This is a genomic window from Kushneria avicenniae (genome assembly GCF_900112585.1).
Taxonomy (GTDB): domain Bacteria; phylum Pseudomonadota; class Gammaproteobacteria; order Pseudomonadales; family Halomonadaceae; genus Kushneria; species Kushneria avicenniae.
The window spans coordinates 1-57,671 of the sequence record NZ_FOLY01000008.1 but is presented as its reverse complement, the minus strand read 5'-3'; the positions used below and the strand labels follow the sequence as shown (position 1 = coordinate 57,671).

Genomic DNA, 57,671 nt, shown 5'->3' with positions numbered 1-57,671 from the left:
ACCTCACAGGCACCGTAAAAGAGAAGCCATGGGGTTCATGACCTCTGGTTGACGCGGAGGCCTTCATCGCTGTGTGTCATGAGACAGACGCAGGAATGTCCCGATGGCACCGTATATACAAGTGCCAGCGCGATATCAGGACAAGTGATGCTTGCATTGCTTGCCGGCTGTTATCGAGGAATCGTCGCTTTCAGAGCCAACCAATGCGCATGATCAAGAGACAGGAATATAAAGCGCCGCCTTTCAGGCAAGGAACGGAGAAGGGCTGCTTTCGGTTAGGGGTGGAATTTTAGCTAGGTCTGATGTAACTCCGCGCTCTGCGGCAAATTTGGAGTGCAGCGTAAAATTTGTCCGACAGCAGCGCTTTATTAAGCGATCACTTACCGTCATCCCATGAATTCAAAAAGTCTGCCAACACATCTCCATGACACGAATCTGGTTTACAGAAACACCCCAAACGTTTCCCTGCAAGTTTGTACACCTCTTTTTTTTCCTTGTTTGGAAATTTCTCAAAATCAAAATCGTATTTATACTTCCTAATAACCTCTTCTCTCTCTTCACCGTCCTCATACATTGAATAAGGGTTGCCCCAATACGATCCCCGCCCGATGTACTCGTAATCGGGCGTACTTTTTAGGCCTTTATAATTTGGCTCACGTTTAATATTGATCACTCGAGTGATAGCAATATTTATAAATCGAAGAGGAACAGAGTTTTTTTTGAGCAGCTCAACCTCTTTTGGAAACTCTTCACCGTCATCGAAAACAATCGCGTGGGTTATGCCGCTCACACTCCAATTTTCAGATCGCCGAATCGAACCAACTTTTTGGCTCTCATCAGACATCCGCTGGATAAAACAATTATCATCCGATGGATAAATCAACTCAACCTCATCTGAAGCAGAGAGTATTTTTTCAACTTTTCTATTAAATTTCTGATAGCATTTAAAAAGCTTCGGATAAAGAACCAGGATTTTTTTCATCAGTATAAATGTTTAACCTTGAGATCCAAACTGGAGTTTTCGTTTAAATAATCCACAACTAGCCGTCTGTGGCAAAAATGCGGTTCGTGTTCGGAGCACAGCAAACACCCATGATCTAGGAGCGATGGCACGATTGATTTCTCGACATTCCTTTGCGCCATTAGGTTAAGGAATTTATCCTCATATTGCCTCCATGGCATATCACCTTTTTTATATGCGCTAAGAATATCTTTTGTAGGTGCCAGCTCTGGCAAATGCGCATAATCAGCACCACACAGCTCTTTCAAAAAGAATCTTAGATCGTCCCTTTTTGCAAATCCAGATAACTGAGACACATTATTAAGACGAACATCAATCAAGGTCTTAACTTGCGACACCTTTAGGAAACTAAAGAATTTTTCCGCGTCCTTTTGTGTAAATCCAATCGTATAAACTTTCATAGTATTTCCTACTAGAAAACAGTCGCAACGAGCTTGAAGCAGTCGCCTTGGTACTCTTCACCTAGGCTCACACATAAAACTCCTCTAACTGCCTTGTCGTTTTGAGTGATTCTGTCAAATTCAGGGTCCGTAACAGCGAGATCGTAGTTAGTTCCGCAATACGAAAATGATGCTCTTCGTCGATTATACTGATTTCTGTATAAATTCAAATTATCGACGACTATTAGATATAGGGATTGTCCAACTACAATCTGTCCTGATAAAATAGATGCATAAGGTACTCGATCTTCATTACCCCATATATCGTCAGGTTGATCTAGGTGCTGGCTTAACTCATCGTCTGAAATCCTATAATTTTGCCGCCACGTAGATCCGTCTATTACATAGTTTTCTGGCTGGTGTACCAAAGGAGCATAAGCAGAAAAACTCATAAAAACTTTCTGCAAAGGCTTCACATTGAAAGTTCCATGTGGATTCTGGCACAGAGCTTCCTCGTGACTCAATTCCGCACCATTTTCATTCGAGACCGGCCGCACCCACTGGCCAGTAGCGGTGCATTTTCCAGCAACACAGTGCTGCTGATGCTTTACGGAATTTGCCAGAATCACTATTTCAACATTGTTCATAATTCCCCTCCAAACTTGAGCTACGCAGTAACGCTTAACAGGCATTAGGTAGCACGCGCGTTTTCCTACTTGAACGTGCGCGCGAGTTCAATATTTTTATACCTCACTATCAAATTGCTGATTTTTATGGACACTTTCCTTGCGACTGCCATATAGCACCAATAAACGCGTTTGCTGCCTTTGCTACCATCCCCGCTTTGGATCGATAGCCAACACTTTATTCAACATTTGACGCATGGACCCGCATTAAATACGGATTCATTAATAGGCTGATCCGCATCTTTTCAAAGCATGTACAAACAGCATCAAGGCTCGTGCGGCACGCCAAGCATTGATCGATAGCATCCAGAAGCAGAACCTGATGCAAGCTAATACGTCGCGAACGTAATGTCACTTATATTTACATTAGATATTGGTCTATCCGGGGTGGGCGCCTATCAATTACTGCTCAACATCTCCTCTGGTGCCGCGGCAGCGGAAACACCACGCCCGTTACCGCCCAGCAGGCCATCACCAACGCCCGCCAGCCGTAAAAGCGCATCGCACCAGGCGGTGTCGAAGCTTCAGACGCGGACGAAGACATGGCCAGTCGATGCGCCTGATGGTCCGCCAGTACCTCTTTGGCGGCCTCAAGGTCGTGCGGGGCTACCTGTACCTTCACACCACCCAGCGCGGTCTCCCACATCCACTGCATCGTGATCAGGTGCTCATCAGCGATGAAGGCCGCAAGGCCCCGGGATTCCAGCAGCCCCATGAACACATGGGCCTCGTGGGGAAAGGTGAAGCGAGCAAGCGTGATGAGCGGACCGGAGGACATTAGAAGGCGCCACGAATGTGGAATTGGCCCCCAGTGTAGCGCGGTCATTTAAGCGAATACGAATAAAACGGCCGACAGAATTGTCGGCCGAGTGAGTCGTGGCAGCGAGGTTAGAACGAGTACGTCAGCGTCGCTGTGGCGCTACGCGGCGCGCCATAGACTCCGGAAGCGCTAAGGTAGCCGTAGTACTCCTTGTCGAACAGATTCCTGATGTTGGCCTGTAGCGACAGGTCGGGCGTGAACTGATAACGTCCGAACAGATCCACCAGCCCGTAGCTGCCTTCCTGCACCCGCGTAGTCCCGCCGTCCGGATTGGCAATATCGTTAAAGGTACGATTCTGCCACTTGACGCCGCCGCCAACGGTCAGCTTTTCCCACTGGGGCACACGATAGCTCGAGAAGAGCTTGATCTGAGTACGCGGCTGGCCGGTATTGACGCCACCCTCATCGTTTTTCGCGGTGTAGCGAGTGATCCCCAGCGTTGTGTCCAGACGTTCGGTCACGGCGCCGTTGAGTTCAAAATCAAACCCTTCACTGACGACGCCCCGGGCAGCCGTATAGGCCTGATCTCCAGTGCTCTGTACGATGGCATTGCCGTCGGCCTGGGCGACGTTGTCCTGCTCGAGGCGGAAGATGGAGAAGGACGCCGTCAGACGATCATCATGCCAGCCTGCCTTGAGACCGGTTTCGTAGTTCTTGCCGGTGATGGGATCAAGATAGGCACCGCTCTGGTCTCGATAGTCCTGTGGCATGAAGATTTCGGTGTAGCTGGCAAAGGCCGACCAGGTATCGTTGATGTCATACACCAACCCGCCATAGGGAACGACTTCCTCATGATGCCGGGAGGTCTGCAGGCCGTCGTTTTGCCAGTCGGTATAGCGCGCGCCCAGAATCAGGGTCAGGGGATCGGTCAACGACAGTCGGGTAGCCGTGTAGAAGGCACGCTGCCGGGTCACGTCGTCTACCAGCGTGGTTATCCCGGTCCACTCGGGCTCTTCGATGCGGCCATCAAACTGATGGATGTCCACCGATGACGTATCGACAGTCCTGTAAGCCCCTTCGTGGCGAGTGTGCTGCCGGTTATAGCTGATGCCCGCCACCAGCTCGTGTTCACGACCCAACAGCTCGAAGGGGCCATCAACATAGGTATCCACGGCATCCATCCGACGCGTGCTTTCATAATGTCCTGCACCGCCATTGAGCCCCAGTCCTGACTGACGGTCAGGAAAGCCGAACATGTATAAAAGCCTGCTGTCACTGTCGAGCGTGGCATGGGTGGCGACCCCGCGCAGCTCCCAGCCGTTATCGAACTGATGGTTCAGCTCGGCAAAGACCTTTTCCGAATCGTAATCATAAAAGGACCATCGCGGCGCAACGCTGAAATCCCGATCAAAGTCCGTGCGGCCACCGTCGCTGTATAACACCGGCAGCCCGCCCCAGGTCACATCGTTTTGATGGGTGTTCTGATATTCATATCCCAGCGATACGGTCGTGTTGTCCGTGACATCGGCATCGATCACGGCATAGCCAAACTTCTTGCGCTCGCTGAAGCGATCCAGAATGCCGTTGCCATCTTCATAACCACCGACGAAACGCCCCCTGACGTCGCCGGATTCGGTCAGCGGTGTCTGCGCGTCGATCACTGTACGACCATGGCCCCGACTGCCCAGCTCACCGGAGATGGTGCCTGTCGGCCTGTAAGCGTCGGCATGTTTTCGCACGAAGTTGACTGAAGCCCCCGGGTTGCCGGCCCCCGTCAGCAGACCATTGGCGCCACGCACAACCTCCACACGGTCATAGATGGCGCTATCCAGTGCCGCATCCCCCATATACCACTGCGGCTGAACGGTCGTTGGGATGTCATCAAACTGATAGTTGTTGATCAAAAAACCGCGGGAATAAAAGCTGCGCCGGGTACTGTCGATGGTCGATACGGAAATGCCCGTGGTATTGGCCAGAATATCTTCAAAATCCCGCAGGTTCTGATCCCTGATGCGCTGCTCGGTCATGACACTGACGGATTGCGGAATCTACTTTGGTGAGAGGTTCATCCGCGTACCGGCATTTATGGTGCGCCGGGTATAGCCCACGTTCTCGTAAAGATTGGAGGCCGTGATCGTGAGGGTATCCATGGCGGCGTCATCGGCCTGAGCCATGACGGGTGTGATCAGGCAGGCGCTGGTGAGCATGGCGGTCGAGACGTGACGACCGTCAAACCCCATTCGACGTGCAGACGGTGTCGCAGGCGCACGCCGACGGCAGGATGGCTTTTCCATGTTGTCCCTTGTTGGCGTGCTGAGCACGCCTGTTATCAGTGTTGTGTTCGCCCCCCGAATTTTGATGAGCCCGCTGTCTCAAAGTCAACGCCAATAATACTGATTCTCATTTTCAGAAAAGAAACCCTCATATTCCGCCCTGTTATCGACATGACATCGCCACAGCGCGCCCCATTGTTAACCTGCCAAAAATTTGAAGTTGACCAGAGACACTGGCAAAGTTGCCGTTATCTTTTCGAGACCAAAAGGTTAACGGCGCCATGCATGCTCCCGAAAGCGGCCTTTCATCCTCCGATTCCCTGCGTCACGACTGGCACCGAAGCGAGATCGAGGCGCTTTTGACCATGCCGTTCAACGATCTGCTGTTCCGGGCGCAGAGCGTTCACCGTCAACACTTTGATCCCAATGCGGTGCAGGTCTCGACGCTGTTGTCGATCAAGACCGGCGCCTGCCCGGAGGACTGCAAGTACTGCCCGCAGTCCGGGCACTACAACACCGGGCTCGAGCGTGAAAAGCTGATGCAGGTTGATGCCGTGCTGGAAGAGGCGCGCCGGGCGAAGGAGGTGGGGGCCAGTCGTTTCTGCATGGGGGCGGCCTGGAAGAACCCGCGGGCGAAGGACATGCCTTACGTGCTGGAGATGGTGCGCGGCGTGCGTGCCATGGGACTGGAAACCTGCATGACGCTGGGGATGCTCAACCAGGATCAGGCCGATGCGCTGAAAACGGCCGGCCTTGATTACTACAACCACAACCTGGACACCTCACCGGAGTACTACGGCGAGATCATCACCACCCGCACCTATGCCGATCGGCTGGAGACCCTGGATCATGTGCGTCAGGCGGGCATGAAAATCTGCTCCGGCGGCATTCTGGGCATGGGTGAGAGCATCAATGATCGCGCCGGGCTGTTGCAGCAGCTGGCCAATCTGCCCACGCACCCCGAGAGCGTGCCGATCAACATGCTGATTCGCATTCAGGGCACCCCGCTCGAGCACGTCGAGGACCTGGATCCGATCGATTTCATTCGTACGATTGCCACCGCACGCATCCTGATGCCCACCTCCCATGTCCGCATGGCTGCCGGCCGGGAGCTGATGAGTGATGAGACCCAGGCGATGGCCTTTTTTGCCGGTGCCAATTCGATCTTTTATGGCGAGCGGCTGCTGACCGCTCAGAACCCGCAGGCCGCCCACGACAAACGGCTGTTCGAACGGCTGGGGCTCTATCCGGAGCATCGACGCGATGTCGATGACGCCACCCATGAGGCAGTGCTGGACCAGCAGCTTTACCAGGCGCGTGTCAGGGCCATGACCACCGATGCCGCGGCCCATTGAGCGGCAGGCATCGGAGATGAACACCTTCGAACGCGCGCTGAGCCATCAGCTGGAACAACAGAGGTCAACCGGCCATTATCGGCAGCGCCGCAGCCAGAGTGATGCCGGCGTGCATACCCGGATCGACGGCCGGGCCATGCTGACCTTCTGCAGCAACGATTATCTGGGGCTTGCCACGCACCCGCGCGTGGTCGAGGCCATGTGCGAAGGCGCGCGCCGTTATGGCACCGGCGGCGGCGCCTCGCATCTGGTCAACGGTCATCAGCAGATTCACGACCGGCTTGAGGCGCGCCTGGCGCAGTGGACCGGCCATGAACGCGCCCTTCTGTTTTCCAGCGGCTACAAGGCCAATCTGGGCGTGATCTCGGCGCTGATGCCGCGCAGCGGCCATGTCATTCATGACCGGCTCAATCACGCCTCGCTGCTGGATGGCACCCGCCTGTCAGGTGCCCGGCTTCACCGCTTCGATCACGCCAGCTTCTCATCCGCAGAGCAGATACTGGCAAGGCTGGCGCCGGCATCGGATCGCCTGCTGGTCAGCGATGGGGTCTTCAGCATGGATGGCGACTGCGCCGATGTTGACGCGCTGGCCGCGCTGGCCCGTCGCCATGAGGTGCCGCTGATGATCGATGATGCCCACGGCCTTGGGGTGCTCGGTACCCACGGCGCCGGCACGCTGGAGGCACAGAACGTGGCCCCCGCCGAGGTGCCCATTCTGGTCGGCACGCTGGGCAAGGCGCTCGGCACCCAGGGCGCCTTTGTGGCCGGCAGCCACACCCTGATCGAGACCCTGATCCAGTTTGCGCGGCCGTTCATCTACACCACCAGTCTCTCGCCGGCGCTGACTGCGGCCACGCTGGCGTCGCTGGATATCGTGCAGACCGAGCCCGAGCGGCGTGCCCACCTGCACCATCTGATCCGGCGCTTTCGACGCGAGCTGAGCACGCTGGCGTTGCCCGGTATCACGCTGATGCCCTCCGAAACACCCATTCAGCCGCTGCTGATCGGCGACGAGCACAAAGCAATGGCGCTGTCGGCGCGTCTGCGCGACGAAGGCGTTCTGTGCACCGCCATCCGGCCGCCCACAGTGCCGCCCGGCACCTCCCGACTGCGCGTTACCCTCTCGGCGGCGCATACCGAGACGGACCTGGATCAGCTATTGTCAGCTCTTGAACACGGCTGCCGAGCACTGACCCCATGAGCATTACACCTTCGCCGACCCTGATACTGCTGCCGGGCTGGGCCATCGCACCCTCGGCCATGGCGCCGCTGGCGTCAGCACTGGAAGCGCAGCTGCCGGGCTGGACAATCAGCACGATCCCCCTGCCGTTGCTGGAAGACGACCACCCGGAGACCTGGCTCGATGAACTCGACAGCCAGCTGCCCGATCACGCCTGGCTGGCCGGCTGGTCACTGGGCGGCATGCTGGCCATGGCGCTGTCAGCGCGGCGCGGCAAGCGCTGTCCCGGCGTGATCACCCTGGGCAGCAATGCCAGCTTCATCACCCGCGATGACTGGGGCTGCGCCCTGCCGATCGCCACCTTGGTGGCCTTTCGAAACCGGTGGTCAAAATCACCGGAAGCGACCTTTTCCCGCTTTGCCGCGCTGGCCGCCCGGGGGAGTGCCAACACCGGTCACATGGCACGTCATATCGAACAACACTCGCTCCCCTTGAACCTTGAACATGCCCTGGCCGGACTGTCGATGCTTCAACAGATGGACCTGCGGACGCTGTTGCCCCAACACCGGAACCCCGGGCTGCATCTGTTTGCTGAATACGATGCGATGGTGCCAGCCAGTGCCTGTGCCGCGGTTGCCGAACTCTTGTCTGCCGGTAGCGAGACCCACACGATGGCGGATACCGGCCATGCCTTTCCGCTGGAACATCCCGAGCGCTGCGCCGACATCATGGCAGCCTTTATCCGGCGACATGATGGAGACCAGGCGGATGAACGCTGACGTGGCACCGGCCCTGAAACACCGCATTGCGGAGAATTTTTCAAGGGCCGCCCGCCATTACGACACCCATGCCGGCCTCCAGCGCGAGGTGGCCGATGCCCTGCTCGGCGCGCTCCCGCTCGACAGTGCCCTTCCCAATCGGGCCCTGACCCGGCTGGCGGATATCGGCTGCGGTACCGGCCATGTCACCGCGGGGTTGCGTGCACGCTATCCCAATGCCCGAATCACTGGGATAGATCCGGCGCCCGGCATGCTGCAGGAGGCTACCCGCCGGCGTGGCCATGACCGACTGACCTGGCAGTCCGGCGAGGCCGAGCAGATGCCCTTTGCCGATCACAGCCTGGATATGGTGGTGTCCAGTCTGGCCATTCAGTGGTGTGCTTCGCCGGCAGGATTTCTGCAGGAAGCCGCGCGCGCGCTGCGCCCCGGGGGGTGGCTGGCCTTTACCACCCTGCTCGATGGCACGCTGGGCGAGCTGAAACACGCCTTTGCCACACTGGATGAAGCCCCGCGGGTCAACACCTTCCTGACGCCCCCGGCGCTTGTGAATCATCTGCACGCCAGCCCGCTGACGGGCCATCACCTGAGCTGCGCCGATCATCTGGCCTTTCATGACAGCGCCGCCGAGAGCCTGCAGGCCCTGAAGGCCGTGGGCGCGGCCACGCTGGAACGGCCGTCCTGCCGGGGCCTGATGAGCCGTCAGCGCTGGGCGTGCCTGACCCGATCACTGGAGCGCTTTCGAACCCCGAACGGGCTGCCCACGACCTACCGGGTGGCCTTTATCGTGACACGCAAGCCCGCTGCCCCTGTTCCATGACCTGCTGATACCCCGACATGACCCCCAACGCCTTTTTCGTGACCGGTACCGACACCGATGCCGGCAAGACCCTGATCGCCTCGAGCCTGCTGCACCTGGCCCGCCGTCGGGGGCTGACCACCGCCGCGGGCAAGCCGGTGGCCTCTGGCAGCGTGCTGACGCCGGACGGGCTGCGCAATGACGATGCCCTGGCACTACAGGCGCAGTGTGCGCCGGCCCTGAGCTACGACACGGTCAATCCGCTGGCGTTCGAACCAGCCATCGCGCCTCATATCGCCGCACTCGAAGCCGGAACCGAGCTGTCGCTGGCCGGGCTGCTCGCCCCCATGCAGACCCTGCTGAAGCAGCAGGCCGACCTGACCCTGATCGAGGGGGCCGGCGGCTGGCGCGTGCCCATCAACGAGACGGCCTCGCTCTCCGATCTGGCCGTGGCACTGGACCTGCCGGTGATTCTGGTGGTGGGCGTACGCCTGGGCGCCATCAATCACGCCCGCCTGACCCTGGAGGCCATCGAGCGTGACGGTCTGCGTGTGGCCGGCTGGGTGGCCAACGTCGTCGACGACCGGACTTCCCGACTGACGGCCAATCTGGCCACGCTCGATCACTGGCTGAGCCAGCGCGCCGGCATTCCCTGTCTGGGAAGCGTGTCTCATCTGGCCGACCCGACCCCGGAACGGGTCGGCCACTGTCTTGATCTCGACCCCCTACTGGAGCCTCATGAACGATAACGCCACATGGATGCAGCGCGATCTGGCCAGTCTCTGGCATCCCTGCACGCAGATGAAGGACCATGAAACCCTGCCGGTGACCCCCATCCGTTCGGGCAAGGGGGTATGGCTCGAGGACTTCGAAGGCAAGCGCTGTCTGGATGCCATCAGCTCCTGGTGGGTCAATATCCTCGGCCACGCCAACGAGCGCATCAATGATCGGATCAAGACCCAGCTGGACACGCTCGAACACGTCATTTTGTCCGGTTTTACCCATCAGCCGGTGATCGAGCTCTCCGAGCGACTGGGTCGGCTGGCCCCCGCCGGGCTGGGGCACTGCTTCTATGCCGACAACGGCTCCTCGGCGATCGAGATCGCGCTCAAGATGAGCTACCACTACTGGCACAACCGCGGCCGCCCGGAAAAGCGACGCTTTCTGACCATCACCAACGGCTATCACGGCGAAACGCTGGGCGCGCTGTCGGTGGGCGATGTCGCCATCTTTACCGACACCTACCGCTCGCTGCTGCTGGATGTCATCAAGGTGCCGGCACCGGACGGATTCGGCCTGCCGCGCGATCAATGGATCGACCAGGCCCGCGCCGCCTTTGCCCACATGGAAGCGGCGCTCGAGCGTCATGGCGATGAGCTGGCCGCCGTCATCGTCGAGCCGCTGATCCAGTGTGCCGGCGGCATGCGCATGTATCCGCCGGAGTATCTGAGCTGGCTGCGCGAGGCCTGCGACCGTCACAACGTCCAGCTGATTTTCGATGAGATCGCGGTCGGCTTCGGGCGCACCGGCACGATGTTCGCCTGCGAGCAGGCCGGCGTGCGCCCGGACTATCTGTGCCTGTCCAAGGCAATTACCGGCGGTTATCTGCCCCTGTCGGTGGTGATGACCACCGATGATATCTACGCCGCCTTCTATGACGACTATTCAACGCTTAGAGCGTTTCTCCATTCACACAGTTACACCGGCAATCCGCTGGCCTGCGCCGCCGCCCTGGCCACGCTCGATATTCTGGAAGAGGACGACGTGATCGCGGCCAATCGGGAGAGGGCGGCGCGCATCGAACAGGTCACCGCGCCGCTGCGCGACCATCCGCATGTGGGCGATGTGCGCCAGACCGGCATGGTGGTCGCCATCGAAATGGTGAAGGACAAGGCGACGCTCGAGCCCTACGACTTTCGCGAGCGCCGCGGGCTCAAGGTCTTTCAGCACGCCATGTCTCGCGGCGCCATGCTGCGCCCGCTGGGCAATGTCATCTACTGGATGCCGCCCTATGTGATCACACCGGAAGAGATCGACTTTCTCGGCGAGGTCACCCGCGAAGGGCTGGAAGTGGCCACCGGACAGTAGCCTTTCCGACACCATGCCCGGGATCGACAGTCGCCCCCGGGCTCACTGCGCTCGAAACACGGGCCATTACTCCTGCATGTTGCAGCGTCTATTCGTCGACAAATCCTTCCAGTACCTGGCCATCCAGTGAATCCATGGGAAGCCTGAGCAACCGCGCGAACGTTGCGCCGACGCTGTCCATGCGCGGTAGCGCATCCATACCGAGCCGATCGCCATGGCGCACGCCGGCGCCATGAAAGAAAGCGATGCCCTGGTTGGAAGCGAATGCCGTGCGGGCAGTAGGCACCTGAGGGCCGTGGTTGGCACCGGGAGAAGTCACCGGCGCGACGGTATCGCCGCGGACGTTGCTGCCCCAGACGAAGCCCTGGGCGTAGGCGAAGAGCACATCGCCCATCGCCTCACCCCAGTAGCCGAGCGGTGCGGCGTCGTCACGCTTCACCGCCAGCGCGACGACGTTGCGTTCACCGCCAGCAGTGTCGACATACCAGGTGGTCAGCGCCTTGAGGATGCGGGTCTTCACAGCCTCAATCTCGCGCTCGGGTACGAGATTGCGGTTGACGAAAATCTCCAGCCCGCCGCGCTCGTCCTTGAGAAACGCCGGGCTCCGGCCCGGGTCCGGGCGCCCTGCGTCATCGAGTATGCACAGGTTGAACTCGGCCAACCGCCTGTGGATATCGCAAAGATGGCTGTTGGGGACATCGCCATGGTCGGAAGCGAGCACGAAGGTGGTGTCGTCGTCGCAGCCGGCGAGCGCGCGACCTACCGCCTCATCGAGCAGGCGATATGAACGGCGGATAACGTCGAGATAGCGCTCGTGGTGTTCGCAGTCATAAAAGCGCGATTCGGGATCGCACTGGGCAAGGCTCGTATGGTGTGTTTCGTCGTTCAGTCGAAAGACGGTGGCAAAAAGCGAGAAGCCTTCGTCGTTGAGCAGCGTCAGGGCGCTGTCGACCAGCCACTCGAGCTGGTAGCGCCCCTCCTCGAAGCTGGTCTCGAAGTAACGGCTGCTCGGATCGGCGGAGACAGCCCACTTGGACACAAAGGAACCGTGGCGCGCGATCAGTCGGCGCGTCAATCCCGGTCGACCGCTGCCCCCGGCCGGCGCGGTGACCTGCGACTGCAGCAGATCGATATCACCGGTGGCAGGGTCGAACGCCAGCAGCTTGAAGCGTACAGCCGCCGGCTTGCCCTCCAGCGCGTGATCGTCTTCCAGCGCCAGCCACTCGCTCCACTCCCCGACGCCGAGCCTCATCTCGGTGCCGGCCACTTCAACGCGAAGACGTTCGCCCTCGGGGTGCAATATGACCGTCACCGGCGCGACGCGATGTGCGGGAATATGGGCCACAAAACTCTCACCGGCACGCTCGATGGCGTAGCGGTTGTGCTTCTGATGATGGGCGAGCGTACCGGTCGGCGGCCAGCCCAGCGCTTCGTCAGGCTCCTCCACCTGCCAGCTGTCCAGGCGGGTCGTGTGCAGACACGCCGGCGCCAGCTCCATCGGTGCTGGCCCCTTGTCGCTCCAGAACGGCGCGAGGCAGAGATCGCGCTCATCGGCGGGCGTCAGGCTTTCGGGAAAATGCACCAGCGCGGCGCGCTTGCCGGCATCCCGCATCAGCTCGAGCAGATGACGCGTACCGTGCGGTGGGTGGCGCTGGCCGACCCAGCTGGTGCCGGGGGCCTGACCGGTCAGCAGCGTCACGAAGTTGGTATCCCCCCAGGTGGAGATATAGGGCAGAAGGCGCGTCGAGCCACCTTCATCACGCAGCCGCTGGATATTCGGCAGTACACCCTCGGCGCAGAAGCGTTCGACGAGCTCCGGGATCAGCCCGTCAACGCCCAGTAGCAGGATTTTCCTCGATTCGTTCATAGCGGTCTCTGGTGGCTGCGGCGCATCGTTCATGCGATGCGATAGCGGTCGATGACCGACCGATCAATCTCGATACCCAGTCCCGGCCCTTCCGGCACCGCGACAAGGCCCTCGGCGTCGAGACCAAATTCACCGCCGATCAGCTCCTGCCGGAAGGGATGCGCGGACTGATCGTATTCAAGCATGGGGTCATCGGGTGTCAGCGACAGCGGCTGAGGGGCCAGGGTGGCGATCAGCTGTACCGCCGCGGCCAGGCCAATGCCGGTGCCCCAGACATGCGGCATTACCGGCACGTGCCATGCCTGGGCGAGCGAGGCGATCCTGCGGCATTCGGTGAGTCCACCGGCGGCACCGATGTCGGGCTGAATCACATCGAGGGCGCCGTCGCTGATCCAGTCTCGATAACCAAACCGGGTGTATTCGTTTTCGCCGGCGGCAATCCAGGTTGTCGATAGCCCTTTGAGCTCGCGGTAGCCATGGCGGTTCTCCGGGCTCAGCGGCTCCTCGAACAGATGCACGCGCGTCTCTTCAAGCTCCATCAGGATGCGCCGCGCTGCCGGGACGCTGTAGGCGCAGTTGGCATCCATCATCAGCGCAATGTCGTCACCGACCGCCTCACGCACCGCACGCATGTCGCGGATATCCGCCTCGATGCCGAAGCCGGTCTTGATCTTCATCGCGCGGTAGCCGTTGGACTGGTGACGCAATGCCTCCTCGACGACCTCGTCGGGATAAACCCCGTCCTGGCGGCGATAGAAACCGGTCGCGTAGGGGCGAATGCGCCCACGAAACGCACCGCCCATCAGCCGATGCACGGGCTGACCGAGGGCCTTGCCGGCAAGATCCCACAGCGCGACATCGATCGCGGCGATGCCAAACAGCGCCACACCCTGCTGGCCGTAGGGACGGGTGTGGTTATACATCGCCTCCCACAGCACCTCGCGGTCGAAGATCGAACGACCGATCACCAGCGGCTTGAGCGCATGCTCGACCATGGCCTGAGCAACCTGAGGTGGCTGCAGGCCGTGATTGACGCACTCGCCCCAGCCTGTCAGGCCATCGTCAGTGGTGATCTCTACCAGCATGGCGGTGCGCTGATGCACCCAGCCCTGGGAGAACGCAAACGGCTCGGCCAGCGGCGCGGCGAGAACGTGGGTCTTGAGATCGGTCACGCGAGTCATGAAGGGCTCTCTCTTTATTGGCAGTCTCTGCGGACTTTGAAGTGGCAGTCTCTGCGGACCTTGAAATGGCAGTCTCTACGGACCTTGAAGCCTCGACGGATATCCAGACATCTTCGGATCACGCGGCCGGCGTCCCGGCCGCGGCACGGTCCTTGCGCCACTGGCTGAATCCGGACCAGAGCGTACCGGCGATGAACAGCGCAATCAGGACGAAAAGCACGCTGGCGATGGTGCTGTGAGTGAAAAAGGCGCTGAAATCGCCGCGCGAGATCAAAAGCCCGCGGCGCAGCGAGCTTTCGAGCTCGGGGCCGAGCACCATGCCGATCACCAGCGGCGCCAGCGGGTAGCCGCCGCGACGCAGCACATAGGCGAGCAGACCGGTAACGGCGGCAACGATGAGATCCAGCGGATTGCCGCGCACCGAGACCGCACCGATGAAGCTGAACATCACGATGCCGCCCATCACGAAGCCCTGCGGTAGCTTGAAGAGATAGCGGAACAGGCCGATCGAGGGCTTGCTGAGAATCAGCATCGCCACGTTGACGATGATCAGCACCACGAAGAGCGCGTAAACCGTCTGTGCCTGATCCGCCATCAGCCGCACCCCCGGCGTGATGCCGTGAATCACCATTGCGCCCATCATCATCGCCGTGACCACGTCCCCGGGGATGCCGAGCGCCAGGGTGGGAATGAACGAGCTGCCGGTGACGGCATTGTTGGAGGACTCCGAGGCGATGAGGCCGTCCGGCTCGCCCTTGCCGAGATGCTGGCGTCTGGGCGAGAGTTTCTGCGCCGAGGCATAGCTGATGAAGGCCGCCGCCGCTGCACCGGTACCCGGCAGCGCGCCGATAAAACCGCCAATGAAGGAGCCGCGCAGCAGCTCGACCATGCGCCGGCCGATGTCGCGCAGGCCGGGAAACGTGAGCCGTGCCTCGGGGATGCGCGCCGCCTCGTCGTCACGGCTTGCAAAGCGGACGAAGATCTCCGAGAGCGCGAACGCCCCGACTACCACCGGAATCAGCGTCAGCCCCGAGCTCAACGCATACTGACCGAACGTGAAGCGATCCGCCCCGGTGATCGGGTCGCTGCCCACCATCGAGAACAGAAACCCCATCATGCCGCAGAGGATGCCCTTGAGGGTGCTGCCCCGGGAGACGCCGACGATGCAGAGCATGGCCAGACAGACCAGCGCGAACACCTCGATGGAACCGAAGTTGACCGCGAACTTCGCCAGCTGCGGCGCCCCGACGATCAGCATCACGCATGACAGCACGCCGCCGAAGAACGAGGCGAAAGTGGCCCAGCCCAGCGCTTCACCGACCCGCCCCTGCTGGGTCATCGGATAGCCGTCGAAGGTGGTCGCCGCCGCCTGAGGCGTGCCCGGGGTATTGATCAGAATCGCGGTGATCGAACCGCCGTAGACGGAGCCGCAGTAGACCCCGATCAGCAGCGCCATGCTGGTGATGACGTCCATGCCGAAGGTAAACGGCAAAAAGATGGTCAGCCCGACAACCGAACCGAGCCCGGGCAGGCCGCCGATGATGATGCCCGCCCAAGTGCCGACGACGATGGCGAGCAGTGCCTGCCAGGTGAAGGCATCGGCTGCCGCCGCGAGAACGATATCCATCCTGGTCGCCTCCGAAAGTCAGATCAGACCGCTGGCAAGCAGCGTCGGCAGCCGGATCAGCAGTACATGGTGAAACAAAAACCAGAGCCCGCCGCCGAGAATCAGCGTGCCCAGCACAAGCCACAAAGGCTGGCGAACGCGAAAGAGCCACAGCGTCAGCGCCACCAGGGGCAGTGCCGGAATCAGAAAGCCGAGACTCGCGGTGGCGATGGCCGCGATCAGCACTGCTGCCATCAACAGCGGCAACGGCGAGCGTTGGGCTTTCGCCACCGGCGCGCGACGAATCAGCTCACCGATCAGCACCATCAACGCCGTCGCGCACCAGATCGTGAGCACAAACCGCGGCACCAGCATGGCGTCGTCCGGCCCCTGCCAGGCCGTGATCGACAAGCCCGCACCAACAAGCAGCAGCGCGAAAGCGGTGACAATTCGAGGGTGGAGCAGTGTCGACGTCATACCGACTCCTTCAAACGAGAGAACGAGTGATCTATTCGGTCAGACCGGCGTCCTTGAGCACCTGCTGGTTGACCTCGACGCGGCGCGCAACGAAGTCCTTGAAATCCTCGGGGCCGAGATAGTCGATGCTGACCCCGGACTTGTCAGCGAAGGTCTTGAAGCGGTCCGACTCGACGGTCGCCCTGCAGGCATCGGCGAAGGCATCGGCACGTTCCTGCGAGATACCCTTCGGCGCGACGACGCCCTGCCAGACCGAAAACTCGAGATCCTGCATGCCGAGTTCCTTGAACGTCGGCACGTCCTCGTACCCTTCGACCCGCTGTTCAGCAAAGACCGCCAGCGGCTTCAGGTCGTAGTTCTCGAGAATGGTCTCGGTGTCGGCCATGATCTGGATCTCGTTGCCGGCGAGCGCATTCATCGCCGGGCCGGAGCCGCTGTAGGGCACGTGCTGCGCCTGAAGATCGCTCTTGACGGTAAGCGCGGCCATGGCGAGGTGCGGGAGCGTACCCGGGCCGGATGAACCGTAGAGAAATGGATACTCCCGGGATTCCTCGATGAGCTGATCAATGGAATCGATGTCGGAATCCTTCGACACCATCAAAAACATCGGGTTGGAGACCGTGCGGCAGACATAGGTAAAACTTTCCGGCCCATAGGGCAGATCCTTGAGCGAGGGCTGGATCGACAGCGCGCCGGCCGGTTCGTAGCCGATGATGTTGGGATTGCCTTCGCTTTTGGCGACCTCCGCCGTGCCCACCGTGGCACTCGCCCCGGCAACGTTGCGGATCACGGAGGTTACACCGAGCTGCTCGGAAAAAATCGGCTCGAAACTCCGAGCGACGATATCGGTGGCCCCTCCCGCCGCGAAGGGCACCACGAAGTCCAGGTTGTCGGCCGCCGCCGACTGCGTGATGCCGACGAGGGCGGCGGCAACGAGAGAGTGACGTAAAGCGCTCATGGCGGACTCCATTTTCGCAGCGCTACGATTCAGGGCATCATCATCAGCGCAGATGGATCAATGATCAGGTTGTGAAACTTTTTTCGTGGCCAAACCGGATCAATTCAGGTCAAAATCGTAGCGCTACGATTTTGACCTGACAACGGCTGTTTATCGTCCATTCGTCGCAGGGTTTGCCTAAAGGCTTGATGCGTATGGAGAACCATCGCGATAACACCCGTTTTCTCGAACCAATAGACTATCGAGCCAGTAGACTCTCGAACCAATAGACTCTCAAACCTATAGATTCTCGACGCAATAGACGCTCGAACCAGAGTCAAAAGACAACGAGAACGGCGTCATGTTTGTTCCCCTTGAAGGCATGAACGCATGAACGCATGACATATGTCCACAAGCGGCCAGCCATGGCCGACCTCGACGACAGGAGATCAAAGTTTGGCCAAGCGACAGCGACGCGGATCACAGCGGATTACCATGGGCGACGTCGCCCGGCTCGCCGACGTCTCGCCCAGTACGGTATCGCTCTATCTTCGCCGGCCCGACGAAGTTTCTGCACGCCGCGCCGAGCTGATCCAGTCGGCGATCGATCGGCTGGGCTATCTTCCCAACGTCATGGCGGGCGGGCTCGCCTCGTCGACATCGCGAGTGATCGGCGTCATCGTACCCACGATCACGAACTCCTTTTTTTCCGAAACGCTGGAGACGCTGGAGCGCCATTTGCGTGACGCCGGTTATCAGCTTTTGATCGGCAATACTGAGTTTGACGCGACGCGAGAGGAGGAGCTGGTCCGCTCGATTCTGAGCTGGAACCCGGCAGGGCTGGTCCTGACGGGCTTCGGTCACAGCCGTCAGACGCAGAGGCTGCTCTCTCAAAGCGGTATCCCGGTGGTCGAAATGTGGGACTACGGCCAGACAGGACTCGATATGGTGGTGGGGTTTTCACACCATGACTGCGGCCGACTGATCGCGGAGCATCTGCTGGCGCAGGAAAGGCTGCAGACCGCTTTTATCAGCACCAGGTTTCAACGCGACGTACGTGCGCGCGATCGCTATCACGGCTTTCGCAACACCATCGAAGCCGCTGGTGGCACGGTTGTGCTTCGGGAGCTGAGCGGGCGAAGTCACGCCGAAGAGACCGGGCAACTCACCAATGAGCTGCTCAGGGACCATCCCGACACCGCGGCGATCGCCTGCTCCAACGATATGGTCGCGCTCGGCGTGATGTTCGAGTGTCAGCGCCAGAGACTGGAGATTCCCGCCGACATCGCCCTGGCAGGCTTCGGCAACCTGGACTTCACGACCAGTACGGTGCCGCCCCTGACCACCATCGAACCGCCGCGCCACGAGATCGGCCAGCGGACCGCCCGTCTGCTTCTTGACAGCCTGACCCGGCGGATCGATGACGACGAGAGACGACTCGATCTTGGGGTCAGGCTGATCGTCAGACAGAGCACGCAGGATAATGCCTGCGCCCTCCGCGACGACCATGACCGCATGCCCTGATCCGGCAGCACGCTACCAGTGATAGCGCAGCGTGGTCAGCACCGAACGGCCATCGCCGTAAAAGCCGCTGTTGCTGAAGCTATTGACGTAGGTCAGATAGTCCCGATCAAACAGGTTGGTCACGTTGACGGCCAGATCCAGATCACGGGTCAGCTCATAGCGCGCCATGGCATCGACCAGCGTGTAGGAGGCGGCGCGCTCACTGTTGGCGTCATCTATATAGGTATCGCCGACAAAGCGGGTGCCCAGCCCCATGGTCAGATCACCGCGGGTGCTGTTGCCCGGAATCGTGTAGTCGGCCCATACCGAGGCGATGTTGCGTGGTACCAGTATCGGTCGATTGCCTTCGTTACCGCTCAGGCCGTCTTCCTTGATTTCAGGGTCCCAGTACGAATAGGCCGCAGTCATGTTGAGCCGATCCGTCAGGGCCATCTTGCCCTCGAGTTCAAGCCCGCGAACGTTGATTTCACCGACCTGGCGATAAAGGGTCGGCGTCACCTGTTTGGTCACGTTTTCCTGGGTGAGATCAAACGCGGCCAGCGTGAACAGCGCATCGATGTTCTCCGGGCGATATTTCACACCGACTTCGTACTGTTTGCCCTCCTGCGGCTCGGCGCTGCCCACGATAAAGCTGCGGCTTGAAGGCGGTTCAAACGACTCGGAATAGTTGGTGTAAAACGACAGGTTATCCAGCGCCTTCCAGGTCAGACCGGCACGCTTGGTGAAGGCGTAATCACCAAAGCTGTCCGTTTCGGTATCCGTCATGACCTCGTCATAGCGCCCGCCCAGCGTCACGATCCAGCGATCATCGAAGGTCAGCTCTTCCTGCAGGTAGGTGCCCCGCGACAGCTGTTTCTGGTGAAAGTCAGAGGGCGCACCGAGCGTGACGCAGGCATCGCCGCAGTAGCGCGGGTTATCGGGATCAATCCCGCCCGCCGTTCCGAAGCGGGAGCGTTCGTCGACCTCGTCATTGTTGTAGTCAAACCCCACCAGGGTACGGGTCTTGACGCCCTCAAACTCGTGATCAAACTGGAGCTGATTGTCGATGGCATAACTGGTCCCGCTCGCCCGCTACCACAAATGCGTCGCGCCCATCACGCGGATCAGGGTTGCTCAGATAGACATGGCGGTAATCCATGTCGAGATGGGTGTAGCGGGCGTTCTGGCGAAAGGTCAGACCGTTCTGGAATTCGTGCTCGAAGAGATAGCCGACATTGCGCTCGAAGCGATCCATATCGTTGTAATCGGGCTCACCGAGAAAGGTCTCCGGATCGATATTTGAGCCCATCGGGATGGCGTGTGAAGTGTTACCCCGTCGCTTGTTGTAATCGGCCAGAAACGTCAGCGACGTGGCATCATCGGGTTTCCAGGTCAGGGCCGGTGCAAAATAGAAGCGATCATCACGGGTTTCGTCAGCAGTGAGTTCGGCATCCTGCCATTTGGTCGTGATGCGATAGGTCCACTCGCCGGCCTGATCGATCGGGCCGCCAAAATCGGCGCCGGTCTCGGTATGATCATCGCCCAGCGTGGTGTAGACCTCGCCAAAATCGTAATCGAGCGGGCGCTTGGTGATCGCATTGACCATGCCACCCGGCGCATTGAGACCAAAGAGCGTCGAGGTCGAGCCCTTGAGCACGTCGATGCGCTGCAATCCGTAGGGTTCAAGCTTGCCACCGGTGAAATTGACCGTGCGACGGTTCAGCCCATCGCGATAGGTACCCGATGAGGTACTGTCGAAGCCGCGAATCATGAAAAAGTCATAGCGATCATCGCCGCCGTACTGATCTACCGCCACACCGGCGGTGTAGCCGATCGCCTGCTCCAGGTCCTTCACGTTGCGCGTGCGCATCTCCTCTTCGGTCACCGTCGACACGGTATTGGAGAGATCCAGCACATCGGTGTCGGTTTTTGAGCCGGTCAGGGTGCGCTGGGCCACGATCGAGCTGTCGGGACCGGCGGCACTGTCGGCAATGGCATTGGCCTCGACGGTGACGGTCTCCAGCGTCTCGGGCGCCGGGGCCGCCTGAAGCGGCAGCGCCGTGGTCAGCAGCATGGCCGAGGACACCATCATGACCGGCAGATGGCGGTGGCGTTTCGAGCAGACATGCGAAAAAAGCGGAAACGCGTTGAACACGCCTTCCGGACGATGTGTGGTGTCGTTCATGGTTCCCTTGTCGGCGCATTTAGCGCCCTTGTTATGAAGGCCAGAGGCGGGATGCAGTCTGAAAAGCACCGCTACAAAAGTCAATAAAAATAATTATCATTTAGATTCAATATCTGCTAACAAACGTGATGACTTCACGAGGGCCATGACATGTCACGACTTCTGCTGCTGAGCAGCGCCATGGCCGGTGATGGCGGCTATCTGGCGTATGCTCGCCCGCTGATCAAGGATTTTTTGAGCGCTCATCCCGTGAGAATCAGGCAGGCACTGTTTGTCCCGCATGCCAGCGTCAGTCGCTCCTTTGATACCTATCTGGTCAACGTGCGCGCAGCACTCGATCTCAAAGAGATATCCCTTGAAAGCCTTCATGACAGCGACGATCCCGAAGGGGCGATACGCAGCGCCGAGGCGCTGATGGTCGGCGGTGGCAACACCTTCGCGCTGGTCAGTCGTCTTTATGAAAAGGGACTGATCGACGTGATTCGCGAGCGCGTACGTGATGGCATGGCCTATATCGGCTGGAGCGCCGGCGCCAACATCGCCGCTCCGACCCTGTGCACCACCAACGACATGCCGATTGTCGAGCCTCCGAGCTTTCGCACTTTCGATCTGGTGCCCTTTCAGATCAACCCGCATTTCATCGCCGCCAAGAGTGCCGGTCATCACGGCGAAAGCCGGGAAGAGCGTCTGTCGGAGTATCTGGCCCTCAACCCCGACAGCCGGGTGGTCGCCCTGCCGGAAGGCACTGCCCTGCGCCGGGAAGGTGACAGGCTTGAGCTACTCGGTGAACAGGACGCCTGGCTTTTGGCCGCTCAGAGCACACAGGCGCTATCAGCGGGACAGCCCTGCAATGGGCTGCTCGGATCGAATGACACTGGATACGACCCAAAAGCGCCGTGAATCCTTTGACGGTGTGCCCTGCGGGTGGCTTATGCGCCCGGCTCATCTTCCCAGTAGGCAGGCATATCATCATGGTGGCCCATCAGGCGAACGCGCTGGCTGTCAGCACCATCGGCGCGTGCCATGAACTTGCCCGAGTCGGGATACTCGATGATATCTGCCGTTGCCCTGCTGGAAATGACCAGATAATGGAGCGATTGATCGCCGGTGTTGATCAGCTGATGGGCCGTTTAAGCACCTCCAGCGGGGGCACCAAGTACATCCCCCACCGTGACCCGATAACGCATCTCGCCAAACCGGTAGTCACCCTCCCCCTGCAGAATGACAAAAATTTCATCTTCCACGTGGTGATTATGGAACGGACAGCTCGACTTCCCCGATGGTACCTCATTGTAGGTAATGCCCAATGCCGTCAGGCCGAGCAGCGCGCCAAACCTGAGGTCCGATCCCCCGAAAAAATCACCCTGTTGCCAAGCGTGCGTCGTCAACCGTGACAGACTCATGACTGGATTCATGACAGATATCTCCAAAAACTCGGTGGTTCAATATACTCGGGTCAACCTGATCACCTTGCCCGAACGCCGGCAAGGTGCCATCGTCATGCCATGAGCGGCGCGATGCGGCCGCATTCCTGAAGATGACGGAGAGTCTGCAGTGTTTATTGCCATGAACCGGTTTCGGGTCAATCCCGAGCGAGTGGAAGAGTTCGAGAAGCTCTGGCTGGAGCGTGAAACCCATCTGCAGGGCCTGCCCGGGTTCGTCGAGTTTCATATGCTGCGCGGCCCCGCCGAGGAGGACCACGTGCTCTACGCCTCGCACACCATCTGGCGTTCGCGCGCGGATTTCGAGGCCTGGACCCACTCCGAGGCTTTCCGCGCCGCGCATGCCAATGCCGGTCAGAGTCGCCGCGAGGGGCTCTATCTGGGGCCGCCGAAGTTCGAGGGCTTTGAGGTCATCCAGACCATCAGCGAGACCGATCACGCCTGATGACGCGATAGCCTGATGGCGCACTGCGGAGCATTGCCATGAACGAGCACGTGGACAGACGGCCGCTGGCCCTGGTGACCGGCGCCAACGCGGGTCTGGGGTATGAAACCGCCCGCACTCTGATGTATCAGAACTATCGGGTCATCCTGGCCGCCCGCAACCCGGAAAAGGGCGAGGCCGCGGTCGAGACGCTGCGGGCCGAATCGCCCAAGGCTGATGTGTCCCTTGAGCTGCTGGATCTTGATCGGCTGACCTCGGTGCGCGAGTTTGCCCGCCGCGTACAGGCGCGTGAACCGTCGCTGGACCTTTTGATCAACAATGCCGGCGTCATGGCCCTGCCCGAGCGCGAGCTGACCGAGGAGGGGTTCGAGCGTCAGTTCGGCGTCAACTATCTGGGCCATTTCCTGCTGACCAGCCTGCTGCTGCCCCAGCTCATGCACGCCGCGGCGCCGCGGGTGATACAGCTTTCAAGCCTTGCGCACCGGGGCGGTCGCATCGATTTCGACGATCTGCAGGCCAGCCGCCACTACGACCCGTGGCGCGCCTATCGCCAGTCGAAGCTGGCCATGCTGATGTTCAGCCAGACCCTGCAGCGTCACAGCAATCAGGAGCTCTGGGGGCTGGACAGTCTGGCCGCGCACCCGGGGCTGTCGCGCACGGCGCTGTTTGATCACGGCGTGAGAAGCCGCCCGCTGGTAGGCACACTCTTTCGACTGGCGATGCCGCTTTTGAGCCAGAACGCCACCGAGGGCGCGCGCCCCACGATTCACGCCGCCACCGCCAGCGATATCCGCCCGGGCGACTATTTCGGCCCGGATGGCATGGGCGAGACGCGCGGCGCCCCCAAACGGGCACGAATGTCAGGGGCCGCCCGCGACCCGGCGCAGGGCGAGCGGCTCTGGCAGGTCTCCTGTGAGCTGACCGGCGCCGACTGGTCTACCGAAGGCTGATGCAACGGCCTCAAGAAGGCGCCCACCCGGGTACTTTCATCACTGTGCCATTGCTGTCCTGACCTTAAAGATGGTTTCCCGGCGCTCACGAGTTTGCGTAGGATGGAGATTCCCCGGTCACGAGAGCTGCCATGCGTCATCTCCTGATTCTTGCCGCCGGCCTGGCGGTCTGTCTGAATGCCTCCTTTCTTCATGCCTCGGAAACCACTCAGCGTGCCATGGCGCAGCAAAAGGCACAGGTGCTGGAGCAACGCGCCTCCAACGAGGGGGGCGTGCAGCCACCACCGCCCGACGTTCGCCTGACCCGCGACGGGACCCGCGCCATCGACCCGCGCGGCCAGGCACCGCTCAACGACGCCGTGAGCTGCCTGGCCCGCTCCATCTACTGGGAAGCCAAGGGCACCAACGCGCGTGAAATGGAAGCCGTGGCCAACGTGATCATGAACCGCCTGGGCAGCGATGGCTTTCCCACCACCCTGTGCGGCGTGGTGCAGGAAGGCTCGGAGACCGGCAGCTGTCAGTTCTCCTGGTGGTGCGACGGCCGTCCTGACGAGGCCAATGAGCTCAAGGAGTACGCTACCGCCCGCGAAATCGCCCGGCAGGCGCTCAATGGCAGCCTGATCGATCGCACCCACGGGGCGCTGTTTTTCCATCATCGCGGCATCACGCCGAGCTGGGCATCAAGCTTTGTGCAGACGGCACAGACCCACGAGTTCCGCTTCTATCGACCGCCGGGCTGATCGCGGCTGGCGCAAGGGCGCTCAGCCGCTACGCTAAAGGGCCGGACACTACTTCTGCACCCGGGTGGAGCAGCCTCGATGGGCAAGAATCTTGTGGTGTGCTGCGATGGCACCAATCAGCAGTTCGGCCGCGTCAATACCAACGTGGTCCACCTGTTTCGCTCGATCGTGCGCCACAGCGATCAGCAAAAAGCCTTCTACAGCCCGGGCGTGGCCACCTTTGCAGCCTCCTTTTTCGGGCTCGGCGTGGGGAAGACGCTGGGACGCGTGCTGGGAACCGCCTTTGGCTACGGCATCCAGCAGAACATGGAGGATGCCTACCGTTTTCTGATGAGCGAATACGAGCCCGGCGATCGGGTCTTTCTGTTTGGCTTCAGCCGCGGGGCCTTCACAGCGCGCTCGCTGGCCTCGATGATCGACCGCTGCGGCATTCTCTACCCGCATCATGACAACATGGTCCACGAGATCACCCGGCGCTTTCTGCGCGGCGATGACGCCACCTCCCTGAAAACGTTTCGCGAGACCTTCGCCCGCCCCTGCAGGCCATGGCTGGTGGGCGTGTGGGATACCGTCGGCGCACTGGGATGTCTGATCTCGCTGCGCAGATTCCACAACCGTCGCCTGAGTCCGGGCGTGCGTCACGCCTTTCACGCCCTGGCGCTGGATGAAAAGCGTCGCCCCTTCTCGCCGACGCCCTGGGATGAGCGCAAGGCCGGCGACGAGCAGCACATCGAGCAGCGCTGGTTCGCCGGCAGCCACGGCGATGTGGGCGGCATGTACCGCGAGCGCGGGCTGGCCGACATCACCCTGCACTGGATGCTTGAGCGCGCCAGCGAGCACGGACTGCTGCTGCAGGACGACCCGCTGTCCCGAATCAGCGGCGATGCCTCAGGCATGCTGCACCAGAAGGCCTCGGGGCCGTGGCGGCTTCTGGGCACCCGACGACGCCACTATCCGCCGGGTGCCCTGCTCGATGAGAGCGTGCAGCGTCGCATCGAGCAGGTCGAGGGCTACCAGCCGGCCGCCCGGGAAAAGGCGCGCGACTGACAGCGGTGCTTCCCGGCGCATCGCCCCCTCCGCTCTCCATCAGATATCTCGTCTCATCAGATATCTCACCCCATCAAACAACTCGCCCCTTCAGACATTGTGAATAAATGAGCGCGCTCCCTGGTGTCATCGCCAACGGCCTGGACCACCGGGCCCGGCGGTGAACACGCTCCTGGCACTCGCCTGATGGCCCGGTCATGCCCTGAAAAGGGCGAAGACTGCATCAAACCGTTTTCAGGCTGAAGCTCCCCCTGTTTCCGCCCGCATGCGCACTTCTGCCAGGGCCGTGACGGCCCCCGGGCGTCTAGCGTTCGAAGGCTGTCGGAATATCACTGATGTCCGACGGGCCTGTCGCTGTCAACACGTCGCTGTAAAACACAATAATCATCGGGAGCGTCATTGTTCATGCGTGTCATCGGTCGCCTGTTCACCCACATTGCCGTGCGTTATCTGCCCGACGCCTTTGTCTTTCTGTTTTTTCTCACATTGGTGGTACTGGGGTTGGGTATCGCCTGGGATGACACCCATTCGCCGCGCCGGGTGCTCGACTACTGGGGCACCGGCTTTTTCAGCATTTATGAATTCACCTGCCAGATCATTCTGGTGCTGGTCAGCGGCTATGCGCTGGCCCATACCCGTCCGGTGCGGCGTGCGCTGATCAAACTGACCCGTCTACCGCGTACCGAGGTGCAGGTGATCGTGGCCACCACGCTGATCGCCATGCTCTGCAGCTGGATCTCCTGGGGGTTCGGGCTGGTGGCCGGCGGGCTGGTGGCACGCGAGATGGGCATCGTCCATCGCGGGCGCGTGCACTATCCGCTGGTCGTGGCGGCGGCCTATTCGGGTTTTATCGTCTGGCACGGCGGCTACGGCGGCTCGATCCCTACCGTCATCGCCAATCCGGGGCATTTCCTGGAGGCCGAGATGGGCATCATCCCGGTGTCGCAGACGGTCTTTTCGATCGGCAATCTGGCCATTCTGGCGGCGATGGTGCTGGTGGTGCCGGCGGTGCTGGTGTCGATGCGTCCGCGCCGCGATGAAGCCCGCGTGAATCTGCCGGAGAGCGAGCAAAGCGATGATGCCCCGGCCGCCCCGATGCCGGACAAAACCCGCATGACGCCGGCCCAGCGACTGGAGTATTCGCGCCTGATTCCGCTGACGCTGGGCACCATCGCCCTGCTGTGGCTGATGGATCATTTCGTGACCGGCGGCGGGGTCAACATCAACACCGTCATCCTGGGCTTTTTCGCCCTGGGGCTGATGTTTTCCCGCCACGTGCGCGAATACATCGCCTTTTGTACCGGCGGGTCGCGCACGGCCTACGGCATCATCATGCAGTTCCCCTTCTACGCCGCCATGATGGGCGTGATCGGGGGCACCGGCATGGCTGCCGACATCGGCAGCGCACTGGTATCGATCGCCAGCAGCGAAACGCTGGCGTTCTATTCGTTTTTAAGCGCCGGACTGATCAATTTTTTCATCCCGGCCGGGGGCGGTCAGTGGATCATGCAGGGGCCGATCGTAATCGACGCGGCTCAACAGCTCGACGCCAGTATGGCAAGCGTGGCCATGGCGGTGGCCTGGGGAGATGCCTGGACCAACATGGTCCAGCCCTTCTGGACCCTGCCGCTGCTGGCGATTGCGGGGCTGCAGATTCGCGACATCATGGGCTATACCTCGGTCATCATGCTGGTCACGGGGGTCGTGCTGGGCCTGGCCATGTTCCTGATCTGATCGCGCCGCGCGTCTCCCGAGCGAACGACCACGAGCGTTTGTAGTCAGACCCGGGGAGAGTCGCGGGAGGCGACAATACGGTCAACAGGGAGGTGACATGCGCTCGGCAGCGGGTAGAAGGGGCGTCATGCTGATGGCGGGGGCACTGCTGGGTCTGTCATGCGCGGCCGCCATGGCCGAACCGTCCGCGGTGCCGGCCCGGGTGGACGAGACGGCAGCGCTTGCGGTAGCCGCCGGCGACGGCGCCCCGGTCGTCTCGGTGGACAAGGGCCGGCTGCGTGGCGAACAGGGTCAGGGCTTTTCAGTCTATCGCGGCATTCCCTTTGCCGCACCGCCGGTGGGCGACAACCGCTGGCGACCGCCGCAGCCGGTGACGCCATGGCAGGGCATTCGTCCGGCCACGCGCTTTGGCCGCGACTGCATGCAAAAGCCGCTGTCCAGCAGCGCTTCGCCCGGTGATGAACGCCCCGATGAGGATTGTCTCTATCTCAACGTGTGGCAGCCCGACGGCGCGCGCGACCAGGCTTTCAAAAGCGATGACGTGGTCAAAAACGACAGCGCCGCCGACAGGGAGGGCACCGGAGCCGACAAGGGCCGACCGGTGGTGGTCTGGCTCTATGGGGGCGCCTACGTCAACGGTGGTGCCTCTTCGCCAGCCTATGATGGCGAGAGCTTCGCCCGCGACGGCGTGATCTATGTCAGCTTCAACTACCGGCTGGGGCGCTTCGGCTTTTTCTCCCATCCGGCCCTGGCCGGTGACGCCGGCGACGGGCCGCAGGGCAACTACGCCGTCATGGACCAGATCCGGGCGCTTGAGTGGGTCAGAAACAACATCGAGCGCTTTGGAGGCGATCCGAACCAGGTCACCGTGGTCGGCGAATCCGCCGGCGGCAACTCGATTCTCAACCTGATGGCAAGCCCGGCCACCGAAGGCCTCTTTCAGCGCGCCGTGGTCATGTCCGGCGGCGGTCGCGGGCTGCGCGCCGTGCGCCATGACCTGCACGAGGACCAGCCCGACAATCCGTCCGCCGATACCTTCGGCGAGCGCTTTGCCAGCCGCCACGGCATCGAGGGCAACGACGCCCGGACGCTCGAGGCGCTGCGCGCGCTACCGGCCGAGGCGGTGACCGGCGATCTCAACATGAGCATGATGTACACCCCCAACCGCGAGCGAGAGACCTACGCCGGCGGGCCGATTCGCGACAATCGACTGCTTGTTGATGAGACCCAGAACCGGTTTCAACAGCAAAAGCAGCGCAGGATACCGATGCTGATCGGCTCGACGAATCTCGATCTGGGACGTTTTGATGCGGCCTCCAAGACCGAGCTTTTCGACAGCTTTGGCGACAATGCCGATCGCATGCGTGCGCTCTATGACCCGAGCGGCAGCGTCAATCTGAAAACGCTGGCCAAGGAGATCGGGCGCGATCGCACCATGACTGAACCTGCCCGCTTCATCGCCGACGAGATGCGCGCCGCCGGCCAGCCGGTGTGGCGCTATCGTTTCTCTCATGTGGCGGCCCCGAAGCGGGCCGATTGGTCAGGCGCGCCGCACGCGACCGACATCCCGTACCTGTTTGATCGCCTGGACAGCGCCTACGGCAGCGGTATCGACGACAGCGACCGCACCACGGCCACGGCCTTTCATCGCTACGTGGTCAATTTTGCCCTGACCGGCGACCCCAACGGTGAAGGCCTGCCGCAGTGGCCGCAGCACGACCCGCAGCAGGAACGGATTCTGGACTTCACCCAGAATGACGGGCCGCAGGTGATGCGCGACCCCTGGTGGGAGCGTCTGGACATGATCGAGGGCCGCTGGGTGCGCGCGCCCAACACCGCGCACAGCGATCGTACCTGACGAGCTCACGGCCCAGGTGTGGTCTATCCTGAGCGTTTGAACCAACGCAAACGGGATGGCGCATGCAACGCTGGTTGAAAGGAGTGCTGACACTGGGCCTGCTGGCCACGCCGCTGTGGGCAGGCGCACAGGCCGCCGGGTCCGACGAGTCATCCGTGACCCGGGTGGATATCGAGAGCGGCGCTCTGCGAGGCAGTAGCGCGCCTGGTGTAACGGCCTTCAAGGGCATTCCCTACGCCGCCCCGCCCACCGGTGACAACCGCTGGCGCCCACCGCAGCCGGTACCGCCATGGCAGGGCGTCCGCGAGGCCACTGCCTTCGGCCCGGACTGCATGCAGCAACCGGACCCCAGCGATGCCGCGCCGCTGGGCGTGACGCCCGCCGAGGACTGTCTCTATCTCAACGTCTGGGCGCCCTCGAACGCCATTCCCGATCCGCAGGCAGACCGCGCGCAGACCAACCATCCGGTGCTGGTATGGATTCATGGCGGCGGCTACGTCAACGGCGGCACCTCGGCGCCCGTTTATGACGGCAGCGCCTTCGCCCGCGACGGCGTGATTCTGGTCAGCCTCAACTACCGGCTGGGTCGCTTCGGCTTTTTTGCCCACCCCGCCCTGAGCCACGAGCAGCAGGGACAAACGCCTCCGGGCAACTACGCCATCATGGATCAGCTCGCCGCCCTGGACTGGGTGCAGCGCAACATCAACGCCTTTGGCGGCGATGCCGGCAACGTCACGATCATGGGCGAATCCGCCGGCGGCGCGTCAGTGCTGGATCTGACCGGCACACCGGCCGCGCGCGGACTGTTTGAGCGCGCCGTGGTGATGTCCGGCGGTGGCCGGGCGCTGATGGGACCCATGCCACCGCTTGCCGGTGACACGCCGGCGTCCCCTTCCGCCGAAACCATCGGCAACAACTTCGCACGCCGCCACGGTATTCAGGGACAGGATGATGCGGCGCTGACCGCGCTCCGGCATCTGCCGGCAGAGCAGGTCGTCGATGGTCTCAACATGCAAGCACTCATGTCACCGCAGCAGGGCCCCCGCACCTGGGTCGGCGGCCCGATTCGCGACGGCGAGCTGGTCTCCGGCGAACCCGAGCGCATTTATCGGTCCAGTCTTCAGCAGCACGTGCCGATGCTGATCGGCACCACCGATGCCGATCTGGGGTTCAGCGCTGCTGACAGCATGGATGCACTTTTTGCACCCTTCGGTGAGGATGCCGACCGGGCCCGTGCGCTCTACGACCCCGAAGGCAGTGATGATGTACAGAAGGTGGGGCAGCGCGTGGGGATGGATCGCATGATGACCGAGCCGGCACGCTTTATTGCCGATCAGGTGGCCACCAGCGGCGAGCCGGTGTGGCGCTATCGCTTTTCACACGTGTCGCTGGACGCCCGTGAGCGCTGGCCGGGAGCGGTGCACGCCAGCGAACTGCCTTATCTCTTTCGCACGCTCGATTCGCGCTATGACCGGCTGGATGACAGCGACCGCGCCACGGCCTGGCAGCTGCACCGTTATGTGGTCAACTTCGCCCGAAGCGGCAATCCGAACGGCGGCGGCGCCCCGACCTGGCCGCTGCATACGCCGCTGTCGAATCTGATGATGGACTTCACGCAGGATCAGGGGCCTGTGGCCCGTCAGGACCCCTGGCAGGCGCGGCTGGATCTGATCGAGCGTCACCTGACCCCGGCACTGGATCGCTGATCGCTGCTTGTCTAGACCGTCATGGTGTATGCCCTTCACGACCAAATGTCGTGAAGGGCTACAACCTTGGTAACAAAACGTAAATATAAGCATCAAGAGGGCAACGCTGTCGCCGATAAAGGCGGGGAACACCTTCTGGATTGCCGCCACCATGAAACTGGATCGCTTCTACGCTCAGGCCAACGAACAGGATCACCTGCTACAGGATGAAGATGACCACAAGGCACTTCTGAGCGCGTTGTCCCCCTGTCAGCAGCTCGAACAGAATTACACGAGCATGATCCGACGCGCAGAGCACCTGCGCCTGGCCTGGCGCGACACTCCTGAGCCGCTGCGCGCACTACTCAAGGACAGTGCCATCGGTCGGCTGCTGGAAGACCTTTGATTTTTGTGTTTCCATCCAATGTTGTTTAACAACAAGACACCGGACGTCGCACAAGTCTGCATACACGACAATAGTCTTAAGTGTCATGATTGACTCCCTTCCCTGTCGACCGTTCGTTTCTCGGCGATTCACCCTCAAAAAAGCAGCTTCATGAACAAGGCACTCATCAATACCGCCTGGATAATGGGCGAAAAGGTCATGTTTGCGCTGGCCGGTATTTTTATCACGGTCTACGTGGCCCGCTATCTGGGACCAAACGAATTCGGCCTTATTAGCCTGGCACTGGCCATCGTGGCGCTGATTACGCCGCTGGTAAAGCTGGGCAGTGAAAACGTCATTTTCAATCGACTGGCACGCAATCAGAAAAGTGGCCTGCTGTTGATGGCAGCCTCGACACGTGTCCGATTTATCAATTTTCTGGTGGTTAATTCCCTTATCACGGTAGGGGCGTGGTTTTATTTCGACACCCTTCATAAAATGCTGGTATTCACCATTATCATATGGGGCAGCTATTTTATTACTGTTGAAGTTTACAGCGTCTTTTTTAATGCCACATTGAGCTCGAAATTCAATACGATTGCGCAAAATGGCGCCCTTGGCATTGCCGTCCTTTTAAAATTATTCTTTATCCATATAGGCGCCACTGTTGCCTATTTTGCTGCCGCCAATATCATGCAGTGGCTTATATCGTGGATCATCAAACGCTACTTTTTTAATAAAAGCATAAAATCCGGTTTTCAAAAGGTACAGCGTCACAGCCGTCGTCATGCCAGACACCTGCTGCATGCGGGGCTTCCGCTTGCCATTTCCAGTCTGTCGATTGCGCTCTATACGCGAACTGACCAGGTCATGCTGGGAGCGATGCTGGATGAAACTCACGTTGGCTGGTACAGCGCTGCTCTGACGCTAGCTCAGGGCTGGCTGATGTTCCCCGTTGCTCTGATGACCTCATGGATGGTCGGCGTTAACGAAGCGGCCAGAAGCAATGACGTTACATTTTTTGAAAATCGTATCAAAAACATGTTTCTGGTGGTCTTCTTCATGGCGTTGATACCGGCGCTGATAATGGGTATTTTTCGACATCCCATTATCGCTCTGGTCTATGGCGATGGTTATACGCCGGCAGGTAATATACTGGCCATCACGGCCATTTCTTCGGTTTTTTCCGCCTATGGTACAGCCGCTTATCGGGTCATTACGGTAATAGGTGGCTACGCATTCCTGTTGAAAAAAATGCTGTTTGTCAGTCTTGTCAACGTCATCCTCAACTATATTCTTATTCCTCATTACGGGATGATGGGTGCTGCCTCAGCAACTCTGATCGCTGAAATTCTCTCTGCATTGGTACTTAATGCCCTTTATCAGAGAGGCAGGGTTTTAAGACTTCAGATCACCGCTTTTTTACCCAGAAAAGTATCTGCCTAATGTTGCTCTGATACTTATCGGTTCATTTCGAACCACACGCACTCGCTATACTATTGGCGCCTGACAGTACGCTGTCAGGCGCCTTTTTTTATAGCTGATTCTCACCGTGCGCCCCAGGGAACAAGCACCGGGCGCATCGACACTCGGAAGCGATCAGCATAAGGTTTTCACCAGACCCTGTGGCTGGCCTGCCGAATCGACAGCCCGGCACGGCCGCCCTCTTCTATCTCCCTTGATCAGGAAAACCCCATGACCGCTCTTGAGACCTGCCCCGACGCCGAGCAGCTGCGCCAGTGGCGCCGCGACTTTCATCGTCATCCCGAAATCGCCTTTGAAGAGCATCGCACCAGTGCGCGCATCGCCGAGCTGCTGCGTGAGGCCGGCATCGAGGTGCATACCGGGCTGGCCGGCACCGGGGTGATCGGCACGATCGAGGGCGCACGCGGCCCCGGACGCACCATCGGCCTGCGCGCCGATATCGACGCGCTCGCCATCGAAGAGGCCACCGAGCTGGAATGGGCCTCCCGCACGCCCGGTCGCATGCACGCCTGCGGTCACGATGGCCACACCACGATGCTGCTGGGGGCCGCCTGGGCGCTGGCGCGCAATCCCGACTTTGCCGGAAGGGTGCATGTCATCTTTCAGCCTGCCGAGGAAAACGAGGGCGGTGCCCGGGTGATGATCGAGGAGGGTCTTTTTGACCTGTTTCCGATGGACGCCGTGTACGGCCTGCACAACTGGCCCGGCATGGCGGTCGGCGAGGCGGCCGTTCACAGCGGCCCCTCCATGGCCGCCTTTGACGTTTTCACGCTGCGTCTGTCCGGCCGCGGCTGTCACGCCGCCATGCCGCACATGGGTGATGACGTGATTCTGGCAGGCTGCGAGCTGGTCACCCAGCTGCAGGGGCTGATCAGCCGCGAGCGGCCGGCGCATCAGCCGGCGGTGCTGAGCGTCACGCAGTTTCATGGCGGGGATGCCTTCAACGTCATGCCGGGGACGGTCGAGCTGCGCGGCACCCTGCGCTGCTTTGATCCGAAGCTTCGCGAGCATCTGGAAAAGCGTTTTCGCGAGGCGGTCCAGGCCAGCGCCGATTTTCACGGTCTCGAGGTCGAGCTGGACTATCAGTCGCGCTATCCGGCCACCATCAACGACGCCGAGCAGGCCCGACGCTGCGCTGAAGTGCTGGAGCACATGCCGGAGGTCCGGAAGGTGCACTACGATCTGCCGCCCTGCATGGCCTCGGAAGACTTTGCCTTCATGCTCGAGCAATGCCCGGGCGCCTACATCTGGATGGGCAACGGTGACAGCGCCGCCCTTCACAATCCGGGCTATGATTTCAACGACGACCTGTCGCCCATTGGCGTGGCCTGGTGGCAGGCGCTGGTCAGGCGTCTTTTGAACTGATCCTTTTCCGCTATCCCAGCACTCCCCTCAATCGCCGCAGTTGAGGCTTAAAAAAGGCCTTGATTGCGGCTTTGATCAGGTTCCACTGTTTCATAATCCAGATCAGTTTTTGATGGCGTCGACATGGCCTGCGCAATGGCTGCAGACGCCCCTTCCATTCTCTTCGCGATCGAATACCGCCATGGCAGACACACGCCCGTACACCGGCGCCGAGCTGACCAACAGCAACGCCCTCTATCGTCAGCTGGTACAGAAAATTACCGACTATGCCATCTACATGCTCGACCCGATGGGCGTCATTCTGAGCTGGAACGAGGGTGCCCAGGCCTTCAAGGGCTATCGCAGCGACGAGATCGTGGGGCAGCACTTCAGTCGTTTCTACACCCCCGAAGAGCGCGAGGCACAGCTGCCCATGAAGGGACTGTCGGCGGCCCGTCAACACGGTCGCCATGAGGCGGAGGGCTGGCGGCTTCGCAAGGACGGCAGCGCTTTCTGGGCAAGCGTGGTGATCGACCCCATCCTTGAGCAGGGCCAGCTGATCGGCTTTGCCAAGATCACCCGGGACATCACGCAGAAACGAGCGCAACAGCAGGAGATTCTCAAGGCCCGGGACGCCGCCGAGCGGCAGTCCCGCGAGCTGAGTGGACTCTATGCCTTTTTGCATACCGTCATTCACAACATTCCGACCCGGGTACTGGTCGAGGATAAGGCCGACGGCCGTATTCTGCTGTGTAATCACGACCTGCAAACGCATCAGACAGGCCCGCGAACGCTGCTCGCTCACCTGGCCACCGATGCCCTGCTGATGCGGATCAAGTCCGAGCTGTCTCATTTTTCCGAGGCGCCCTCGCGCGAGATCCGGCTCAAGCTGGAGACCCCCGAGGGCACCTGTCACCTGAAATGCCTGACCCTTGAGATCACGGACAACGGCGAGGCTACCGGCCAGCGTCTCTATCTGATCGATGACGTGACCAAGGAGCATACCGCCCAGGCCACCATTCGCCACATGGCCCATCATGACGCCCTGACCAACCTGCCCAACCGACTGCTGTTCGGAGAGCGTACCCAGGCGCTGCTGAAGGCGCCCGATGGCGGCATCGGGCGAGTAGGCATGCTGCTGCTGGACATGGACAACTTCAAGACCATCAACGATGTGCTGGGCCATCACGTCGGTGATGAGCTGCTGTGCCAGCTGGCCGCACGACTACGGCAGCACCTGCATCACGGCGAAACCCTGGCCCGCATCGGCGGTGACGAATTTGCGCTGCTGGTGCCCGAGGTTCACTCCGATATTGCGCTTTCCGATCTGGCCTACACCCTGGCCACCAGCGCGCGGGCGCCCTTTCAGCTCAGCGAACATCGGGTGCAGACCGGCATCAGCCTGGGCGGCGTGCGCGTCAGCCAGGAGATCGATAGCTTCGAGCAGCTGATGCGCTGCGCCGATCTCGCCCTTTATGAATCCAAGCGTCAGGGCAAGGGACGCTATACCACCTTTCGCCCCGAACTGGCGCAACTGGCGCGCGAACGCCTCGATCTTGAAAACGACCTTCGCAGCGCGCTGGCGCAAAAGGAACTTTTCCTGCTCTATCAGCCCATCTACGACATCAGCGGCACGCATCCCACCGGTTTCGAGGCCCTGATGCGCTGGCGCCATCCGGTTCGCGGCGTTGTGTCACCGCTTGAGTTCATCCCGATTGCCGAAAACAGCGGCGTCATCCTGGAGATTGGCGCCTGGGCGCTGGTCGAGGCCTGTCATGAAGCCAGCCGCTGGCCATCTGATCAGCGCATCTCGGTCAATCTGTCGCCGGCGCAGTTCGGCCGTCAGGCGCTGGTCGATGAAGTGGCCCACGCGCTGGAGGTCACGGGGCTTTTGCCCGCCCGGCTGGAGCTCGAGATTACCGAATCGACCCTGCTCGATGCCAGCCAGCGCAACATCGACATCCTGCATCAGCTCAAACGTCTGGGCGTGCGCATCGTGCTCGACGATTTCGGTACCGGCTACTCATCGCTGCACTACCTACGCGCCTTCCCATTTGACCGGCTCAAGATCGATCAGAGCTTTGTTCGCGAGATGTGCGACAGTCGAGAGGCACTGGCCATCGTGCGTGCCGTCACCAGCATGGGCAAAAGTCTCGACATGGAAGTGACGGCCGAAGGGGTCGAGCATCCTGAACAGATGGCCCTGCTTCGCAATGAAGGCTGTTCGCATCTGCAGGGCTTTCTGCTCGGTCGACCGGGCTGTGCTCAAGACATTCCCGGCCTGACCGTGATCAAGCCGACCGCGCAGACCTGAAGGGGCCGCGGTGGCGGCCCTGCTGATCCACCAGCCGACCGGCCACCTCGGCCAGCGGCGTCATCTGCTGACAGATCATCAACAGCTGGGTATAGACCAGCCGCCGGGCATCCTCCATCTCATCAAGGGGTTGCTCGAGCTGCTCGATCAGGGCTGACGGCGGCGGTGACAGCACCGACGGCGCCTCACGTCGGGACAGCGCCCCGGCGATGGTTGAAAGATGGCCGCTGATGGCCTCGAGCACGCTGTCGAGCTCCTGCATCTCCAGCCGCTCGCTGACGCTGCGGCGATGCGCGCCCAGCGCCGAGAGATGCCCCAGAATGCTGTGGGTAATCACCAGCAGACGATAGCCCTCGTCAGCATCGTGTCGATACTGCCCCGGCTCCTGCATGACGCTGGCCAGGCGCCCGGAGAGCGCGGCATCGGCGTTGTGGGCGTTGCGCCGTGCCAGCCGATAGTCCAGATCATCGCGCTTGCCGCCACGGTACTGATGCACGATCTCGCGAAAATAGGCCTCGCTGGCCGTCACTACCGACGCCGCCTCCCGATTGAGCCGCCGACCCTGCCAGTCCGGCAGGATCAACAGCACCGCCAGCGCCGCCAGTCCTGCCCCCAGCAGCGTATCGAACAGCCGCGGCCAGATCAGATCGAACCCGTCGCCGACCTGGTTGAAGCAGGCCAGCACCATCAGCGTGATGGCGGCCGTGGCCACCATGTAGTGGCGAATGCGGGCCGCGAAGAATAAAACGCCGGCCAGCACCGCAATCAGTGACTGCGCCGCATCCCAGGGAAAGAGCGTGATCAGCGCCCAGCCGGCCACCAGCCCCAGCACGGTGCCAATAATGCGCTGCTGCAGAAAGCGGTGGGTGGCGCCAAAGCTTGATCGGCATACGAACAGCGTGGTCAGAAGGATCCAGTAGCCCTGAGTGGGGTGAATCAGGCGCAGCAGCAGATAGCCCGCCACCAGCGCCGAGGAGAGCCGCAGGGCATGACGCAGGATCGGCGAGGACAAACGCAGATGTCCGCGCACCCGCTGCCAGCCATCCCTTATCCCGCTCGGCGAGCGGTCCAGCAGCTTGCGGTCATGCTCATCCAGCGCCAGATCGGGATTGTCGGCACGCGAAAGCTGACGCTCCAGCTCATCCAGATTGATGACCAGCGAGGTCAGCGAGCGCAGCAACCGATGGTTCTGATGGGCGTCCTCGCCGGGCGGATGGCTCTTGAGATACTCGAGCGAAGCGCGCAGGTCACCCAGGGCCTGTTCGCTGCCGCCATGATCGAATGACTGGCGCAGCAGCAGTGCCTGCCCCAGCGCCCGGCAGGAGCGACCCTGCTGATGCAACAGCCGCTGACAGCGAAACAGGACGTCACTGTGAAAGAAATGCTCGGCCAGCGCGTCGTAGTCGTAGTGGGTGGAGCTGGCGCGCTCGTGGATGTCCTGAGCAATCAGATAAAGGCGCAGATAGCGGTCGATGCGGGCACTGTTGTGCTGGCCCTGCAACCGCGAAAAGATCATCTCCTTGGCCTCGTTGAGCGCGCTGACCACGCGAGCGTTCTGTTGCGCCAGCGCCAGCCGGCGAGTGCTGCGATCCACGCCGCGCAGCGGTTCGAAAAGAGAGGCCTTGATGTCCAGATACGCCCCCAGCTCGCTCATCAGCGCCGCCAGGCTCTGGCGCACCGGCTGATGGGTAAACAGCGCCTGCCACGCAATCGACAGCGCTCCGTACCAGGCGGCGCCCGCCACCAGCAGCAGCGGCCCATGCCAGAGGTTTTCCGCCGGCACGCCGCCGCGTTGTTCGATATTGATCATGGTGTAGACCGACAGAATCAGTGTCGCCGTGGTGATGGTGGCGTAGCGCTGACCGATGGCGCCGAGCATGATCATCAAAAAGGTGGCCAGCCCCAGCCCGACGCCAAAAAGCCAAGGATGGGCAAAGGTCAGTTCCACGGCAAGCGATGCGATGGCAAAGCAGACCAGCGTGACCAGAAGCGCCCGCAGCCGGCCCTGCCAGCTGTCGTCGGTCTCGGCCAGAGCGCTGGCGATCACGCCCAGAAACAGCGGAATCATCTGTTCGATGTGACCGAAAAGCCAGCTCCAGAGCATCACGCCGGTCAGCGCGATGAACACGCGCAGGCTGTAGGCAAAGGCATCCAGCGCCCAGAGGCGGCGCAGTGAATGGGTCAGGCGATCAAGCATGGGCGCTGGCATCCACGGGTGACAGGAAAGCGGAGCGTATCGGGCGCTCGGCAACAGCGCGAACATAACAGAAAGGCGATGGGGACGACATCGCGGCCCGAGAGCAGGTCGCCCCGGGCAGGCGGATCGGGATCGCGCGTCAGAACATGACAACGCCGGCCTCGAAGGGCCGGCGACGTACAGGTACCTGAATCAAGTGTCTCGTGATTTACCAGCGATATTTCAGACTGCCGATGATGCTGCGTGACTCGCCGTAGTAGCACCAGTACTCACAACCACTGATGTACTCCTTGTCGGTCACATTGTTGGCATTCACCTGTACCGTCCAGTTCTGGTCGATATCGTAGCTGGCCATGGCGTCGTAGACGGTATAGGCCGCAACAGCCGTATCGCTGTATTGCGGCGAGTCCACGCTGGTGCCCATATAGCGGGCACCGGCGCCAAGTGTCAGCCCATCAAGCGCACCATGGTCAAAGCCATAATTGACCCACAGAGAGGCCTGATGGCGGGGCACAATACCGGCACGCAGGTCCTGCTGGGTATCACTGACATCAACGGTCACATCGGTATAGGTATAAGCGGCCTTGACCTGAAGCTCATCGGTGAGATAGCCCACGCCTTCCAGCTCAAAGCCGCGCGAGTGGCGCTCACCACCCTGATTGCTTGACGAGCCGCCGCTGGGATAAAGCGTATTGGTCTCCTTGAGATCGAACACTGCTGCCGTGGCATAACCATCCAGCCAGTCGGGTGCGTATTTGACCCCCAGCTCCCACTGCTTGCCCTCGCTGGAATCGTAGGCATTACCATCAAGGTCATTGCCAATATTAGGCGTGAACGATTCGCTATAGCTCAAATAAGGCGACAGCCCGTAATCGCCGAGATACATCACGCCACCGGTATACGACATCTGGCTATCGTCGTAGCCCTGATTATCGCCACCTTCCTGACGATTGGTGACTCGTGCATTGTCATGCCGCGCGCCGGCCATCAGAATCCAGCGGTCCTCCAAGCGCAGCTGGTCCTGAACGTAGAGCCCGTACTGCTCCTTGCCCAGATCAAAATTCGTCTTGTTTCCACGACTCCCGAAGTCAGCATCGCCGGGATTGAAGATATCAATGCTGCCATAGGGAAAGGCGTCGCGATTGGCATACTCGGCATCCAGGTTCTGGTAGTCAAAACCCAACAGCAGCGTGTTCTCGACCCCGTCGCCGTACCAGTTGCCGATCACCCGGTTGTCGATGGTCGTGGCATCATAGCTGCCGTCGCGGTCGGTCAATCCAAGCACGGCATTGCGGTCACCGTTCATGTAGGAGGGATAAGCCGTACGCAATAGAAGATCCAGCGTACTGAAACGGGCATTTTGCTCTACCCTCCAGGTGTCATTGAAACGATGTTCGAGCTCGTAGCCGATCGAGATCTGTCGATGCTCAAGACGATCGTTATCGTTGTCCCCCAGATCAGTGTCCCGATCGATTTTGCCAAATGGCGTGTCATTGACGGTGCCATACGGCAGATAAAAGACGTTGGCGGGCGTGCCGTGATCGCGCTGATAACTGGCCAGAAGCGTTAGTGTGGTGTCATCGGTGACATCCAGGGCCAGACTCGGGGCCAGATAGACCCGCTCGTTATCGGTGCCGCGCTGCTCCCAGTCCTGCTCACGAAACATGCCCACGAAGCGGTAGCGCACATCACCGCGCTCGGTCAGCGGTCCGGACGTGTCGATACCAATCTGTCGATGGCCCTTGTTGCCGCCCTGTATGTCGACAAGCCCTCGCGCCTCTTCGGTCGGGCGCTTGCTGATGGCATTCACGATGCCGCCGGGAGGCGCTTCGCCATATAAAATGGAGGCAGGACCCTTGAGAAACTCGACCCGCTCGAGGCCGAACGGCTCGGTTTTCCACCACAGGTAGCCGGCTTCCCGGAACAGTCTCAAACCGTCCTGATAGGTAGATTTCTCGCCGCTAAAACCGCGGAACAGAAACCAGTCTGCCTTGGCATCGTTGCCATAGGGTGCTGTTACCGCACCTGCGCGATAGTTCAGAGCCTGGTCATATTGTGTGACAGCGCGCTGCTCAAGTTCGTCGCTTTCCACGATTGATGCAGATCGCGGCGTTTCGAGCAGCGGCGTTGGAACTTTCAACGCCGTGCCGGTAACCACCATGGTCTCACCCTGCGCAACAGGTGCCTGTTCTGCAGCATAAGCCGCGCCGGTGACGACCACGCCGCTCGTGACGACACCCGTGACGATATGCCGGCGCAGTTTGCGTCCGAGCCCCTGTTCCCTTGTCATTGCCTTGACCCCTGAAATATGTGCCGCCCTGTCGGAGCGTTTTTTATTCTGCTCTCTACGTGAGCGCTGCATCGTTAATTTTGTGCATTTGAAAACGATTCGCATATGAAGCGCAACAGGCATTCACTTAACCAGACATAAAAAAACCATCCCGAAGGATGGTTTTTATCGGTAACAGGCGCTCTGAAGGGCTCAGTCGGTATGAAACAGATCGCGGGTATAGATCTTGTCCTTCACGTCCTCGAGTTCGGGCAGCATGCGGTTGGCGATAATCACGTCCGCCTCGGCCTTGAACGCTTCGAAATCCCTGATGACGCGGGAGTTGAAGAACTCCTCTTCTGCCAGGCTCGGCTCATAAACGATGACTTCAACGCCCTTGGCCTTGATGCGTTTCATGACACCCTGCATGGCGCTGGCGCGGAAGTTGTCGGAACCGCTTTTCATCACCAGACGATAGACGCCAACGACCTTCGGCTTCCGACGCAGAATGGCTTCGGCCACAAAATCCTTGCGGGTGCGGTTGGCATCCACGACCGCCTGGATCAGGTTGTTGGGCACGTTCTGATAGTTGGCCAGCAGCTGACGGGTATCCTTGGGCAGGCAGTAGCCGCCGTAGCCAAAGCTCGGGTTGTTGTAGTGATTGCCGATGCGCGGGTCGAGGCCTACCCCGTCAATGATCTGGCGGGCGTTGAGGCCGTGGGTCTCAGCGTAGGTGTCCAGCTCGTTGAAATACGCCACGCGCATGGCCAGGTACGTATTGGAGAAAAGCTTGATCGCCTCGGCTTCGGTACTGTCGACCAGCAGCGTGGGAATGTCCTGCTTGACCGCCCCGGCCTTCAGCATGTCGGCAAACTGCTCGGCACGCTCGGAGCGCTCGCCGACGATGATGCGCGACGGATGCAGGTTGTCATACAGCGCCTTGCCCTCGCGCAGAAACTCCGGCGAGAACATCAGATTCTGCGTGCCAAAGCGTTCGACCGCATCGCGCGTATAGCCCACCGGCACGGTGGACTTGATCACCATCACGGCGTCGGGATTGATCGCCATGACGTCATCAATGACCGATTCGACGCTTCTGGTGTTGAAGTAGTTGGTCTGGGGATCGTAGTCGGTGGGCGTCGCGATGATGACATACGCCGCATCGCGATAGGCCGCTTCCTTGTCCAGGGTGGCAGTAAAATTCAGCGCACGGTTGGCCAGAAAATCCGAGATCTCCGCATCCTCGATGGGCGACTGCCCCTGATTGAGGCGCTCGACCTTCTCCGGCACTATATCGACCGCCACCACTTCATGATGCTGCGCCAGCAGCATGGCGTTGGAAAGGCCCACATAGCCTGTGCCTGCAACTGCAATTTTCACTTGAACCGTCCTTTCATCAAAAATGTGCTTTACCGACCGTCACCGAACCACATGATTGCTCCGGTGAAAGCGCCCCGAGGGCTACGCCGTGATTGTTGCCGACCATCATACTTGACCCATCGTGAGAATGGCTTGGCACAAACGCTACTTTTCATCCCCATATAACGCCTGTCAAACAGCAGGGCCAGCGCAAGGCTGGCCCATGGTAACGCGCTTTCGTGCCCGCGATCAGTCAATACGGCTTACCATTCGGCAAAGCTGCCATCGCCGTGGCGCCAGATGGGGTTGCGCCAGCGGTGGCCGATGTCAGCCCGCTCGCGCACGTAATCCTCATTGACCTCGACACCCAGCCCCGGCCCCTGCGGGATCTTCACATAGCCGTCCTCAAAGACGAACACTTCCGGATTTTTGACGTAATCCAGCAGGTCATTGCCCTGGTTGTAGTGAATGCCCAGACTCTGCTCCTGAATGAAGGCGTTGTAGCAGTTGGCATCCAGCTGCAGGTTGGCCGCCAGTGCGATCGGCCCGAGCGGGCAGTGCAGGGCCAGCGCGGTGTCGTAGGCCTCGGCCATGTTGGCGATCTTGCGCGTCTCGGTGATGCCGCCGGAGTGGGACGGGTCGGGCTGGATGATGTCCACGTAGCCGCCGGTCAGAATCTGCTTGAAGTCCCAGCGCGAAAAGAGCCGCTCGCCCAGCGCAATCGGGATGTTGGACAGCGGCGCAATCTCCTTGAGCGCCTCGGCGTTTTCGCTGAGCACCGGCTCCTCGACAAACATCAGCCGATAGGGCTCCAGCTCTTTCATCAGCACCTTTGCCATCGGCTTGTGCACGCGACCGTGGAAGTCCACACCGATGCCGAAATTTGGACCGACCGCATCACGAATGGCCGCCACGTTGGCAATGACGCCATCGACCTTGTCGAAGGTGTCGATGAACTGCATCTCTTCACTGGCGTTCATCTTGATGGCCGTGAAGCCGCCGTCCATGCGCGCCTTCGCCATGCGCGCGGTATCGCCGGGACGGTCGCCGCCGATCCAGGAGTAGACACGAATACGATCGCGCACCGCACCGCCCAACAGCTCGTGAACCGGCACGCCCAGTACCTTGCCCTTGATGTCCCATAGCGCCTGATCAATGCCCGCCAGCGCGCTCATGTGAATGGCACCGCCGCGGTAGAAGCCGCCGCGATACATCACCGTCCAGTGGTCCTCGATGTGGCGCGGGTCCTTGCCGATCAGATAGTCGGAGAGCTCCTCCACCGCCGCTGCCACGGTGTGGGCGCGACCCTCGACCACCGGCTCGCCCCAGCCGACAAATCCCTCGTCGGTCTCGATTTTCAGAAAGCACCAGCGCGGCGGCACGATGAAGGTTTCCAGTCGGGTAATTTTCATGACAGGTCTCGGCAGTTCGTGTTCAGGGCAGTTCTCGTACAGAAGATCATTCGTATCGGCTCAGCGCTTGAGCGCCTGCCAGGCATCACGAAAGGTCCGGGCGTTGCGACCGACCTCTTCAGCGCTCATGCCGGGCTTGTAAAGCGCCGAGCCCAGCCCGAAACCGCCGGCACCGGCATCAACGAAGGCCTGCATGTTATCCGGCGTAATGCCGCCCACCGGCAGCAGCGCCACCTCAGGCGGCAGCACAGCGCGCCAGGCCTTGATCACCTTCGGCCCCAGCTGCTCGGCGGGAAACATCTTGAGCACATCGGCGCCGGCGTTGAGCGCGGCAAAGGCCTCGGTCGGTGTGGCCACGCCCGGGGCGCTGACCAGGCCTGCCGCCTTCGTGGACTGGATGACGCGCGGGTCGCCGTGGGGTGAGACGATCAGCTTGCCGCCGGCATGCGCCACGTCGCGCACCTGCTGAACGCTGGTGACCGTACCGGCGCCGATCAGACATTGATCCCCCAGCGCCCGGTCCAGCCGCACGATGCTCTCCAGCGGCTCGGGGGAGTTGAGCGGCACCTCCATGATGCGAAAGCCTGCGTCATAAAGGGCCTGACCGATGGGCTCGATCTCGTGTTGTGTCACGCCGCGCAGAATCGCAATGAGCGGTAGGGTCTGCAGGTGCTGATCCAGCATGGTCTGCTCCTTGGTAAGCGAAAGACGTCAAACCGGGTCGATCACACCGGCATGGCGGGCAATCGTCATCAACCCGCTGATGCTGGCGTCATGAATGGTCTGAACGTTGGTGTAGTCAAAATACGACAGCGCCCGGCTATAGCGCTGGCACAGGGCGTCATCGCCGATCAGCGCCAGCGACGGACGAGACGTGCCGCTCAGCGTGGCCGTTGCACTGCGGACCTCTTCACCGATCAGAAGCCCGGAGAGATAGGCCAGACTCGCCGCGGGCGAGAGTTCATCGGCCAGCACGCGACTGCGCACGCTGAAAAGCTGCCCGGAAAGTCCGGCGCTGCCGGCAGCACGGGCATTGGCAAGCCCCTCGTCGAAGGCTTCAAGGCTTGCCGCCTCGCTGGCATTTTCCTGACACTCGTGCGCCGGTCGGCCCAGAATTGAATGCTCGCGCAGCACGGCGTAGAGCTCGCCGGTCATGTGGGTGGTGAAGCCGACCAGACGTTCACGTTCGACCCGCGCCCACTTGCTGTGAGTGCCCGGCATGACCAGCAGCGAGTTCTGCGAAAGCGCTGGCTGGCGCGCCATGACGCCGATCAGCTGGGTTTCCTCGCCGCGCATGACGTTGGGCAGCGCGCCGGTCGCGGCATCGCTGTGCTGCATGACGCCCGGCACCAGGGCGAGCCGATCGATGCCGGTCTCGATCTCGATCAGCCCACTGGCGATGGCACCTGCGTCGGCGGGTGCTGCCACATAGGGCACCTCCTGCCAGCCACCGCGGCTGCCGATCATGCCGCAGGCCAGCGCCGGCAGGTCGGGGTGGGCGTGACGCCACTCGCCGACTACCGTCTGATAGGCCCGGGCAAAATCCCTCTCCGGCGTGTGCAGGATGCCCCAGGGCTCATGCCGGCTGTCCAGAATCTGTCCGTGGCCATCCAAAAGCCAGGCGCGCAGTGAAGAGGTGCCCCAGTCGAGCGCAATCAGGTGCGCAGAGGTGTCAGTCATGAAAGGCTCTCGCAGGTGAAGCTCGCAGGTGAAGAAAGGACCGTTCCGGGATGAAGGTCGGGCCGGGCGATCCGGCGGGATAACTGCACGGCAGCGTCGCGCACCCTGGGCGCCAGCTCGGTCAGGCGCGCATCCGACATCCAGGGCGTGGCGCTGGCAACGCTGATCGCCGCCACGATCACGCTCCGTTCGTCGCGCACCGGCGCGGCCACGCAGCGAATGCCGCGCTCGTTGTCCTCGAGATCCAGTACGACGCCCGTCTCTTGATAATCGAGCAGCCGCGCTCGATATTCAGGCCAGTCCGGCGGTACCAGTGCCGCAAGTCCGGCTACCGGCGCCTCGACCTGACGCGCCTGATGATCCACGGCCCGGATGTAGAGCCGCTGCCACTGCGGCTCCTCGAGATCAAGCATCAGTGCCCGTCCGACGCCGGTCAGTGCCAGCGGCAGACGCAGCCCGGGGCGCGAGCGCATCTCGAGTCCACGCGAACCGTCGATCTTGTCGAGATAAACCACGTGATCGCCGTCGCGAATCCCGAGATGCACGCTGTCACCGCAGTCGCGGGCCAGCGCCTCGATGACCGGACGCGCCAGCGCTGCCAGCGGCATCTGTTCACGAGCGAGGGCCCCCAGCGTTGCCAGCTTCAGGCCGAGCCGGTAGCCGTGGCGGCTCTGGCGCAGATAACCGGCGTGCACCAGCGCTGACACCAGCCGATGTGTGGTGCTGCGCGTGCACTGGATGCGCTCGCCGATGGCGGCAAGGTCATGATGGCCGTCGGCCACAGCATCGATGACCGCCAGCCCGCGCATCAGGGCCTGCGCGCCGGCCGGTCGGGAGGAAAGTGAATTGGTCATGACACTGAGTGTACGCCTGAATCGGCCATATCCCAACATGCAGGCATTTATCCCATATTATGGGAAAACGCTTTGGTTATACGAAAGTCGCTATCCTGTACCAGACTCAGAGTAGTCCCCACGCTGGATGACAACAGGAGAGGCGCATGCCGGAAACACTGATGCCCTGGTTGGCCCACCTTCCCCGCTGGACCCTTGCCGTGGCCGCCATCACGGCCGCCGTGATCCTGCACGGTCTTCTGAAATACCTGCACCTGCGGCTGCGCCGACTGGAGCACGGGCGCTGGCATCTACTCAATGTCGCAGCACTTGCCGTGCATCCGCCGCTGGTGGGTCTGGTGTGGTGGTACGGCGCGATGGTGGCGCTCTACTATCTGGTGCCCGGCGTGCTGGGCTGGCAGGCCACGATCATGACGCTGGCCAATGTGGTGGGCGTGTTTCTCGGCTTCTGGCTGTTCGTGCGGGTCTCGCGGCGCGTGATCGCGGTCATGGACCGCTGGTCGGATACCCGCCGGGGCTACTTCGAACGGTTTCTGGCGCCCTTTCTGGCCCGCGCCGCGGCGGCACTTTTTCCGATCTTTCTGCTCTTTTCGCTGTTTCCGCTGTTTGTCACCTCCGAGCGCTTTGATCTCGCCATTCACAACGTCACCAGCATGCTGCTGATTGGCAGCATCGCCGGCGTGCTGGTGCACGGGGTCAATATTGTCGAACGGGCGCTTCGCGAGCACTATCGCGTGGATGTGGCCGATAACCTGGCCGCCCGCAAGGTGCACACCCAGATCGCGGTGCTGCGCAAGATCATCAATTTCATCATTGTGCTGGTGGCGCTGGCCTCGATGCTGATGCTCTTTGACCGGGTGCGCCAGCTCGGCACCAGCATTCTGGCCTCGGCCGGCATCATGGGCGTGGTGCTGGGCTTTGCCGCCCAGAAGGTGTTCGGCAACCTGCTGGCCGGGGTGCAGATCGCCATGACCCAGCCGATCCAGCTTGATGACGCCGTGGTGGTTCAGGGCGAGTGGGGCTGGATCGAGGAGCTGACGCTGACCTACGTGGTGGTGCGGCTGTGGGACTGGCGCCGGCTGGTGCTGCCGATCAACTGGTTTCTCGACAACCCGTTCGAGAACTGGACGCGGCGCACCAACGACCTGATCGGCAGCGTCTTTTTATATGCCGATTTCTCATTGCCGCTGGATGCGCTGCAGGAAGAGGCCACCCGCATCGCGCAGAACTCGCCGCTGTGGAGCGGCGTGGTCTGCAAGGTGCAGCTTCTCGAGATGACCGAATACAACATGCAGCTGCGCGTGCTGGTCAGCGCCCGCGGCGGCGGCGATACCTTTGATCTGCGCTGCGAGATGCGAGAGGGGCTGATCCGCTTTATCGCCCGTGAATATCCGGACGCCTTTCCCCGCATGCGCGTGCTGATGCCCGACCGCAACAGCCTGCACGGCGAGCCGTCGCAGGAGGAGCACACCGCCCCTCTGGAGGAGACGACGCCCACCCAGACGCCGGAGGACGCCCCTGCAGAGCAGAGAACGCCCAACGGGCCGAGCCCCGGCTGACACGGCCGGCGCCCGGCGGTTCCAAACTCGATACGGCATCGGGCGTTACTGCCCGGCGCCGGCCATCAGATCAGCCTGGATCACCTCGATCCAGTAACCGTCCGGATCCTTCACGAAAACCACGTTTTTCATTTTGCCGTCATTGGCGCGCTTGATGAACTCGACGCCCATGTCCTCGAACCACGTCTCGGCACTTTCCAGATTGGGCACGTTGAAGCAGATGTGACCGTAACCCTGCGGGTCCGAGTTGCCGTTATGATAGGCAAATTCCGGATCGTCCTCGGTGCCCCAGTTGTGGGTCAGCTCCAGCAGTCCGCGCTGGCTGAAGGTCCAGACCGTACGCTCATCCGGGTCTTCCGGCACGCTGTCTTCCGGAGAAAGCTGGGTCAGGAAATAGAGCGTAAACTGCAGCTCGGGGAAGTCGAGCTTGCGCAGCAGACGCATGCCGAACACGTGGGTATAAAAGTGCAGGGCCCGCTCCGGGTCCTTGATGCGCACCATCGAGTGGTTAAGGGTAAAGCCTGCCGCCGCGGTCGGAATCTCCTCGGCCACGCCCGGAGCCTTCTCGGTAAAGGTCGTCATGCTGGTCTCCATTGATATAGTGCCTGCCAGTGTCGGCCATGCATGGATCACCTGTCACGAACGTGAAGATATTCAAGCGAAGGGAACCGGCAATGCTGCAGATTTATGGAAGATCGACCTCTTACAACGTACAAAAGGTGCTGTGGCTGGCGGACGAACTATCGCTTGATTATCAGCACATCCCCGCCGGCGGTGAGCATGGCGACCTGGACACTCCTGAATTTCTGGCCATGAATCCGGGTGGACGCATTCCGGTCATCGTGGATGGGACAACCAGCATCTGGGAAACCCACGCCATTCTTCGCTACCTGGCGGCGCAGTATGGCAACGATCATTTCCAGCGTGACACGCCGGCGGCACAGTCGTTGATCGATCGCTGGATCGACTGGTCCCTGTCAGAGCTTGAACCGGCCTTTTTTAGCGGCATCTTCTGGGGCTATTACCGCACACCCGAGATGCAACGTGATCAATCTGCCATTTCGAAAGCCTTGAAACGCTGCGAGCAGCTTTATCAGCGCCTTGATGATCAATTGAGCCAACAACCCTGGTTTAGCGGCAACACGCTGGGACTGGCCGATATTCCTGCCGGGACAACGCTGTATCGCTATTTCGAGATGGACGGTATTGAACGGCCCGATCTTCCCAGTGTCCGCCGCTGGTACCAGCAATTGCAGGCAAGACCCGCCTATCAACAGCAGGTCATGCGGCCATTTGGCGAATTAAAGGGCCGGCTGGCCTATTAGACATTGACCTTTTCATGATTCATGCCGGAGCCATGCCAGATACCAGCGCCAGCATCTCGCTCTGACTGCACTTGCGCTTCAGTATCATGTTCGTGGCGCTGGGCGTTCGGCTGGTCCTGACGCGAACGCCGGCTGTGGGGTAAAGTCCTTTCAAACATGGCGTCCTCCGGCGCCCGGGGCGCCGGAGGTTTCAGCAGCGTTTAGTCAAAGTAGCTGAACGTTTCGCCCTTCTTGATGTTCAGCAGCGTATCGTGGATCAGGCGGATGACGTTTTCGACGTCCTCGCGCTGCACCATCTCGACCGTGGTGTGCATGTAGCGCAGCGGCAGCGAGATCAGCGCCGAGGCCACACCGGTGTTGCTGTAGGCGAACGAATCGGTGTCGGTGCCGGTAGCGCGCGACTTGGCAACACGCTGGAAGGGAATGTTGCCCTTTTCGGCTACTTCCAGAATCCGCTCGCGCAGACGGTTCTGCACTGCCGGGGCCCAGGCGATCACGGGGCCGGCACCCATTTTATTGCTGCCTTCCTTCTTGGGATCGATCATCGGCGTGTGGGTGTCGTGGGTCACGTCAGTGACGATGGCGACGTCCGGACGGATGCGCTCAGCGATCATCTGCGCGCCGCGCAGGCCGACTTCTTCCTGCACCGAATTGACGATGTAGAGGCCGAAATCCAGCGTTTTGCCGCTCTCCTTGAGCAGGCGTGCCACTTCGGCAATCATGAATCCGCCCATGCGGTTATCCAGCGCGCGGCAGACAAATTTGTTGCCGTTGAGCACGCTGAAGGTGTCCGGATAGGTGATCACGCAGCCGACGTGCACGCCGAGCTTCTCGACTTCTTCCTTGTTGTCGCAGCCCACGTCGATAAAGATGTTGTCGGGCTTGGGCGCCTGCTCTTCGCTGCCGGGACTGCGGCGGGTATGAATGGCCGGCCAGCCGAAAACGCCTTCAACGATGCCGTTTTTCGTGTGGATATTGACCCGCTTGGAGGGCGCGATCTGATGGTCGCTGCCGCCGTTGCGGATCACGTAGAGCAGCCCGTCATCGGAGATGTAGTTCACATACCAGCTGATCTCGTCGGCGTGCCCCTCGATGACCACCTTGTAATCGGCCTCGGGGTTGATCACGCCAACCGCGGTGCCGTAGGTGTCGGTGAAGAACTCATCGACCCATGGGCGCAGATAGTCCATCCACAGCTTCTGGCCTTCCCACTCGTAGCCGGTGGGCGAGGCGTTATTGAGATAGCGTTCGAGAAAATCCAGCGACTGGTCGTTCAAAAGCGCGGTGTTGTCACTCATGGGGCATCCTGTTCATGCGGTGTTCAGGGATCGATCGATCCGTACGCCCTGACCATGGCGTGAATATGCCCGTGCGTCCAGTATCGAACACTCGGGCACCCGGTCTGGCTATTAGAACGCGTGATGCCGGCACCGCTTCTGCGGTGTCGGCATTCTGACGACAGGAAGGCGTAAAATGTCGCGGCGGGCCTCATTGAGTCTGACGGGTATATTTCCCCACCAGGCCCATGGCGTCATCATAAAGCTGCTGTCCGTCCATGCCGCGAGTCTTCATGTCGCCGATCCATTGCTGGACGGTCTTGTCGGCCGCGGCCTGCCATGGCTTTTGGTCCTTTTGGGCGATATAGATCATTTCAGCGTCATCGCGCGAAGCAACCGTCTCGATCACCTCCGCCTCGGCCTCATCCATCACCCGACCGATACGTTGCGCCTCCTGTAACCCCGAATTGTCATCGATGACTTTCTGAAGCGCCGGTGACAGCCGGTTGTAGGTCGCCTGATTCATGGCCAGTACCATCATGGCGGTGTACAGGCCACGGTCCCCCTGGCAACCTGAGCGGCAATCGCCTTGGAGGTCGGGGCGGTTCCCGACCGCTCAAGGTCGGTTAATTTCTTTTAATTAGTAATAATTTTAAGGTAAGGAGCAGGCAATGAAGTTCTTGAAAGTGGTTCTGGCAATGTTGACCCTGGCACTGGCATTGACGGCGTGCGGCGAAGACGACGGCGAGCAGTTTATCGGTAAATGGCAAGGCGTTAACAAAAGGGACAATACATTTACTTATACCATCGAGCGTGAGCGCGATACTTTTAATCTAGAGCGTCAAATGAACAATTTTGATCCTCGGATGTATAAAGCAACCGCAACTGACAAGAACACTCTGACTCGAGACGATGGTGATGTGCTGCTTTACAACGAAGAGAACGATACTATTAGCTCACGGGCTGACAATATAACTCTCTCCCGCATCGAATAACTTCCGTTACCCCCCCAACCCATCGCGCCCGTCAAGATGGGTTGGGGGAAGTTTTGCCGCATTCAGGTAACAAGGATTTAACAGTGAACAATCATGGCGGTTTTCAGAATTCCACGGATAATGATTGCTCTCGCGTTCGGAATAACTGCGTGCGGCCATCATGACGGCGAATCGTCTACCGGGCAGTGGAAAAGCGTTAATAGTAGAAACATGCATTTTAATTACACTATCCAGCGCAATGACGATGTTTTACCATCGAGCGCCGGATAAAAACCTATACCCCCGATATTTATAAAGCGACGATCGCTGACAGCCATACTCTGACACTTGAAGACGGTGATGAACTCCGATACGACAAAAAGAGTGACACCGTTTATGCCGTCACCGATGACGTAACGCTTTTGCGTATCTCAAATAAAAGGTGGTCATAGGTGGCGCAGCTCATCGTCGCCACCAAGGCAACGACATATACAGGGCAACTGCAGGTAATAAAGGGTCAGCTCGTTGATTCAAAATACCTTCATGCCCTTCCAGTAAAGGCTCAGGCCATTCATGAACCGCCAGTATCGATATACATCCAGTGTCAACATGATCAGCGGTCACGCGCCCATGCTTTCCAGCATTTCCCCGGCCCAGCGCTGGTTCTTTCACAGCATCATCCGGGCGATCATTGGCACCTGAACCCTAAAACGGGCGCGCCGACGGCCAGGCCGTCGGCGCCTGGAACGATCATCCCGTCACCAGATAGAGGCTGAGCGCCGGAAACAGGATCAGGAGCGTCAGACGCACAAGATCGGAGGCAATAAACGGCGCGACGCCCCGGAAGATTTCGCCCAGTCCCACGTGGGGCGCCATTGCCTTGATGACAAAGACATTCATGCCCACGGGCGGCGTAATCAGCCCCAGCTCGACGGTCAGCACCGTGACAATGCCGAACCAGATCGGATCGATGCCCACGGCCTGAATGATCGGATAGACCACCGGCACGGTGATCACCAGCATGGCAATCGAATCCATGAACATGCCGAGAATGAAATACATCGCCAGGATGCAGAGCAGTACGACTATCGGTGCCAGTTCGAGGCTATAGAGATAGTCCGAAATGGAAAACGAGAGACGCGACACCGTAATGAAGTAGCCCAGCGTCTCGGCCCCGACCAGCATGAAGAACACGACCGTGGAGAGCGCCAGCGTCTCCTGTAGCGCGCGCCATATGCCGGCGCCGCGCATGCCCTTGAACAGGGCGTAGAGCAGGGTCGCGAAGGCACCGACGCTGGCCCCTTCGGTGGGCGTGAAGATCCCGAAGTAGATGCCCAGAATGATCAGCAGAAAGACGGCAAAAAACGGCACCAGCCCGGTCAGCGAGGCCAGCTTCTGACCCCAGCCGGTCGGCTCGCCCGCCACGGCCAGCGTCGGCCGACACCGCATCACCACGGTAATGGTCAGGCAGTAGAACACCAGCCCCATCAGTCCCGGAATCAGCCCGGCCATGAACATGTCGCCCACCGATTGCTCGGTGAGGATGGCATAGATCAGTAGCGCAATACTGGGCGGAATCATGATGCCCAGTGTACCGCCCGCCGCCAGCGCCCCGGTGGCCAGGCCGCGGTGGTAGCCGTAGCGCTCCATTTCCGGCAGGGCCACGCGGGTCATGGTACTGGCCGTGGCCAGCGACGACCCCGAGATCGCCGAGAAGATACCGCAGGAACCGATCGCCGCGATTGCCAGCCCGCCCTTCCAGCCACCGCAAACGGTACGCGTTGACTCAAACAGCTTGCCGGCCATGCCCGAGTGCGCGGCCAGCACCCCCATCAGGATGAACATGGGCACGGCGCTGAAGCTATAGTTGGTCAGCACTTCCACGGGTACGGAGCGCGCCATCGACAGTGCCGCACTCCAGTTGATGACCTGGGCAAAGCCCCCCACACCGACCATCAGCATGGTCAGCGCCACCGGTACCCGAAGCACCATCAGCACCAGCAACAGGCCAAGGCCCAGCGCACCAATCATTTCACTGGCCATGTCAGAGCTCCTCGACCGATGCCACGCGGTAATTGAACCACAGCCCCAGCACCGCAAAGATCAGGCTGCGCATTCCCAGCAGCAGGCTCAGGATGGCGGCCACGCCATAAATGGGGGCCATGGGAAGCCGTAGATCCTGGGTAACCTCGCCGTGTCCGGCGGCACTGGTTGCCGATGCCCAGAGCCCCAGGGCCACCATTCCTCCCAGCACCGCAAACCCCAGCAGATAAAAGCCGTTGAGCCGGGTCTTGAGGGTATCGTTGAGGCGATGGCTGAACGCCTCGACCACCACCTGGCCCTTCTCGACATTGGCGGCCATGGCAGCCAGCAGGGCGAACAGCAACAGATAGCTGACCAGTTCGACACTGCCGGTCACTCGCAGCGTGATCGCCCCTTCGCTGAGACGATACAGATAGCGCAGCGTGACATCGGCCACGGTCACCACCAGCATTCCCGCCAGCGCCACACCCGCGACGAGCCTGCTCAACAATTCCAGCCAGCGACCGACACGAATCAGCCCCTCCTGCATGACGATCTCCCCGGGTCAGACATGAAAGATTTCTGACGTGAACGCGATCGTTCAGGACGTTTCTGCTGCGCAGTCCTGTTTGGCCGCCAGCGCGGCCTGATAAACCTCACGGGCCTGATCAAGCCCTCGCGACTCGAGACCGCTCAGATAATTTTCGATGCCCTGTTTCAGTGGCGACTGCCAGTCGGGATTGTCCAGCGGATGATCGATCACCCGAATGGTATCCCCAGCTGCTTCGGCCTCCTGTCGGCCGGCAGTATCCAGACCGGCAAAGACCTCACCGGCATTTCTGGCCCAGGCCATACCGCTATTGGCATCGATGGCAGCCTGCTGCTCGGGCGACAGGCGCTCCCAGGTGTTCTTGTTCATGGTGGCCACAAACACCAGCGTGTAGAACGGCACCTGTGTGTGGTAATGGGCCAGCTCATTGAGGCGAAAAACCTTCATGCCCTCCCAGGGAAAGCTCAGGCCGTCCAGCACACCACGCTGCATGGCGGTATAGATGTCCGGTGCCGGCATGCCGATCGGACGTGCGCCCATGCCTTCCAGCAGACCGCCGGCTACCGCCGTCGGACGCCGAATACGCAGTCCCTGAAGATCGGCCGGCGTCTGCACGTCCGTTTCACGGGTATGGATATAGCCCGGCCCGGTCGTGAACATGAACAGAACGTGTGTGTCCCTGTACTCATCTCCAAAGTGACCGTCGTCATAAAGCGTCTGCATGATGCAGGCGCCTTCCGGCGCCGATTCGGCCACGCCCGGCAGCTCCACGATCTGCGACAGCGGGAAACGCCCGGCCGTGTAGCCCTGAGCGGTGACGCCGATGTCGGTAATGCCCTTGACGGTGGCGTCATAGGTGTCATCGGCCTTGCTCAGCGTCTGGGAAGGGAAGTTCTGTACCCGCAGTTCGCCGTTGGACGCCTCTTCGACACGTTGTGCCCACGCCTCGAAGATCTGCTGGTTGATCGCGGAAGGGCCGGGCCAGAAATGCGACATCCGCAGCGTCGTGGCAGCCTGACTGGCACCGGCGGTCAAAAGAGCCGCCGCAGCGGTCAGCACACAGATTCTGGAGCGAATGTTCATGATGTTGTGACCTCGCAGGCGCGCGCAGTGTGCCGATGATCGGCCACTGCTTTTTTGTTCGCGATAAGTACAAAAGTTCGTCTTTTGAAACAACATAAACCAACCGCACCCGCCGATAAAACCGACTTTAGTGGAGCGATTCACGGCGTCGGGGCATCGGGCAACGCCGGGATGGCGCCTGTCGGCACGGATTACTCCAGTGACTCGTAGGGCAGTCCCACATAGTTCTCGGCAATGGTGGCAAGTCCGGCCCGGGACCCGGTGCAGTAATCGAGCTCCGCCTGCTGAAGGCGCCTGTCAAAGTCATCATCATCGGAAAAGCGGTGCAGGTTGGCGGTCATCCACCAGGAAAAGCGCTCGGCCTTCCAGACACGCCGCAGGCAGGTTTCGGAGTAGCGCTCGATGAGATCGGTGCGCCCTTCCTGATAGACCCCGGTCAGCAAGCGATAAAGCGTGTGGACATCGCTGGCAGCCAGGTTCAACCCCTTGGCACCAGTGGGTGGGACAATGTGCGCGGCATCGCCGGCCAGAAAAAGACGGCCATACTGCATGGGCTCGACCACAAAGCTGCGCAGCGGCGCGATGCTCTTTTCAATCGAAGGGCCGGTGACCAGTGCCTGAGCAATATCTTCCGGCAGTCTCGCCGCGAGCTCCGTCCAGAAGCGATCATCGGACCAGGCCTCGACGGTCTCTGTCGCCGGGACCTGCAAATAGTAGCGACTGCGCGTTCTGGAGCGCATGCTGCACAGGGCGAAGCCACGCGCATGGCTGGCATAGATCAGCTCTTCATGGACCGGCGGCGTCTCGGAGAGCATGCCCAGCCAGCCAAACGGATAGACCCGCTCGAACGTTTTGAGCCGGTCCTCGGGGATCGAGCGGCGCGACATACCGTGGTAGCCATCACAGCCGGCCACATAGTCGCACTCAAGCTGACAGCGCTCCCCGTCCTTCTCGAAGGTGACCCGGGGCCGTTCGGTGTCGAGATCATGCAGCGCGACGTTATCGGCCTCATAAAGGGTGGTCGCGCCGGCGGCTTCCCTCGCGGCCATCAGATCGCGGGTCACTTCGGTCTGACCATAGATCATCACCGTCCTGCCACCGGTCAGCCCGGCGAGATCGACACGCACACGGCGCTGATCAAGGGCCAGCTCGAAACCGTCATGGACGATGCCCTCCTGCTGCATACGCTGATCCACGCCGGCCTCGCGCAGCAGATCCACCATCCCCTGCTCCAGCACGCCGGCCCGGATGCGTCCCAGAACGTAGTCCCCCGATCGTCGCTCGACGATGACATTGTCGATGCCCTGGCGGTGCAGTAACTGTCCCAGCAGCAGACCGGCAGGGCCCGCCCCGATAATGGCCACTTTTGTACGCATCACGAACTTCCGTTTCAAAAATGATGCCTACATTCTCTGCCTCGCAGCCGACGCCGTATAAGGCACAAATGGACGACGAAATGACAATATCCATGGATTGGGCGGTGACTTTAGTCTGGCAGGACACTCCTGCCCGGAAGATTGGCGATGACGATAGCGCAGACAGTGCCCGTCTTTCGTTTGTACGGAGAGACCCACGACTGGCCCACGCCGGATCTCCTGCACTGCGAAACCATTGCCGAACGCAGCCGGCCCAATGGCTGGCGAATCAAGCCCCATCGTCATACCGACCTGATGCATCTGCTGTTGCTGACGGCAGGGAGCGGCAGTGCCCGTCTGGGGGATCTTGCCTATCGGCTGACACCACCGACCCTGATCTGCGTGCCGGATTCGATATCCCATGACTTTCACTTTTCACCGGACACCGAGGGTCATATCGTCACTCTCGCCCGCCCGCTGGTGGAATATCTTCAGCAACACCTGCCCCAGGCGCAGGTGCTGCAACGCGCCGAGCATTACCCACTAACAGACCGTGCCGAACAGGCCCCTCTGACCGCGCTGATCGAGCAATTGCATATCGAATATCGACACACGCCGATGGGCCAGCAAGAAGGGCGCGAGGCGATGCTCAACGCGTTTATCGAGGCAATCGTGCTTCAGCTGTGGCGACGCGCCCGATGGCAACCGCCCCCCCGTCGCTCGATATCGCTGCGAGGCGAACAGCACCTGCAGCGCTACCAGGCTCTGATTGAAATCTGTTTTCGCGACCAGCCCACCGTGCCACAGCTGGCCGCCGACATCGGCATCAGCAGTACCCACCTCAATGACATCTGCCGCCTGCTGGCCGGACGTAGTGCCCTGCAGCTGCTGCATGAACGGTTGCTGCTCGAAGCCCGTCGTCAGCTGACCTATACCCGCCACAGCGTGGCCACCATCAGCGAGCAGCTGGGGTTTTCCGAGCCCGGCTATTTCACGCGCTTTTTCAAGCGTCACACCGGCGAGACGCCGCGCGCCTTTCGACAGCGTTTGGCCTGATGTTCGACATACCATTCCGGATGCCGTCTTTTATACGACATGTGTTAAATTAGCGCATTCGTGATGAAGCGGCAGGGTGCAGCAGGATGTCAGATTCGCTACTGAACAGTGTGCTGGAACAGTTCGACATAACACTTTCGCAGTCACAGCGCCTGCTGCGGCTGGAACTGCCCGGCGCCGCGCTGCTGCCCCACCG

Annotated in this window: 51 protein-coding genes; 23 read left to right on the top strand and 28 right to left on the bottom strand. The window is 60.8% G+C overall.

Going from position 1 to position 57,671, the window contains the following annotated elements; translation table 11 throughout:
* Positions 1-376: 376 nt before the first annotated feature.
* From BM079_RS15570 to BM079_RS15545, 6 genes are all read right to left on the bottom strand, one after another.
* Positions 377-982 (bottom strand): DUF4326 domain-containing protein, encoded by a 606-nt coding sequence (locus BM079_RS15570; RefSeq protein ID WP_090135961.1) that lies wholly within the window; start codon positions 980-982, stop codon positions 377-379.
* Complete coding sequence (locus tag BM079_RS15565; protein WP_090135959.1) at positions 982-1,422, bottom strand: DUF488 domain-containing protein; 441 nt, start codon at positions 1,420-1,422, stop codon at positions 982-984. Before BM079_RS15565 ends, BM079_RS15570 begins: the two co-directional genes overlap by 1 nt.
* A gap of 11 nt (positions 1,423-1,433) precedes the next feature.
* The gene (locus BM079_RS15560) at positions 1,434-2,048 is read right to left on the bottom strand and encodes a dual OB domain-containing protein (RefSeq protein WP_090135957.1); all 615 of its coding nucleotides are present in this window, start codon (positions 2,046-2,048) and stop codon (positions 1,434-1,436) included.
* A 448-nt stretch (positions 2,049-2,496) separates the two neighbouring features.
* Positions 2,497-2,865, bottom strand: a complete 369-nt coding sequence (locus BM079_RS15555) for a putative signal transducing protein (RefSeq protein ID WP_090135954.1) — start codon at positions 2,863-2,865, stop codon at positions 2,497-2,499.
* 110 nt (positions 2,866-2,975) lie between these two features.
* Positions 2,976-4,895: a ferric-rhodotorulic acid/ferric-coprogen receptor FhuE gene (fhuE, locus tag BM079_RS15550; RefSeq protein ID WP_281243972.1), complete on the bottom strand. Its 1,920-nt coding sequence runs from the start codon at positions 4,893-4,895 to the stop codon at positions 2,976-2,978.
* On the bottom strand, positions 4,896-5,141 hold the full coding sequence (locus tag BM079_RS15545; RefSeq protein WP_139215326.1) for a hypothetical protein: 246 nt from the start codon (positions 5,139-5,141) through the stop codon (positions 4,896-4,898).
* Positions 5,142-5,401: 260 nt separating this feature from the next.
* Between BM079_RS15545 and bioB the strand changes: the two genes are divergently transcribed.
* From bioB to BM079_RS15515, 6 genes are read left to right on the top strand one after another with little or no spacing between them, the layout of a single operon-like run.
* Positions 5,402-6,475: a biotin synthase BioB gene (bioB, locus tag BM079_RS15540; RefSeq protein ID WP_090135948.1), complete on the top strand. Its 1,074-nt coding sequence runs from the start codon at positions 5,402-5,404 to the stop codon at positions 6,473-6,475.
* Positions 6,476-6,491: 16 nt separating this feature from the next.
* Positions 6,492-7,676 (top strand): 8-amino-7-oxononanoate synthase, encoded by a 1,185-nt coding sequence (bioF, locus tag BM079_RS15535; protein WP_090136002.1) that lies wholly within the window; start codon positions 6,492-6,494, stop codon positions 7,674-7,676.
* Positions 7,673-8,434, top strand: coding sequence for an alpha/beta fold hydrolase (locus BM079_RS15530; RefSeq protein ID WP_090135946.1), 762 nt, complete (start codon positions 7,673-7,675; stop codon positions 8,432-8,434). The genes bioF and BM079_RS15530 overlap by 4 nt, the downstream gene beginning before the upstream one ends.
* Positions 8,424-9,251 (top strand): malonyl-ACP O-methyltransferase BioC, encoded by an 828-nt coding sequence (bioC, locus tag BM079_RS15525; RefSeq protein WP_175489730.1) that lies wholly within the window; start codon positions 8,424-8,426, stop codon positions 9,249-9,251. Before BM079_RS15530 ends, bioC begins: the two co-directional genes overlap by 11 nt.
* 17 nt (positions 9,252-9,268) lie before the next feature.
* Positions 9,269-9,979, top strand: coding sequence for a dethiobiotin synthase (gene bioD / locus BM079_RS15520; RefSeq protein ID WP_090135942.1), 711 nt, complete (start codon positions 9,269-9,271; stop codon positions 9,977-9,979).
* The gene (locus BM079_RS15515) at positions 9,969-11,318 is read left to right on the top strand and encodes an adenosylmethionine--8-amino-7-oxononanoate transaminase (RefSeq protein WP_090135939.1); all 1,350 of its coding nucleotides are present in this window, start codon (positions 9,969-9,971) and stop codon (positions 11,316-11,318) included. Before bioD ends, BM079_RS15515 begins: the two co-directional genes overlap by 11 nt.
* 88 nt (positions 11,319-11,406) lie before the next feature.
* Here the strand turns inward: BM079_RS15515 and BM079_RS15510 are convergent, their stop codons facing one another.
* The 5 genes from BM079_RS15510 to BM079_RS15490 all read right to left on the bottom strand — a co-directional run bounded on the left by BM079_RS15510 (position 11,407) and on the right by BM079_RS15490 (position 17,407).
* Positions 11,407-13,185 carry an alkaline phosphatase family protein gene (locus BM079_RS15510; RefSeq protein ID WP_175489729.1) on the bottom strand — a complete coding sequence of 593 codons (1,779 nt, stop codon included), beginning with the start codon at positions 13,183-13,185 and terminating at the stop codon, positions 11,407-11,409.
* Between the two features lie 29 nt (positions 13,186-13,214).
* Positions 13,215-14,366 (bottom strand): mandelate racemase/muconate lactonizing enzyme family protein, encoded by a 1,152-nt coding sequence (locus BM079_RS15505; protein WP_090135936.1) that lies wholly within the window; start codon positions 14,364-14,366, stop codon positions 13,215-13,217.
* Between the two features lie 118 nt (positions 14,367-14,484).
* Positions 14,485-15,993, bottom strand: coding sequence for a tripartite tricarboxylate transporter permease (locus BM079_RS15500; protein ID WP_090135934.1), 1,509 nt, complete (start codon positions 15,991-15,993; stop codon positions 14,485-14,487).
* Between the two features lie 18 nt (positions 15,994-16,011).
* Positions 16,012-16,449 carry a tripartite tricarboxylate transporter TctB family protein gene (locus tag BM079_RS15495; protein ID WP_090135932.1) on the bottom strand — a complete coding sequence of 146 codons (438 nt, stop codon included), beginning with the start codon at positions 16,447-16,449 and terminating at the stop codon, positions 16,012-16,014.
* Between the two features lie 31 nt (positions 16,450-16,480).
* Entirely contained in the window at positions 16,481-17,407 is a 927-nt protein-coding gene (locus BM079_RS15490) for a Bug family tripartite tricarboxylate transporter substrate binding protein (RefSeq protein ID WP_175489728.1), read from the bottom strand.
* A 435-nt stretch (positions 17,408-17,842) separates the two neighbouring features.
* Here BM079_RS15490 and BM079_RS15485 point away from each other — a divergent pair, with 435 nt between their 5' ends.
* Positions 17,843-18,910 carry a LacI family DNA-binding transcriptional regulator gene (locus tag BM079_RS15485; protein WP_175489727.1) on the top strand — a complete coding sequence of 356 codons (1,068 nt, stop codon included), beginning with the start codon at positions 17,843-17,845 and terminating at the stop codon, positions 18,908-18,910.
* Between the two features lie 12 nt (positions 18,911-18,922).
* Here the strand turns inward: BM079_RS15485 and BM079_RS15480 are convergent, their stop codons facing one another.
* Positions 18,923-19,957: a TonB-dependent siderophore receptor gene (locus BM079_RS15480; RefSeq protein ID WP_090135927.1), complete on the bottom strand. Its 1,035-nt coding sequence runs from the start codon at positions 19,955-19,957 to the stop codon at positions 18,923-18,925.
* Positions 19,935-21,074: a TonB-dependent siderophore receptor gene (locus tag BM079_RS15475; protein WP_090135924.1), complete on the bottom strand. Its 1,140-nt coding sequence runs from the start codon at positions 21,072-21,074 to the stop codon at positions 19,935-19,937. Before BM079_RS15475 ends, BM079_RS15480 begins: the two co-directional genes overlap by 23 nt.
* A gap of 150 nt (positions 21,075-21,224) precedes the next feature.
* Here BM079_RS15475 and pepE point away from each other — a divergent pair, with 150 nt between their 5' ends.
* Positions 21,225-21,974, top strand: coding sequence for a dipeptidase PepE (pepE, locus tag BM079_RS15470; RefSeq protein WP_090135922.1), 750 nt, complete (start codon positions 21,225-21,227; stop codon positions 21,972-21,974).
* Between the two features lie 230 nt (positions 21,975-22,204).
* On the opposite strand, the gene BM079_RS17020 is transcribed toward pepE, so the two are convergent.
* Positions 22,205-22,477 (bottom strand): cupin domain-containing protein, encoded by a 273-nt coding sequence (locus tag BM079_RS17020; protein ID WP_407656184.1) that lies wholly within the window; start codon positions 22,475-22,477, stop codon positions 22,205-22,207.
* A 151-nt stretch (positions 22,478-22,628) separates the two neighbouring features.
* On the opposite strand from BM079_RS17020, the gene BM079_RS15460 reads away from it, so the two are divergent.
* From BM079_RS15460 to BM079_RS15410, 11 genes are all read left to right on the top strand, one after another.
* The gene (locus tag BM079_RS15460) at positions 22,629-22,961 is read left to right on the top strand and encodes an antibiotic biosynthesis monooxygenase family protein (RefSeq protein ID WP_090135920.1); all 333 of its coding nucleotides are present in this window, start codon (positions 22,629-22,631) and stop codon (positions 22,959-22,961) included.
* 38 nt (positions 22,962-22,999) lie between these two features.
* Positions 23,000-23,911 carry an oxidoreductase gene (locus tag BM079_RS15455; RefSeq protein WP_090135918.1) on the top strand — a complete coding sequence of 304 codons (912 nt, stop codon included), beginning with the start codon at positions 23,000-23,002 and terminating at the stop codon, positions 23,909-23,911.
* Positions 23,912-24,042: 131 nt separating this feature from the next.
* Positions 24,043-24,651 (top strand): cell wall hydrolase, encoded by a 609-nt coding sequence (locus tag BM079_RS15450; protein ID WP_090135916.1) that lies wholly within the window; start codon positions 24,043-24,045, stop codon positions 24,649-24,651.
* Between the two features lie 78 nt (positions 24,652-24,729).
* A complete protein-coding gene (locus BM079_RS15445) occupies positions 24,730-25,698 on the top strand; it encodes a DUF2235 domain-containing protein (RefSeq protein ID WP_090135914.1) in 969 nt (322 codons plus the stop codon).
* A gap of 405 nt (positions 25,699-26,103) precedes the next feature.
* Positions 26,104-27,432, top strand: coding sequence for a short-chain fatty acid transporter (locus tag BM079_RS15440; protein ID WP_139215325.1), 1,329 nt, complete (start codon positions 26,104-26,106; stop codon positions 27,430-27,432).
* A 97-nt stretch (positions 27,433-27,529) separates the two neighbouring features.
* A complete protein-coding gene (locus BM079_RS15435; protein WP_090135909.1) occupies positions 27,530-29,290 on the top strand; it encodes a carboxylesterase/lipase family protein in 1,761 nt (586 codons plus the stop codon).
* A gap of 62 nt (positions 29,291-29,352) precedes the next feature.
* On the top strand, positions 29,353-30,996 hold the full coding sequence (locus BM079_RS15430) for a carboxylesterase/lipase family protein (protein ID WP_090135907.1): 1,644 nt from the start codon (positions 29,353-29,355) through the stop codon (positions 30,994-30,996).
* A 151-nt stretch (positions 30,997-31,147) separates the two neighbouring features.
* Positions 31,148-31,381, top strand: a complete 234-nt coding sequence (locus BM079_RS15425) for a hypothetical protein (protein ID WP_090135905.1) — start codon at positions 31,148-31,150, stop codon at positions 31,379-31,381.
* Positions 31,382-31,531: 150 nt separating this feature from the next.
* Positions 31,532-32,806, top strand: coding sequence for a flippase (locus BM079_RS15420; protein WP_090135903.1), 1,275 nt, complete (start codon positions 31,532-31,534; stop codon positions 32,804-32,806).
* A 249-nt stretch (positions 32,807-33,055) separates the two neighbouring features.
* Positions 33,056-34,210: a M20 aminoacylase family protein gene (locus BM079_RS15415; protein ID WP_090135901.1), complete on the top strand. Its 1,155-nt coding sequence runs from the start codon at positions 33,056-33,058 to the stop codon at positions 34,208-34,210.
* Positions 34,211-34,391: 181 nt separating this feature from the next.
* Complete coding sequence (locus BM079_RS15410) at positions 34,392-36,503, top strand: sensor domain-containing protein (RefSeq protein ID WP_090135899.1); 2,112 nt, start codon at positions 34,392-34,394, stop codon at positions 36,501-36,503.
* Here BM079_RS15410 and yccS read toward each other — a convergent pair.
* The 7 genes from yccS to BM079_RS15375 all read right to left on the bottom strand — a co-directional run bounded on the left by yccS (position 36,481) and on the right by BM079_RS15375 (position 46,274).
* The gene (gene yccS, locus BM079_RS15405; protein WP_090135897.1) at positions 36,481-38,700 is read right to left on the bottom strand and encodes a YccS family putative transporter; all 2,220 of its coding nucleotides are present in this window, start codon (positions 38,698-38,700) and stop codon (positions 36,481-36,483) included. The genes BM079_RS15410 and yccS overlap by 23 nt on opposite strands.
* Before the next feature lie 208 nt (positions 38,701-38,908).
* Positions 38,909-40,990, bottom strand: coding sequence for a TonB-dependent siderophore receptor (locus tag BM079_RS15400; protein ID WP_090135895.1), 2,082 nt, complete (start codon positions 40,988-40,990; stop codon positions 38,909-38,911).
* A gap of 192 nt (positions 40,991-41,182) precedes the next feature.
* Positions 41,183-42,349: a nucleotide sugar dehydrogenase gene (locus BM079_RS15395; RefSeq protein WP_090135893.1), complete on the bottom strand. Its 1,167-nt coding sequence runs from the start codon at positions 42,347-42,349 to the stop codon at positions 41,183-41,185.
* Between the two features lie 242 nt (positions 42,350-42,591).
* Positions 42,592-43,740 (bottom strand): galactonate dehydratase, encoded by a 1,149-nt coding sequence (gene dgoD, locus BM079_RS15390; protein WP_090135891.1) that lies wholly within the window; start codon positions 43,738-43,740, stop codon positions 42,592-42,594.
* 60 nt (positions 43,741-43,800) lie between these two features.
* Positions 43,801-44,424, bottom strand: a complete 624-nt coding sequence (locus BM079_RS15385) for a 2-dehydro-3-deoxy-6-phosphogalactonate aldolase (RefSeq protein ID WP_090135889.1) — start codon at positions 44,422-44,424, stop codon at positions 43,801-43,803.
* Between the two features lie 27 nt (positions 44,425-44,451).
* The gene (locus tag BM079_RS15380; RefSeq protein ID WP_090135886.1) at positions 44,452-45,420 is read right to left on the bottom strand and encodes a 2-dehydro-3-deoxygalactonokinase; all 969 of its coding nucleotides are present in this window, start codon (positions 45,418-45,420) and stop codon (positions 44,452-44,454) included.
* On the bottom strand, positions 45,417-46,274 hold the full coding sequence (locus BM079_RS15375; RefSeq protein WP_090135884.1) for an IclR family transcriptional regulator: 858 nt from the start codon (positions 46,272-46,274) through the stop codon (positions 45,417-45,419). The genes BM079_RS15380 and BM079_RS15375 overlap by 4 nt, the downstream gene beginning before the upstream one ends.
* A 146-nt stretch (positions 46,275-46,420) precedes the next feature.
* Here BM079_RS15375 and BM079_RS15370 point away from each other — a divergent pair, with 146 nt between their 5' ends.
* Complete coding sequence (locus BM079_RS15370) at positions 46,421-47,833, top strand: mechanosensitive ion channel family protein (protein ID WP_090135882.1); 1,413 nt, start codon at positions 46,421-46,423, stop codon at positions 47,831-47,833.
* A 45-nt stretch (positions 47,834-47,878) separates the two neighbouring features.
* On the opposite strand, the gene gloA is transcribed toward BM079_RS15370, so the two are convergent.
* Positions 47,879-48,415 (bottom strand): lactoylglutathione lyase, encoded by a 537-nt coding sequence (gene gloA / locus BM079_RS15365; protein ID WP_090136000.1) that lies wholly within the window; start codon positions 48,413-48,415, stop codon positions 47,879-47,881.
* 92 nt (positions 48,416-48,507) lie between these two features.
* On the opposite strand from gloA, the gene BM079_RS15360 reads away from it, so the two are divergent.
* Positions 48,508-49,158: a glutathione S-transferase family protein gene (locus tag BM079_RS15360; RefSeq protein WP_090135880.1), complete on the top strand. Its 651-nt coding sequence runs from the start codon at positions 48,508-48,510 to the stop codon at positions 49,156-49,158.
* 200 nt (positions 49,159-49,358) lie between these two features.
* Here BM079_RS15360 and BM079_RS15355 read toward each other — a convergent pair whose 3' ends face one another.
* Entirely contained in the window at positions 49,359-50,456 is a 1,098-nt protein-coding gene (locus BM079_RS15355; protein ID WP_090135878.1) for a M42 family metallopeptidase, read from the bottom strand.
* A gap of 190 nt (positions 50,457-50,646) precedes the next feature.
* Positions 50,647-50,961 carry a type 2 periplasmic-binding domain-containing protein gene (locus BM079_RS15350; RefSeq protein WP_245743193.1) on the bottom strand — a complete coding sequence of 105 codons (315 nt, stop codon included), beginning with the start codon at positions 50,959-50,961 and terminating at the stop codon, positions 50,647-50,649.
* A 145-nt stretch (positions 50,962-51,106) separates the two neighbouring features.
* Between BM079_RS15350 and BM079_RS15345 the strand changes: the two genes are divergently transcribed.
* Positions 51,107-51,430 (top strand): hypothetical protein, encoded by a 324-nt coding sequence (locus BM079_RS15345; RefSeq protein ID WP_090135874.1) that lies wholly within the window; start codon positions 51,107-51,109, stop codon positions 51,428-51,430.
* A gap of 729 nt (positions 51,431-52,159) precedes the next feature.
* Here BM079_RS15345 and BM079_RS15340 read toward each other — a convergent pair.
* The 4 genes from BM079_RS15340 to pobA all read right to left on the bottom strand — a co-directional run bounded on the left by BM079_RS15340 (position 52,160) and on the right by pobA (position 56,440).
* Positions 52,160-53,452 (bottom strand): TRAP transporter large permease, encoded by a 1,293-nt coding sequence (locus tag BM079_RS15340; RefSeq protein ID WP_090135872.1) that lies wholly within the window; start codon positions 53,450-53,452, stop codon positions 52,160-52,162.
* Between the two features lies 1 nt (position 53,453).
* On the bottom strand, positions 53,454-53,981 hold the full coding sequence (locus BM079_RS15335) for a TRAP transporter small permease (RefSeq protein WP_090135870.1): 528 nt from the start codon (positions 53,979-53,981) through the stop codon (positions 53,454-53,456).
* A 51-nt stretch (positions 53,982-54,032) separates the two neighbouring features.
* On the bottom strand, positions 54,033-55,064 hold the full coding sequence (locus tag BM079_RS15330; RefSeq protein WP_090135867.1) for a TRAP transporter substrate-binding protein: 1,032 nt from the start codon (positions 55,062-55,064) through the stop codon (positions 54,033-54,035).
* Positions 55,065-55,255: 191 nt separating this feature from the next.
* On the bottom strand, positions 55,256-56,440 hold the full coding sequence (gene pobA / locus BM079_RS15325; RefSeq protein WP_090135865.1) for a 4-hydroxybenzoate 3-monooxygenase: 1,185 nt from the start codon (positions 56,438-56,440) through the stop codon (positions 55,256-55,258).
* A 147-nt stretch (positions 56,441-56,587) separates the two neighbouring features.
* Here pobA and BM079_RS15320 point away from each other — a divergent pair, with 147 nt between their 5' ends.
* Positions 56,588-57,475, top strand: a complete 888-nt coding sequence (locus BM079_RS15320; RefSeq protein ID WP_090135862.1) for a helix-turn-helix domain-containing protein — start codon at positions 56,588-56,590, stop codon at positions 57,473-57,475.
* The last annotated feature ends 196 nt before the right edge of the window (positions 57,476-57,671 follow it).

Bases quoted from the DNA above. Each gene is read 5' to 3' on its own strand.
- BM079_RS15570 (WP_090135961.1), bottom strand. From the start codon at position 982: ATGAAAAAAATCCTGGTTCTTTATCCGAAGCTTTTTAAATGCTATCAG.
- BM079_RS15565 (WP_090135959.1), bottom strand. From the start codon at position 1,422: ATGAAAGTTTATACGATTGGATTTACACAAAAGGACGCGGAAAAATTC.
- BM079_RS15560 (WP_090135957.1), bottom strand. From the start codon at position 2,048: ATGAACAATGTTGAAATAGTGATTCTGGCAAATTCCGTAAAGCATCAG.
- BM079_RS15555 (WP_090135954.1), bottom strand. From the start codon at position 2,865: ATGTCCTCCGGTCCGCTCATCACGCTTGCTCGCTTCACCTTTCCCCAC.
- BM079_RS15545 (WP_139215326.1), bottom strand. From the start codon at position 5,141: ATGGAAAAGCCATCCTGCCGTCGGCGTGCGCCTGCGACACCGTCTGCA.
- bioB (WP_090135948.1), top strand. From the start codon at position 5,402: ATGCATGCTCCCGAAAGCGGCCTTTCATCCTCCGATTCCCTGCGTCAC.
- bioF (WP_090136002.1), top strand. From the start codon at position 6,492: ATGAACACCTTCGAACGCGCGCTGAGCCATCAGCTGGAACAACAGAGG.
- BM079_RS15530 (WP_090135946.1), top strand. From the start codon at position 7,673: ATGAGCATTACACCTTCGCCGACCCTGATACTGCTGCCGGGCTGGGCC.
- bioC (WP_175489730.1), top strand. From the start codon at position 8,424: ATGAACGCTGACGTGGCACCGGCCCTGAAACACCGCATTGCGGAGAAT.
- bioD (WP_090135942.1), top strand. From the start codon at position 9,269: ATGACCCCCAACGCCTTTTTCGTGACCGGTACCGACACCGATGCCGGC.
- BM079_RS15515 (WP_090135939.1), top strand. From the start codon at position 9,969: ATGAACGATAACGCCACATGGATGCAGCGCGATCTGGCCAGTCTCTGG.
- BM079_RS15510 (WP_175489729.1), bottom strand. From the start codon at position 13,185: ATGAACGAATCGAGGAAAATCCTGCTACTGGGCGTTGACGGGCTGATC.
- BM079_RS15505 (WP_090135936.1), bottom strand. From the start codon at position 14,366: ATGACTCGCGTGACCGATCTCAAGACCCACGTTCTCGCCGCGCCGCTG.
- BM079_RS15500 (WP_090135934.1), bottom strand. From the start codon at position 15,993: ATGGATATCGTTCTCGCGGCGGCAGCCGATGCCTTCACCTGGCAGGCA.
- BM079_RS15495 (WP_090135932.1), bottom strand. From the start codon at position 16,449: ATGACGTCGACACTGCTCCACCCTCGAATTGTCACCGCTTTCGCGCTG.
- BM079_RS15490 (WP_175489728.1), bottom strand. From the start codon at position 17,407: ATGAGCGCTTTACGTCACTCTCTCGTTGCCGCCGCCCTCGTCGGCATC.
- BM079_RS15475 (WP_090135924.1), bottom strand. From the start codon at position 21,074: ATGAACGACACCACACATCGTCCGGAAGGCGTGTTCAACGCGTTTCCG.
- pepE (WP_090135922.1), top strand. From the start codon at position 21,225: ATGTCACGACTTCTGCTGCTGAGCAGCGCCATGGCCGGTGATGGCGGC.
- BM079_RS17020 (WP_407656184.1), bottom strand. From the start codon at position 22,477: ATGAGTCTGTCACGGTTGACGACGCACGCTTGGCAACAGGGTGATTTT.
- BM079_RS15455 (WP_090135918.1), top strand. From the start codon at position 23,000: ATGAACGAGCACGTGGACAGACGGCCGCTGGCCCTGGTGACCGGCGCC.
- BM079_RS15450 (WP_090135916.1), top strand. From the start codon at position 24,043: ATGCGTCATCTCCTGATTCTTGCCGCCGGCCTGGCGGTCTGTCTGAAT.
- BM079_RS15445 (WP_090135914.1), top strand. From the start codon at position 24,730: ATGGGCAAGAATCTTGTGGTGTGCTGCGATGGCACCAATCAGCAGTTC.
- BM079_RS15440 (WP_139215325.1), top strand. From the start codon at position 26,104: ATGCGTGTCATCGGTCGCCTGTTCACCCACATTGCCGTGCGTTATCTG.
- BM079_RS15435 (WP_090135909.1), top strand. From the start codon at position 27,530: ATGCGCTCGGCAGCGGGTAGAAGGGGCGTCATGCTGATGGCGGGGGCA.
- BM079_RS15430 (WP_090135907.1), top strand. From the start codon at position 29,353: ATGCAACGCTGGTTGAAAGGAGTGCTGACACTGGGCCTGCTGGCCACG.
- BM079_RS15425 (WP_090135905.1), top strand. From the start codon at position 31,148: ATGAAACTGGATCGCTTCTACGCTCAGGCCAACGAACAGGATCACCTG.
- BM079_RS15420 (WP_090135903.1), top strand. From the start codon at position 31,532: ATGAACAAGGCACTCATCAATACCGCCTGGATAATGGGCGAAAAGGTC.
- BM079_RS15415 (WP_090135901.1), top strand. From the start codon at position 33,056: ATGACCGCTCTTGAGACCTGCCCCGACGCCGAGCAGCTGCGCCAGTGG.
- BM079_RS15410 (WP_090135899.1), top strand. From the start codon at position 34,392: ATGGCAGACACACGCCCGTACACCGGCGCCGAGCTGACCAACAGCAAC.
- yccS (WP_090135897.1), bottom strand. From the start codon at position 38,700: ATGCTTGATCGCCTGACCCATTCACTGCGCCGCCTCTGGGCGCTGGAT.
- BM079_RS15400 (WP_090135895.1), bottom strand. From the start codon at position 40,990: ATGACAAGGGAACAGGGGCTCGGACGCAAACTGCGCCGGCATATCGTC.
- dgoD (WP_090135891.1), bottom strand. From the start codon at position 43,740: ATGAAAATTACCCGACTGGAAACCTTCATCGTGCCGCCGCGCTGGTGC.
- BM079_RS15385 (WP_090135889.1), bottom strand. From the start codon at position 44,424: ATGCTGGATCAGCACCTGCAGACCCTACCGCTCATTGCGATTCTGCGC.
- BM079_RS15380 (WP_090135886.1), bottom strand. From the start codon at position 45,420: ATGACTGACACCTCTGCGCACCTGATTGCGCTCGACTGGGGCACCTCT.
- BM079_RS15375 (WP_090135884.1), bottom strand. From the start codon at position 46,274: ATGACCAATTCACTTTCCTCCCGACCGGCCGGCGCGCAGGCCCTGATG.
- BM079_RS15370 (WP_090135882.1), top strand. From the start codon at position 46,421: ATGCCGGAAACACTGATGCCCTGGTTGGCCCACCTTCCCCGCTGGACC.
- gloA (WP_090136000.1), bottom strand. From the start codon at position 48,415: ATGACGACCTTTACCGAGAAGGCTCCGGGCGTGGCCGAGGAGATTCCG.
- BM079_RS15360 (WP_090135880.1), top strand. From the start codon at position 48,508: ATGCTGCAGATTTATGGAAGATCGACCTCTTACAACGTACAAAAGGTG.
- BM079_RS15355 (WP_090135878.1), bottom strand. From the start codon at position 50,456: ATGAGTGACAACACCGCGCTTTTGAACGACCAGTCGCTGGATTTTCTC.
- BM079_RS15350 (WP_245743193.1), bottom strand. From the start codon at position 50,961: ATGAATCAGGCGACCTACAACCGGCTGTCACCGGCGCTTCAGAAAGTC.
- BM079_RS15345 (WP_090135874.1), top strand. From the start codon at position 51,107: ATGAAGTTCTTGAAAGTGGTTCTGGCAATGTTGACCCTGGCACTGGCA.
- BM079_RS15340 (WP_090135872.1), bottom strand. From the start codon at position 53,452: ATGGCCAGTGAAATGATTGGTGCGCTGGGCCTTGGCCTGTTGCTGGTG.
- BM079_RS15335 (WP_090135870.1), bottom strand. From the start codon at position 53,981: ATGCAGGAGGGGCTGATTCGTGTCGGTCGCTGGCTGGAATTGTTGAGC.
- BM079_RS15330 (WP_090135867.1), bottom strand. From the start codon at position 55,064: ATGAACATTCGCTCCAGAATCTGTGTGCTGACCGCTGCGGCGGCTCTT.
- pobA (WP_090135865.1), bottom strand. From the start codon at position 56,440: ATGCGTACAAAAGTGGCCATTATCGGGGCGGGCCCTGCCGGTCTGCTG.
- BM079_RS15320 (WP_090135862.1), top strand. From the start codon at position 56,588: ATGACGATAGCGCAGACAGTGCCCGTCTTTCGTTTGTACGGAGAGACC.